Origin of the sequence: Pseudomonas sp. MPFS, assembly GCF_022537035.1 — a bacterium.
In the GTDB taxonomy this organism is placed as follows: Bacteria; Pseudomonadota; Gammaproteobacteria; order Pseudomonadales; family Pseudomonadaceae; genus Aquipseudomonas; species Aquipseudomonas sessilinigenes.
The window spans coordinates 1,759,596-1,817,266 of the sequence record NZ_CP066123.1; the positions used below are offsets into that span (position 1 = coordinate 1,759,596).

Genomic DNA, 57,671 nt, shown 5'->3' on the forward strand with positions numbered 1-57,671 from the left:
CACTCGCGACGACCCGGAAGGCCGTCCGACCGTGTTCGACAAGCTGCCGCGTCCTCGCGAAGGCCGCTGGATCAATATCGGGCGCCTGGACATCAACACCACCGGCCTGCTGATGTTCACCACCGACGGTGAGCTGGCCAACCGCCTGATGCACCCTTCCTACGAGATGGACCGTGAGTACGCGGTACGTGTGCGCGGTGAAGTCGATGACGAGATGATCGATCGCCTCAAGGCGGGCGTCATGCTCGAAGACGGCCCTGCCAAATTCACCGACATCCAGCAGGCACCGGGTGGAGAAGGCTTCAACCACTGGTATCACTGTGTGGTGATGGAAGGGCGCAACCGTGAAGTGCGCCGCCTGTGGGAGTCCCAGGGGCTGGTGGTCAGCCGCTTGAAGCGCGTGCGTTTCGGGCCGGTGTTCCTCAACTCCGACCTGCCCATGGGCCGCTGGCGCGAAATGAGCCAGTACGAAGTCGATGTGCTCAGCGCCGAAGTTGGCCTGACGCCGGTGGCGATGCCACAGCTCAATGCCAAGTCCAAGGAAAAGCTGGAGCGCCTGCAGCGCAAATCCTCGCGCCCCATGGCCAAGGGCGAGCGCGTGCGGACCCTGCGTCCGGCCAACGGCGCCCCGGTTGCCCCGCGTGCTCCGCGCGAGCCGCAACTGGAAGGTGAACGCCCTGGCCGCAAGCCAGCGGCCCGTCCGGATGGCGAACGTGCCCCACGGGCTCCACGTCCAGCGGCCGGCCGTGGCACCCCGGTAGCCGAGCGTCCGGCGGACACCAAGCGTCCGGCCCCCAAGTCCAAGCGCCCAAGCCCGGGTCTGGACAAGGACGCCCCATCGAGCAAGCGCCGTGGTGCACCTGCCGGTCGTCGCAAGCCTGAGTGATTCTGGCCTGCAAACAACAACGCCAACCTTCGGGTTGGCGTTTTTTTACCTGCGATCCTGGCGTCGCCGTAGCGGTGCCTAGAAGGCGAACTGCCCGTCGAACACTGGCTTGTTATCCGCTGCCAGCACTCCGCTGCTGAAGATCAGATCCAGGTGATGGCTGCCCTTGGCGCCGCCCCCCAGGCCCAAGTGCAGGCCGCAATGGCGCTCCTCGAAGCCGGAGTTGCGTCCGTACAGCGACTTTATGCCCTCGTTGGTGCCGATCCCCAGTTCCTCGATCCGCCGGTTCGAGGGGTTGGCGTCCAGGTATTTGTTGAAGTCGTTGGCCAGCCCGGGAACCTGGGTAGCGACCTGGCGAATGCTCGAATTCTCGATCCACAGCTCCAGGGGCGTTTCCAGCACCCCGTACTTGCGGGCGAACGGGATGGTACTGAGGAAGGTGCCGAGAAACTTCACATGGCCATTGATCTGGTCACTGTGGGTGGCGATTTCCCCTGGCGCCAGGTCGTAGTTGCCGACACCGTTGATGTCGGTCCATTTTTTCACCGTGTCCAAGGGGGCTTCGAAGTACGAGCCCTGTGGGTCGCTGAAGCTCAAGGTGCTGGCCTGGGACAGGCGTCGGATCAGGGTGGCATTGAGGTCGGCGATACGCTGTGGCTCGACGCTGAAGGTGTCGTAGAAGTACTCGCCGTAATCCTTGAACAGCAGGGATTTCTTCCAGTGCTCGGCCATCAGCCCATGTAGCGGGCGCAGGAATTCAGGCCCGTCGGGACGTGGCTGGGGCAGGGTCGAGGAATCGTAGAAAAAGATGTAGAGGTCACATTCGGTGATGGCCCGGACGAGGTTCTCGGCCGGTTCCAGGTCCAGGCGCAAGGCGCTGATGTTCAGCGGCGTGGCCTGGCGGGCTTGTTCGATGATGGTTGCGATCATCGCCTGGTACTCGGCGGTATGGCCGATCACTACCCTGGCCGGGCCCAGGCCATTCAGGGCCGGGTGCCGTTCGAGGTAGTACAGGAAATGACGGATGGCGCGAATCGGGTCCATAAAACCTCCCTGTAGGACAGAAGTGACCGGGGCAGGCCACGGCCCGCCCCGGTGCAAGCGTCTTACATCGGCCACATGGCAGTGCCGAATGGCACCACGGCATCGGCTTGCATCATTTCCACGGCGGCATCATGGGTTGCTGCTTCGAACCAATCGTCCAGTTGCAGTTCGGTTTCCAGATCTTGTTCCAGTACTTGCATGGTGCTTCTCCTGAATGACATTGCGCATGGCAGTCCATTGACGGAACGGATCGACAGCGATGAGCGGGATGGTTGCCGAGGCTGCCCATTCGTTCCCGGGGCTTGCCGGGTGACTGATCCGGCAAGTGGCTGGAAACCTAGACCAGGGTGTTTTGAAGTGCAAAAAAATAATTAGATTATTTTTTTATGGACTTTATTTTCTATTTTCATCTGCTGATTTTAGCTCGGGAAAACAAAAAGCTAGGGATTGTCCCGGGGAAAATGGCCGGCGGCGTCAATTTGCAGTCGGCCGCTGGATGGATCTGTGGTGGCAAAAATACGTTACGCACCGTAAAGAAATGCTTACGAAAAAGGAGGCTTTTACCGGTGGAGCCACGGGTTCTGGTTTGCTGTAAGGAAAATCTTCCGAAGGCAACCTCGTGCCTGGGCTCAGAGGGCTCTGGCCCGCTTGTTCCAGGGCGCCAAGGACGGTGAGATGTGCACATGCCTGCGTACAGGTGCATAACAAGAAGGAGGCGCAATGAACGCCGCAACCGACTTTAACCGACACCCTTCGAAGGGCGATGACCATCGCTTCTTTACCGACGACCCCACTCGGTCCGTCCCATTTTTTGCCGCCGATGCCGAGCATCGAGCAGGCCACGCAAGATCCCGGTTACCGGCACGCTGATAAGCGATGTCTGGCGGCAGGGGGTCAGGGGTGTACAATGCCCGGCGTTTTAACTGTGACCCCACTGCGTATCCGCGCATTTTGCGTCTGGACAGCGGTTTCCAGCCTGCTTGTATAGCCTTGGAAACACCTGCACAGAACCAATAACTCAAGGTTATCCACCTTGTTCATTCCGTCGCGTCACGAGCGTGATGGGTTCGATTTCGTCACAGATAAAAACAAACAGGTGACGCATGACCGTTAAAAAAACGCTGAACTTCTGGTGCCTGCGCTGGGGTTTGATCCGCGCCGCTTAAGCCTTCACCGGGCGGCAACGTCTGCAAATATCATCAAACCTTGCGTGAGAAAGTTTTCATGAGTGGACAAAACTCGCAGTCAGGCGAGCTGAAACGCGGCCTGAAAAATCGCCATATCCAATTGATCGCCCTGGGTGGCGCAATTGGCACTGGCCTGTTCCTGGGTTCGGCAGGTGTACTCAAGTCCGCTGGCCCGTCGATGATCCTCGGCTATGCCATTTGTGGCTTCATCGCCTTCATGATCATGCGCCAGTTGGGCGAAATGATCGTCGAGGAGCCTGTGGCCGGTTCCTTCAGCCACTTCGCCCACAAGTACTGGGGCGGCTTTGCCGGCTTTCTCTCCGGCTGGAACTGCTGGATCCTCTATATCCTGGTGGGCATGTCGGAGCTGACGGCAGTCGGCAAGTACATCCACTACTGGTGGCCGGACGTCCCGACCTGGGCTTCGGCAGCCGTGTTCTTCGTCATGATCAACGCCATCAACCTGGCCAACGTCAAGGTTTTCGGCGAGGCCGAGTTCTGGTTCGCCATCATCAAGGTGGTGGCAATCGTCGGCATGATCGCCCTGGGCAGCTACCTGCTGGTCAGTGGGCACGGTGGCCCGCAGGCATCGGTGAGCAACCTGTGGTCCCACGGTGGCTTCTTCCCTAATGGGGTTAGTGGCCTGGTGATGGCCATGGCGATCATCATGTTCTCCTTTGGCGGCCTGGAAATGCTCGGCTTCACCGCCGCCGAGGCCGACAAGCCGAAGACCGTGATCCCCAAGGCGATCAACCAGGTGATCTACCGTATCCTGATTTTCTACATCGGTGCCCTGGTGGTGCTGCTGTCGCTGACCCCGTGGGACACCTTGCTGGGCACCCTCAACGCCTCCGGCGATGCCTACAGCGGCAGCCCGTTTGTCCAGGTGTTCTCGATGCTCGGTAGCAACACCGCGGCGCATATCCTCAACTTCGTGGTCCTGACGGCCGCCTTGTCGGTGTACAACAGCGGCACCTATTGCAACAGCCGCATGCTCCTGGGCATGGCCGAGCAGGGCGATGCCCCGCGTGCCCTGGCCAAGATCGACAAGCGTGGCGTACCGGTGTTGTCGATCCTGGCCTCGGCGGTGGTGACCTTCGTCGCGGTGGTACTCAACTACCTGATCCCGCAACACGCCCTGGAGCTGTTGATGTCCCTGGTGGTGGCCACCCTGGTGATCAACTGGGCAATGATCAGCTACTCGCACTTCAAGTTCCGCCAGCACATGAACCGTACTGGCCAGACCTCGACGTTCAAGGCCCTATGGTACCCCTACGGCAACTACGTCTGCCTGGCATTCGTGGTGTTCATCCTCGGTATCATGCTGATGATCCCGGGTATCCAGATCTCGGTGTACGCGATCCCTGTGTGGGTGGTGTTCATGTGGGTCTGCTACAGCATCAAGGTCAAGCGCAGCGCTCAACAACCGCTGCAGGCCGCCAGCTCCTCGCTGAAGTAAGCGTCATCTGGCAACCACAGACCCGGCTTCGGCCGGGTCTTTCGTTTCCGGGGGGAGTGCCACGGCGTGGCTGGAATGGGCGTATCCTGTAGGCCTTGCAAGAAGGATTGCTGTTCCATGCTGGTGATTTCCAACAACGTGCATCTGCCGGATGCCGAGATCGAGTTGACTGCCATCCGCGCCCAGGGGGCCGGTGGGCAGAACGTCAATAAAGTGTCCAGCGCCGTGCATCTGCGCTTCGATATTCCTGCCTCATCGCTGCCGCCTTTCTACAAGGAGCGCCTGCTGGCGCTGCGCGACAGCCGTATCACCGCTGAGGGGGTGATCATCCTCAAGGCCCAGCAGTACCGTACCCAGGAGCAGAATCGTGCCGATGCCCTGGAGCGCCTGGTGGAATTGATCCAGGGCGCAATCAAGGTAGAGAAGAAGCGTCGACCCACCAAGCCCACCCTGGGTTCGCAAAAGCGTCGCCTGGAGGGCAAGGCCAAGCGGGGCAGTATCAAGGCCGGTCGTGGCAAGGTGGACTTCTAGGCGCTCTCGCGTTCTTTGCGCTGCTTGGGGGCCTGGTGGTACAGGTACAGGCTCAGCGCCAGCCCGCTGCAGGAGGCCATGGCGGCGAACAAAAAGATCGAGGCGAAGCCGAAACCGGCGGCAATGGCCCCGGCCAGCGGGCCGGTGATCCCCAGCGACAGGTCGACGAACAGCGAGTAGGCACCCACTGCCGCGCCCCGGCTGGAGGCGGGTACCAGGTTCACCGCTTCCACCCCCAGGGCTGGGAACACCAGGGAGAAACCGAAGCCGCTCAGGGCTGCTCCGGCCGGGGCCCAGTACGCGTCGCTGGCCAGCCACAGCAGCAACAGGCCCAGGGTTTCCACGGTCAGGCAGGCGATCGCCACCCGAAAGCCCCCTAGGCGATTGATCAGGTTGCCGAACAACAGCCGGGCACCGATGAAGCTGGCGCCGAACAGGCTCAGGGCCAACACCGCGTTGGACCAGTCCCGGGTGGCGTAGTACAGGGTGATGAAGGTGGCGATGGTGCCAAAGCCGATGGAACCCAGGGCCAGGCCGCAGCCATGGGGGAAGACCTTGCCCAGTACATGGATGAATGGCAGGCGTTCGCCGGCGACGATGGGCGCGGCCAGTTTTGGCCAGGCCAGCAACAGGCCGAGCACAGCCAGCAGGATGATGCTCACCCCCATGCTCCACAGCCCCAGCTGCTTGACCAGCAGCACCCCCAGCGGGGCGCCGATGGCCAGGGCGCCATAGCTGGCGATGCCGTTCCAGGAGATGACCTTGGCGGTGTTCTGGGCGCCGACCCGGCCGATGCCCCAGCCGATGGAGCCCGAGCCCACCAGGCTTTCCGCGCTACCCAATACCAGGCGGCCGATCAGCAGGCTGGCCAGGCTCAGCACCGGAAACGGCTGCAGCCAGGCCGACGCCAGCATGAATACCCCACTCAGGCCGCAGCCCACCAGGCCGTACATCACCGCGCGCTTGCTGCCCTGATTGTCGATGATGCGCCCGGCGTAGGGGCGACTGAGCAGGGTGGCCAGGTATTGCACGCTGATCACCAGGCCGGCGACCACCGCGCCGAAGCCCAGGTCGCTGTGGACATAACCTGGCAGCACCGCCAGGGGGATGCCGATATTCAGGTAGCCGATGAAGGTGAACAGGACAATGGAAACGACTTGCAGCGTGACCGCCAAGGGGTGCTGGGTATCTGGCATGGGAAGGGGTCCGCTACTGCAGCTAGATAGATAGGCTGCTCATGATACCGGTGTAGGCGTGGCAAAAGGGGGAGAAATCGACGTGCAGTGCCGATGCCTGTCGCTTGCAGGAAGGTGTCAGGCGTCCTTGTTGCCCAGCAGCTGGGTCGTGACCAGGGCGGCGAGGGCATTTTCCTGAGTGCCGAAACGGCTCAGCAGGACGGCTTGTTTTTGCGGGCTAAGGCGATTCCAGACTTCGATCATGTGCTGTGCGGTGTCGATCAGCACAGTGGCCTGGGTTTCGCTGAAGGTGTCGGTCATGAAGGGCTCGGGTGGGTTCAGGCGGTGTGGAAAGCGCTTGATTAGCGCTTTCCACACTGTCTGGCTACAGCTTCTCAGTCTTCGCTGTCGGTCTTGCGACTGTCAGCGGCTTCTTTGGCGGCAGGCTTTTCGGCACTGGCTTGTGGCGGGGTTGTCTGCTCAGTTTCGTGCAGGCTTGGGAAGGGGAGATTCGGGATCTCGTGCATGTCGTTGCTCCTCGCAAAGTCTGTTTTTTAAATCGCTGGGTAGGTCCGCGCTTTTAAAAAGCCTAGGCAGGATACAGCAGTACAAATGACAGAAAGATTTTTATTTCCCTCAAGTTGTCCTCACTGGGTCAGGAAACCGACCAAGTGAAGACGCTCCGACAGGCGCCACAAGCAGCGCCAGGCCAGGCCTTGGGCTCAGGGTGGCGTAGGGGCGACGATGATCTTGCCGATCATCTGCGGGTGCAGGACGCAGAAGTATTCGTAGGTGCCTGGCGTGTCGAACTGGTAGGAAAAACTATCGTTGGTGTCCAGCGCCGCGGAGCGGAACAGCTTGTGGGTCTCGGTCACCGTGTGGGGGATCTGGTCATCGTTGACCCAAGTGACCCGGGTGCCGACCGTGACCTGCACGTCATGGGGGCTGTACATGAACTCGCGGATATCGATCCTGGTTTCCTGGGCCCAGGCCGGTGTCGCGAGGCATCCCAGGAGCAACACGCAGAGGAGTCTGCTCATGGCCGGGCTCCTCAGACCAGGGTCGAATCGAGCAGGGCCAGCGGATGCTCGCCCTGTGTGGCCCGGACATCGGTGATGCCCAGGTAGTTGCGCAGCTGGTCGGCGGCCACGGTCATCGGCCCGGGATTGGCTGCCGCTCCCGGGGCGGGCTGTGGGTAGGCGGTGCCGCGAGCGGTATGGAAGGTGATGTTGCCCTCGACCTTCTGGATGACCTGGTGGATATGCCCGTTGAGGACGGTCACGCAGCCATAGCGGCGTAGCAGGGCGATGGCCTGGTCGCCGTCCTCGGTGCCCCAGCCCCAGGGCTGATAGATGGTCCACAGGGGGATGTGGGTGAAGACCACGATGGGCGTGCTGCTGCTCACGGCGCGCAGGTCGTCCGCCAGCCAGGCAAGTTGCTCGGCCCCCAGGGTGGCTTCGTGGCCAGGCAACAGGTTGAACACATTGACCAAGGCAATGAAGTGCACGCCCTGCTGGTCGAAGCTGTACCAGCCATTGCCCTTGGTGCCCTTGCCGTAGCGTTGCAGGTAAAGCTGCCCGCCGCCTTCGTCGAGGGTATCGTGTTCCCCGGGAACGTAATGCACGGTGGAAGGCAGCCCCTTGAGCAGTTGTGCGGCGGTATCGAATTCTTCGGGGCGGGACAGGTGGGTGATATCCCCGGTGTGCAGGATCAGCGACGGCGGCTTGGGCAGGGCCAGCACCTTGTCGATGGCCACCTGCAAGGTCTGGGTCGGGTCGGGGTTGGCCTCCTTGTTGAAGCCGATGTGCGAGTCGCTGATCTGCACGAAGTGGAAGCTGCTGTTCAGCGCCGCCGGGTCTGTCGGCTGGCCTGCCTGGTCCAGGGCGAAGGCTTTTGGAATACCCCCGCTCAGGGCCCAGAGAACCCCGGCGCCGGCCCAGGCCGAGCACTTGAGCAAGGTGCGTCGCTGGGGATTTTGCAGCGTATCGGCAAATTGACAGTGGGATGTGTCATGAGTGTCCATGGAGCGCCCTCGGTAGCGGTCTACAGTGATTGGTCTCACATCGGTAAAACCTGGCGGCGCAGTGCTTTATTCCCCCCCCTGGAGAATTTTTTGTCCCGGGAATAAAACCCGGGTTCGTACCGTTATAGGGTGCAAAGGAAATGGAGCCACCATGACGCGATTCGAGGAATTGTTCCTGCCGCACCTGGACGCGGCCTATAACCTCGCGCGCTGGCTGACCGGCAATGACAGTGCGGCCCAGGATGTGGTGCAGGAAAGCGCCTTGCGGGCCGTGAAGTTCCTGCATCGTTTCGACGGCGGCAATGCCAAGGCGTGGTTCCTGACCATTGTCCGCAACGAGAGCTACAACTGGCTCAGGGCCTCGACCCGCCACGCGTCGGTAACGTTCGAGGAGTCCGGCCTGGGGGACGATCCGGCGCTGTTCGATGGGCAAACGCCCGAGTGGCAGGTGATCCGCGGGCAGGAGGCCGATCAGCTGGCTCGCGCGCTCCAGGCCCTGGCGCCGGCGTTTCGTGAGGTGATCGTGCTCAAGGAGTTGGAAGACATGCACTACAAGGAGATCGCCAGGATCGTCGATATTCCCCTGGGGACGGTCATGTCGCGGCTGGCCCGCGCCCGGGCCATGCTCCGGTTGCAATTGCAGAAGTCCGGCCATGCATGAAATCGACTGCAAGACCTGCCGTGACTGGCTGCACGGCTACCTGGATACCGAGCTGGAGGCCAACGCCATGGCCGAGGTGGCCGAGCACCTGCGCCATTGTGCCGAGTGTGCCGCCGAGTGTGCCGAGGTACAGAGGCTGATCACCGAAACCAGGGCCCATGCGCCGTATCACGCGGCACCGGCTGCCTTGCGGCGCAGCCTGCTGGCCAGTATCGAGGTGCCCGCGGCTTCAGGTGGCCTGTTGCAGAAGTTGCTGGGGAGCAGGGGGGGGCGCTGGCTGGCCCCTGGTTTTTCCACCCTGGCGCTGGCCCTGTCCCTGGCGCTCAACCTGGCGACGCCTTCCAGCGAGCAGCCGTGGCTGGATGAAGCGGTGTCCAGCCATGTGCGTTCGCTGATGGTCGATCACCTGAACGATGTCGCGTCCTCGGACCGGCATACGGTCAAGCCCTGGTTCACTGGCAAGCTCGATTTCGCGCCACCGGTCTTCGACTTCAGCGCCCAGGGCTATCCGTTGCTGGGCGGACGCCTGGATTACCTGCAGCAGCAGAATGTGGCGGCCCTGACCTATGGTCGCGCACGGCACTTGATCAACCTGTTCGTCATGCCCACGACACAGGGCGATAGCGAGCCGCAGCAGCAGACCTTGCGTGGCTACAACCTGGTCGACTGGCGCCATGACCATCTGCGTTTCATCCTGGTTTCCGACCTGGAACCGGGCGAATTGCAGGCGCTGGGGCAGTTGGTCCGCAAGGGGCCTTGAGGAGAGGAGGGGAGAACCCGGCATCGGCTCCGAGAGGAGGATGCCGGGCAGGCAGGGCGTTGACCGAGGGTCAGGCCTTGCAGACGCTGGCGATGGCCGCTGCCAGCTGATCGAGGCGGCTGGCATCGATACCGGCCACGTTGGCCCGGCCCGAGCTGACCATGTACACGCTGTGATGCTCGCGCAGGTCCTGGACCTGGGCAGGGCTCAGGCCGGTATAGGAGAACATCCCGCGTTGTACGCCGATATGGGCGAAGCGCTCGGCCAGGCCATGGGGCTGCAGGGCTTCCACCAGGCCAGCGCGCAGCTGTGCGATGCGCAGGCGCATGGCTTCCACTTCGTCGATCCAGAGTGTTTTCAACTCTGGCGTCCCGAGGATGGTCGCCACCACGGCAGCGCCATGGTCCGGTGGCGTGGACCACAGGTTGCGGGCGATATGCGCCAGTTGGCTGCGCACGTCCAGCAGCTTCTCGGCATCCTGGGTGCAAACGATCAGGGCGCCGGTGCGGTCGCGGTACAGGCCGAAGTTCTTCGAGCAGGAACTGGTGATCAGCACCTCCGGCAGTTCGGCAGCGAACAGCCGCACGGCCCAGGCGTCCTGTTCCAGGCCATCGCCAAAGCCCTGGTAGGCGAAGTCGATCAGCGGCAGCAGCTTGCGACTGCGCACCACTTCCAGCACTCGCTGCCAGTCGGCATGGCTGAGGTCGAAACCGGTCGGGTTGTGGCAGCAGGCATGCAGCAGCACCACATCGCCTTCGGGAATCTGGTTCAGGGTGGCCAGCATGGCCTCGACATCCAGGCGATTGTCACTGCCCACATAAGGGTAGTGGCTGACCTTGACGCCGGCGGCGGCGAAGATGGTCTCGTGGATCGGCCAGGTCGGATTGCTCAGCCAGACGCCACGGCCTGGCAGGCAGTGGGCGATGAAGTCGGCGCTCAGGCGCAGGGCGCCGGTACCGCCAGGGGTCTGGGTGGCGCCGGCGCGCTGTTGGTCGATCAGCGGCGAGCCGCTGCCCAGCACCAGCTCGTTGATCACTTTGCCGAAGGCCGCGTCGCCGTGGCCGCCGATGTAGATCTTGGTGTCCTGGCTATCTACCAGGCGCTGTTCAGCCTGCTTGACCGCCTGCGGGATCGGCGTCAGGCCCTGGGAGTCCTTGTAGACCCCCACGCCCAGGTCGAACTTGCCCGGGTTGGGGTCGCTGGCGTAGGCCCCCATCAGGCCGAGGATCGGGTCGCCAGGCACACGACCGATGGCGTCGAAGTGCATTACTTGCGTCCTTCTGCGGTCTTGGCCACTTCGTCGGTACGGGCGGCCATGATGAAGTCGTTGCGGTGCAGGCCCTTGATGGAGTGGCTCCACCAGGTCACGGTCACCTTGCCCCACTCGGTCAGCAGGCCTGGGTGGTGGCCTTCGGCCTCGGAGATCTCGCCCATGGCATTGGTGAAGGCCAGGGCGAACTTGAAGTTCTTGAACAGGAAGACTTTTTCCAGCTGCATCACGCCGTCGCGAACTTCGATGTTCCAGTCAGGGATCTGCTTGATCAGTACCGGCAGTTCTTCGTCGCTGACCTGAGGGGCATCGGCGCGGCAGGCTTCGCAATGGGCTTGGTTCAGAGCGGTCATGGTGTATTCCCGAAATCGATTCTTGTTGGGGCGGGCTGTGGGAAAACAGCTGCGTTGGGCTGTCCTGCCTGAGGGCAAGCGGAAAAAGCAAATCCAGGCTGGCCTGCTGCTTTTCCCCTTGCTTGCGGCGATGTTGCCCGTGCTCGTGAGGTTTTCACGCAACCCGTGGACGTTACTATTTTTTGCAGCGGCTCGCGAGTGCGGGCCGCTCAGGCCGCCTTGGGTTTTGGCGGAAACTTGGGCGCATGCAGGCCCAGCTGCATGCCTTGGTGGACCAGGGCCATGATGTCTTCATGGGCCAGGTCGAACAGGCGCTTGAGCTCGGGCAGGACGAAATAGATCGGCTGCAGGATGTCGATGCGGTACGGCGTGCGCATGGCTTCCAGCGGGTCGAAGGCCTGGTGCTCCGGTTCTTCGCAGAGGCTGTAGACGGTTTCCTTGGGCGAAGACAGGATGCCGCCGCCATAGATGCGCCGACCGGCTGGGGTTTCCACCAGGCCGAACTCGATGGTCATCCAGTACAGGCGGGCCAGGTATACCCGTTCTTCCTTGGTGGCCTTGAGGCCCAGCTTGCCGTAGGTGTGGGTGAATTCGGCGAACCAGGGGTTGGTCAGCAGCGGGCAGTGGCCGAAGATCTCGTGGAAAATGTCCGGCTCTTGCAGGTAGTCCAGTTCTTCGCGGGTACGGATGAACGTGGCTACAGGGAAGCGCTTGCTGGCCAACAGCTCGAAAAAGGTCTGGAAGGGAATCAGCGCCGGAACCCGGGCCACTTGCCAGCCGGTGGTTTCGCCCAGGACCTTGTTGATTTCGCCCAGCTGCGGGATACGGTCGTGGGGCAGACCGAGCTTCTCGATACCCTCCACGTACTCCTGGCACGCACGCCCCTCGATCACTTTCAGTTGACGGGTGATCAGGGTGTTCCACACCGCGTGTTCTTCGGGTGGATAGTCGATAAAACCTTGCGCGTCGGGCTCGCGGGCCACGTACTGCGTCTGCTTCATGCTGCTCTCCTGCCAGGAATGCGTTCTTGTTATGAATGACCCCAGTGATACGCCAGGGTGCGGCGTTTTGCAGCAGGCAGCGGTGCGATTGCATCGAGGGTTTGGCGTGTAAATCGTAAATTTTTCGTTACGGATGCTGTGAAGTCCCGGCACTGCGGCTGATGCTTGAGTTGAAAAAGCCGCTTTGTGTCACATAATCTTGACGACTATCTGCGTCACCCGGCAGAAAGTTTTTCAGTTTCAAGGTCAAAAGCGTCGAGTGACGGCGCTTATGCCTTTCATCACTCGCTTCGGGCTTCTATCTATGCGCATCAAAGTTCACTGCCAGAACCGCATCGGCATCCTGCGGGACATTCTCAATCTGCTGGTGGAGTACGGCATCAACGTGGCCCGGGGCGAAGTCGGGGGCGAGCACGGCAACGCCATCTACCTGCATTGCCCGAACCTGATCAACCTGCAGTTCCAGGCCCTGCGCCCGAAGTTCGAATCCATTGCCGGGGTATTTGGCGTCAAGCGAGTCGGCTTGATGCCCAGCGAGCGTCGGCACATGGAGCTCAATGCGTTACTCGGAGCCCTGGAGTTCCCCGTGCTGTCCATCGACATGGGCGGTTCGATCGTTGCCGCCAACCGCGCTGCGGCCCAGTTGCTGGGGGTGCGGGTCGATGAGGTGCCGGGAATTCCACTGTCGCGCTATGCCGAGGACTTCGACCTGCCGGAGCTGGTGCGGGCCAACAAGTCGCGTATCAATGGCCTGCGGGTCAAGGTCAAGGGGGATGTGTTCCTGGCCGATATCGCGCCGCTGCAATCGGAGCACGACGACAGCGAGGCCATGGCCGGCGCGGTGCTGACCCTGCATCGGGCGGACCGGGTTGGCGAGCGCATCTATAACGTGCGCAAGCAGGAGCTGCGTGGCTTCGACAGCATCTTCCAGAGTTCCAAGGTGATGGCGGCGGTGGTGCGAGAGGCGCGGCGCATGGCGCCCCTCGATGCGCCGTTGCTGATCGAGGGTGAGACCGGCACTGGCAAGGAGTTGCTGGCCCGTGCCTGTCACCTGGCCAGTCCCCGTGGGCAATCGCCACTGATGGCGCTCAACTGCGCCGGGTTGCCCGAGTCCATGGCCGAGACCGAGTTGTTCGGTTATGGCCCGGGGGCATTCGAGGGGGCGAGGGCCGAGGGCAAGCTCGGGCTGCTGGAGCTGACCGCTGGCGGCACCCTGTTCCTCGATGGCGTGGGGGAGATGAGCCCGCGCTTGCAGGTCAAGTTGTTGCGTTTCCTGCAGGATGGTTGCTTCCGCCGGGTGGGCAGCGACGAAGAGGTGTATCTGGATGTGCGGGTGATCTGTGCCACCCAGCTCGATCTTTCCGAACTCTGTGCCCGTGGCGAGTTTCGCCAGGACCTGTACCACCGCCTGAACGTGCTGTCGTTGCATATCCCGCCGCTGCGCGAGTGCCTCGATGGCCTGGCGCCGCTGGTGGAGCACTTTCTCGACCAGGCCAGCCGGCAGATCGGCTGTCCCTTGCCCCAGCTGGCTCCCGCGGCCATGGAGCGGCTCAGTCACTATCACTGGCCGGGCAATGTCCGGCAGTTGGAGAATGTGCTGTTCCAGGCGGTATCGCTGTGCGATGGCGGCACGGTCAAGGTCGAGCATATTCGCCTGCCGGACTACGGTGCGCGCCAGCCCCTTGGCGAGTTCTCCCTGGAGGGTGGGTTGGAGCAGATCGTCGGGCGCTTCGAAAAGGCCGTGCTCGAAAGCCTGTATGCCGAGTTTCCCAGCAGTCGCCAATTGGGCAAGCGCCTGGGGGTCTCCCACACCACCATTGCCAACAAGCTGCGCGACTATGAGGTGGGCAAGCCCACCAGCGACAATTCGTAGTCACCTGGGCCCTTGTGGCCCGGGTAACGGGGCGGTTACTTGCCGTTAGCGGCATAAGAGCGCCGTTTTTCCGTCTCCCGAAAAGCCATCGCTACCGCCCTTTAGCCAGGCAAAGCCCTGTCCAGCCTGGGGATCAACCGCTCCTGGAAAAGTTGGTGCGCTTATTGCTTATGGCTTCGCAGTACAGCGGTGGGCGGCAAACGTCCGGCAGACAGAGGAAGCACTGTGGACAAGTACCTTTATGTGGCAATGACCGGCGCCAGCCAGAATGCTCTGGCGCAAAAGGCTCATGCCAACAATCTGGCGAACATCTCCACCAACGGTTTTCAGCGTGACCTGGAGCAGGCTCGCTCGATGCCGGTGTTTGGCGACAGCTTTCCGGCGCGGGCCTTTGCCATGAGTGAGCGTCCGGCCACGGATTTCTCCCCGGGCTCGATGGTGCAAACCGGTCGCGACCTGGATGTGGCGGTCAGCGGCAATGGCTGGATCGCCGTGCAGAGTCCCGACGGTAGCGAAAGTTATGTGCGCACCGGCAGCTTGAATGTCGATGCCCTGGGTGTGCTGCGTGCCGGCAATGGCATGCCGGTGATGGGCAATGGCGGTCCGATCGCCGTGCCGCCGCAGCAGCAGATCGAAGTCGGCCAGGACGGCACCATCAGTATCCGTGCCATGGGCGAGGGTCCGCGGGTCATGGCCGAGGTCGACCGCATCAAGTTGGTCAATCCGGACATCAAGAACCTGACCAAGGGCCTGGATGGGTCGATCAAGACCAAGGACGGCCAGCCGGCACCGGCCGATGCCAACGTGCAACTGGTTTCAGGTTTCCTTGAGTCGAGCAACGTCAACGCGGTGCAGGAAATGACCGCGGTCCTGGCCTTGTCCCGCCAGTTCGAATTGCACGTCAAGATGATGAACAGCGCCAAAGAAGACGACCAGGCCATGGCTCGGGTCTTGCAGATCAGCTAATTACCAGTACCTAGCGCCGTAAAACAGGCGCGTGAGGAGAATCGAATGCTTCCGGCTCTATGGGTTGCCAAAACCGGCCTGTCCGCCCAGGACACCAACCTGAGTGTTATTTCCAACAACCTGGCGAACGTTTCGACCACGGGCTTCAAGCGTGATCGTGCCGAATTCCAGGACCTGCTGTACCAGATCAAGCGCCAGCCGGGTGCCCAGTCGACCCAGGACAGCGAATTGCCTTCCGGCCTGCAGGTCGGTACTGGTGTGCGCATCGTCGGCACCCAGAAGAGCTTCACCGCGGGCAGCCTGCAGACCACTCAGCAGCCGCTGGATATCGCGATCAACGGCCGTGGTTTCTTCCAGATCCTGCAGCCCGATGGCACCACGGCCTATACCCGTGACGGTACGTTCCACCTCAACTCCAATGGCCAGGTCGTGACCGCCAATGGTTTTGCCCTGGAGCCAGCGATCGTCGTGCCTAACGACGCGCAGACCTTCACCGTGGGCGAGGACGGCACGGTGTCCATCACTGTCGCTGGCAACCCGGCGTCCCAGGTGATCGGCAACCTGCAGACCGCCGACTTCATCAACCCGGCCGGTCTGCAGGCCCAGGGCGGCAACTTGTTCCTGGAAACCGCATCCAGTGGTGCGCCACAGGTCGGTACCCCGGGCCTGAACGGTTTCGGCATCACCCTGCAGAACACCCTGGAAGCCTCCAACGTCAGCACCGTGGAAGAGATGGTCAACATGATCACCACCCAGCGGGCCTACGAGATGAACTCCAAGGTGATCTCCACCGCCGACCAGATGCTGTCGTTCGTAACGCAGAAGCTGTAATCAAGTCTTGAGGCCGCCACGCCAGTGAGCTGCCAGCAACATCGTGAGGAAGGGTCATGAATCGGTTTATTTGTGTGTTAGCGCTGACTGGGGGAGCCGTGCTCGCGGGCTGTGTCGCCCCTCCGCCCAAACCCAATGACCCTTACTACGCGCCAGTGTTGCCGCGCACGCCGCTGCCTGCGGCCTCCAACAACGGCTCGATCTACCAGGCAGGCTTCGAACAGAACCTGTACACCGATCGCAAGGCATTCCGGGTCGGTGACATCATTACCATCACCCTGAACGAGCGCACCGCGGCCAGCAAAGGGGCGAACTCGGCGCTGAGCAAGACCAGCAGCAACAGCATCGGCCTGACGTCGTTGTTCGGCGCCACGCCCAACACCAACAACCCGTTCGGCGATGGTGACCTGAGCCTCAATGCTGGCTACAAGGGTGACCGTTCCTCCAAGGGCGATAGCAAGGCGGCGCAGAGCAACAGCCTGACCGGCTCGATCACGGTTACCGTGGCCGACGTGCTGCCCAACGGCATCATCGCCGTGCGTGGCGAGAAGTGGATGACCCTCAATACCGGTGATGAGCTGGTGCGTATCGCCGGCCTGGTCCGGGCGGACGATATCGCCACCGACAACACCGTGTCCTCGACCCGGGTGGCGGATGCACGCATCACCTATTCGGGCACCGGGTCGTTCGCCGACGCCAACCAGCCTGGCTGGTTCGACCGTTTCTTCCTCAGCCCGCTGTTCCCTTTCTAGGCGCACTATGTTGAATTTCAAGCACCTGATGGCGGCCGTCTTGTTGCTGTCCACCTCCCTTGGCGTCCAGGCCGAGCGGCTGAAGGACATCGCCAGTATTTCCGGCGTGCGTTCCAACCAGTTGATTGGCTACGGCCTGGTGGTGGGGCTCAATGGCACGGGTGACCAGACCACCCAGACGCCGTTCACCCTGCAGACCTTCAACAACATGCTGTCGCAGTTCGGGATCAAGGTGCCGCCAGGATCGGGCAACGTGCAGTTGAAGAACGTTGCCGCGGTATCGATCAGTGCCGACTTGCCGGCGTTCGCCAAGCCGGGGCAACAGGTGGACGTCACGGTTTCGTCCATCGGTAACTCCAAGAGCCTGCGCGGCGGGACCCTGCTGCTGACTCCGTTGAAGGGTATCGACGGCAACGTCTATGCCATTGCCCAGGGCAACCTGGTGGTGGGTGGTTTCGACGCCGAGGGGCGTGACGGTTCGAAGATCACCGTCAACGTGCCGTCGGCCGGTCGGATTCCTGGCGGTGCCTCGGTGGAGCGTGCCGTGCCCAGTGGTTTCAACCAGGGCAATAGCCTGACCCTGAACCTCAACCGTTCGGACTTCACTACGGCCAAGCGCATCGTCGACAAGATCAACGACATGCTCGGCCCGGGCGTGGCCCAGGCCATCGACGGCGGCTCGATCCGCGTTACTGCGCCCCTGGACCCAAGCCAGCGCGTGGACTACCTGTCGATCCTGGAGAACCTGGAGATCGATCCGGGCCAGGCGGTGGCCAAGGTCATCATCAATTCGCGTACCGGTACCATCGTCATCGGCCAGAACGTCAAGGTTTCGCCGGCTGCCGTGACCCATGGCAGCTTGACCGTGACCATTACCGAAGACCCGATCGTCAGCCAGCCCGGTCCTCTGTCCAATGGCCAGACGGCCGTGGTTCCTCGCTCGCGAGTCAATGCCCAGCAGGAGGCCAAGCCGATGTTCAAGTTTGGCCCGGGTACCACCCTGGACGAGATCGTGCGGGCGGTGAACCAGGTGGGGGCGGCGCCAGGCGACCTGATGGCGATCCTCGAAGCCCTGAAGCAGGCCGGCGCCCTGCAAGCCGACTTGATCGTGATTTGAGGTGTCAGCCATGGATATTCGTAAGAGCGGCCTGACTGCCACCGGTGACTCCGGGGCGTACTCCGACCTCAATCGCCTGCAGCAGCTGAAGGTCGGCGACAAGAACAGCGAAGCCAACGTGCGCAAGGTGGCACAAGAGTTCGAGTCGCTGTTTCTCAACGAAATGCTCAAGTCCATGCGCAAGGCCACCGACGTGCTGGCCCAGGATAATCCGCTCAATACGCCGACGGCCAAGCAATACCAGGAAATGTACGATCAGCAGTTGGCGGTGTCCCTGTCCCGCGAGGGTGGCGGTATCGGCCTGGCCAATGTGCTGGTGCGCCAGATGATGCAGAACAAGCCGGCGGCAGCTCCCACCGGGCTGACCTCGGCCCTGCCAGGCGCCACGCCGACGCCACCGGTTGCTACGCCGACGCCGATTGCCGCGGGCACCACTGCCCAGGATGGTCCGCTGAGCCGGGTCAACGGCCAGCGGCCGATGTGGGCCTTCCGCGTGCCGAATCCGGAGCGCACCAGTATTCCCCATAACGACATGGCCCTGCTCAACCAGCGGCGCCTGTCGCTGCCGAGCAAGCTCACCGATCGCCTGCTGACCGGGATCGTGCCGTCGACCGGTGCGGTGGAGGCGGGGGCACAAAATGCCGCGCCGACCCGGGTCACGCCTGCTGCCGATGCGGTGCTGCGCGGCGAGTGGCGAGTCAACCAGGGTTATGCCGCGGCCCAAGGCAAGATGCGCATCTATGGTCGGGCCATGGCCCAGCCACCGCTGGCCCCGGCCAAGCGTGCCTTCGGCTCTTCCGACGAGTTCGTCGCCACCATGCTGCCCATGGCGGAGCAGGCGGCCAAGCGAATTGGCATCGATCCGCGCTACCTGGTCGCCCAGGCAGCCCTGGAAACCGGCTGGGGCAAGTCGGTGATGCGCCAGCAGGATGGACGTAGCAGCCATAACCTGTTCGGCATCAAGGCCGGTAGCAGCTGGCAGGGCGGACAAGCCCGGGCGATCACCAGCGAGTTCCGCAACGGGCAGATGGTCAAGGAAACGGCGGCGTTCCGTTCCTACGATTCCTACCAGGACAGCTTCCACGATCTGGTGACCTTGTTGCAGAGCAATAATCGCTATCAAGAAGTGCTGAAGGTGGCCGATAAACCAGAACAGTTTGTTCGCGAGTTGCAAAAAGCCGGGTATGCAACCGACCCGGACTACGCAAGCAAGATTTCGCAGATAGCCAAGCAGATGAAGAGTTACCAGAACTACGCTGCGGCGGGCGTTTCCACGAATTTATAAGGTCTGAATCATGAGTTTGCTCAATATCGGGATGTCGGGGCTGGCTACCAGCCAATCGTCTTTGATGACCACGGGTAACAACATCGCCAACGCCGACACCGCAGGGTATTCGCGTCAGCAGACCGTGCAGGGCACCAAGGCCTCCAACCAGTTCGGCAACGTCTTCATCGGCACCGGCGCCACCCTGGCCGATGTGCGTCGGGTGTACAACAGCTACCTCGATGCCCAGCTGCGCAGCGCGACCTCGCGCAACAGCGACGTGGCCGCCTACCAGAATCAGATCACGCCGATCGACAAGCTGCTCTCCGAAGCCGATACCGGCATGACCAGCGCCTTGACCAAGTTCTTCGCGTCGGTGCAGAACCTCAACGCCAAGCCCACCGACGAGGCTTCCCGGCAGTTGCTGCTCAGCGATACCCAGGCCCTGAGCAATCGCTTCAACTCGGTGTCCAGCCAGCTCAATGCGCAGAACAACAGCATCAACGGCAACCTGTCGAACATGGCCAACCAGGTCAACAACCTGGCGGCGACCGTGGCCCAGCTCAACCAGAAGATTTCCGAGCTGTCGACCAGCGGTGGCGGCATGCCCAACGACCTGCTGGACCAGCGCAACGAGACCGTGCGCCAGTTGTCGCAGTTCATCAAGGTAGACGTATCCGAGCGCGGCTCCAGCCTCGACCTCTACCTGGGTACTGGCCAGCCACTGGTCCTGGGCAACTCCGCCAACTCCCTGGAAGTGGTGCCGGGCAAGAGCGACCCGACCCGTTCGACGCTGCAGATCAACCTTGGCAGCACTTCCGTCGACATCACCACGCCACCCAAGGGGCAGGATACCGGCGGCGAGATCGGTGGCCTGCTGCGCTATCGCAGCGAAGTGCTGGACCCGGCGCTGAACGAGCTGGGGCGCGTGGCGCTGGTCGTTGCCGATCAGATGAACAGCCAGATGGCCCAGGGCATCGACAAGAACGGCGAGTTCGGCGGCAACCTGTTCAATGACATCAACAGCCTCAAGCTGATTGGCCAGCGCAGCATAGCCAGCACCGGCAACAACTCGGCGTCCGGCAACTTCGATGTCATCATCAAGGACACTGGCAAGCTGACCACCAATGACTACACGGTGACCTTCACCAGCGCGACCGACTACAGCGTCAAGCGCTCCGATGGCACCGACCTGGGCAGTTTCAGCACCACCACCACCCCGGCGCCGGTCATCGACGGTTTCTCGTTGAATCTCAACGGTACGGCAGTCTCGGGTGACAGCTTCAAGATCACTCCAACCCGCAACGCTTCGGCCTCCATCCAGACCGAGATGACCGATGTCAAGCGCCTGGCCATTGCCGCGCCGCTCAAGGCCGAGATCGGGGCCGGGATCAAGAGTTCGTTGAGCATCGCCAGCCAGCCGTCGCTGGTCGTGCCGATCAACAACTATGATCCTGCTGCCAAGCTGGAAATGCAGACCGCGCTCAAGAACGCCGGTCCGATCAAGGTGGTGTTCAATGCACCGGCCAACGGCAGCCAGGGTTATGACTACTTTGATTCCAAGGGCAACAAGATCGGCAGCGGCACCATGGTGCCGGGGCAGACCAACACCCTGAACCTGAACATCAAGATGGTCGATGCCAGCGGGAACCCGGTGCTCGATGGCAGCGGGGTGCAGAAGACCTTCGCCGTGAAGATGGATGTGGCAGGAGCGCCGAACTCCGGCGACAACATGACGATCTCGCTCAACGGTGCCGGCTCTTCCGACAACCGCAACGGCCTGGCCCTGGCCGGCCTGCAGAGCAAGCAGACCGTCGATACCGGTTCGGCCAGCAAGGGCATGACCCTGGTGGACGCCTACGGCAAGCTGATCGAGAACGTCGGCTCCAAGGCCAGCCAGGCCCGGCTCGATAGCGCCGCCAACGGCAGCATCCTGGACAACGCCAAGGGCGCCCGCGACTCGCTGTCGGGGGTCAACCTGGATGACGAGACCGGCAACCTGGTCAAGTATCAGCAGTACTACACCGCGTCCTCGCAGATCATCAAGGCTGCACAAACCATCTTCAGTACGCTGATCAGCAGCCTTTAAGGAGTCGTAGACCATGCGCATTTCCACTTCCCAGTTCTACGAGTCTTCGGCTGCCAATTACCAGAGGAACTTCGCCAACGCGATCAAGAGTAGCGAGGAGGCCAGCAGCCTGGTGCGGGTCAAGACCGCGGCCGACGATCCAGTGGGTGCCTCGCGCCTGCTGCAACTTGGCCAGCAGGCTTCGTTGCTCGACCAGTACAAGACCAACAGCAACTCGATCAAGGCTTCCCTGGGGCAGGCCGAGTCGGTGATGACCAGCATCAACAACGTCCTGGCCCGGGCTCGGGAACTGGCCGCTGGTGCCACCAACTCCGGCTACACCGATGCCGACCGCCAGGCCAATGCGTCGGAGCTGGGGCAGATCGAAGGGCAGTTGCTCAGCCTGATGAATACCCAGGACGAAAACGGCAAGTACATCTTCGGTGGTTCCAAGGATGACGTGCCGCCATACAGCCGCAACTCCGACGGTACCTACACCTACAACGGCGACCAGAGCAGCCTGAAGCTGCCGGTTGGCGACACCATGCTGATGGCCGCCAACAGCACCGGCTGGGATGTGTTCCAGCAGGCGGCGAATACCAGCCGCACCCAGGTCACTACCCAGAGTGCGCCGTCACCGGACAATGGCACGGTGTTCCTGTCCAATGGCCAGATGTCCAACGCCGGCAAGTACAACAGCGACTTCCGCAAGGGCGAGCCCTATTCGATTTCGTTCGTCAGCGCCACCCAGCTGAAGATCACCGATATCAATGGCAACGATGTGACGTCCGAGGCCAGCCAGAATGGTGTGATCGGTAATACGACGAACCAGACCGTGAGCTTCCGTGGGGTGGACCTGAGCCTGAACGTCAACCTCAAGTCCGGCGACAACGCCGGCGCGTTGCTGCCGCAATACTCTTTCCAGTTGGGTTCCAAGCCAGACAGCTTCAACGTTGCACGTGGCCCGGGTAACCCGAGCACTGCCCAGGTGACCGGCACCAGTGTGACCGACCAGGCGGCCTACAACTCCACGTTCCCTAGTGGTTCGGCAGTCCTGAAGTTCACCAGTGCTACCCAGTTCGATCTGTATGCGGCCCCGCTGACCGCCGATAGCAAGCCCGTTTCTTCCGGAACCCTGGCGGGTAACCAGGCCACCGCTGCTGGAGTGACCTTCACCCTCAATGGCACGCCAACCGCCAACGACCAGTTCAGCGTCTCGGTCAATACCCACGAAAGCCAGAACATCCTGGACACCGTGAGCCAGCTCAAGAGTGCACTGAGCACTCCTACCGCTGGCAATGCCGTGGCCACCCAGAAGCAACTGGCCGATCTCGCCTCCGGCATGGCCAACCTGGCCAGTGGCACCGACCAGTTGTCGATCGCTATCAGCTCCGTCGGTGGTCGCGGTTCGGCCCTGGCGAATCAGGTCGAGATCAATGAAAGCCTGGCGGCGGCCAATGTCACGACCCGCTCGGCCATCAGCGATTCCGATCCGGCCGAAGTCATGACACGCCTGACCCTGCAGCAGACCATGCTGCAAGCCTCGCAACTGGCTTTCAGCAAGATCAGCCAGCTCGGGTTGTTCAACAAGATCTGAGCCAGGCCCGTGGCGCTCGGTTCCGAGCGCCACGGCCGTCGAGCCGCCAACCGTCTTTATGTAAGCGGTTTTGCAGCCCCGGTCGTGTCGATCGGGGCTCGCCGCTCGAGAGTTCCCTGCCGTGAACCAAGCCCCTCTAGTCAGCATCGTCATCCCCGCCTTCAATCCCCGCTTCTTTGCCCAGGCCCTGGACAGCGCCTTGGCCCAGACCTATCAGCCACTGGAAATTGTGGTCTGCGACGACAGTGCCGGTGACGAGATCCAGCGCATTGTCGAAGGTGTTTGCGAGCCCGCACATCCGGTGCGCTACCTGCGCAATCCGCAGCGCCTGGGTTTGCAGAAGAATATCCTGCGCGGTGTCCAGGAAGCCGACGGCGAGCTGATCAAGGTCCTGTGTGATGACGACCGACTGTTCGCGCCCAGCGTTGCCCTGCAGGCGCCGATCCTCGCCGAATATCCTGAGGTCAGCCTGGTGTGCGGGCTGCGCGTGTTCAGCGATGCCGGTAACTCCATCCTGCCTTCGCGGCTGGACAACAGTTGCTTCTCCCTCTGCGATTCAGTGTTCAAGGGGGACGACATGCTGGGGATCCTCGAGGGCTGGCAAAGCAACTACCTGGGTAACTTCAGCTCGACGCTGATGCGCCGCGCCGATGTGCTGGAATTGCTGCCAGCGCTGATCCAGGAGGGCGCAGGGTTCGTGGCCTTGCTGGATACGGCGTTGTTCATCTGCCTGCTCAGGCGCGGCAACCTTGCGACGCTCAATACGGTGCTCAGTTGTGAGCGGCTCTATCCCGGGCGCTTCAGCGCGACTCCAGAGGTGCTCAAGCTGGCCGGTTCCGAGTGGGATTGGTTGAAGCAGATGCTGGCCGCGCGAGCTGGTGAGTCGGCTCCGGCCGCTGGTTGGGTGCGCTATGTGGATCTGGTCCGGGCGGGTGAAGAGCCGCGCCGGTGGCAGGAACTGTGCGTGACCCGGGTCCTGGGCAATCGCAATACCGTGGTCAATGGCCGGGTGGGTGGGGCAAGCCAGAGCTATGAGGAGTTCTATCGCGAGTGGCTGGGCAGCCGCTGCCTGTCGCCGTCCGAGCAGCGCCATCTGCCCCAGCGTCTCGATAGCTGGTCGCGCCAGGCGCGTATCGTGCCGGTGGTCATCGATGTCGACGGATCCGCTGTGGCGCTTGAGCGCACCTTGAGTAGCCTGGATGCCCAGCTGTATGCGCCCCAGGCGGTGCTGGTGCTGTCCGATGCCGACTGCTCGACGCGCGAGCGGGTCGTGCAGCAGCCGCTGCGCGGCGATGGGTTGCAGCAACTCAATGAGTTGCTGCCGCAACTGGAAGGCTGTGACTGGTTCTACCTGTTGCAGGCTGGCGATCGCCTGTCTGCCTCGGCGCTGCTGGTGCTGGCCGAGCGTATCGCCAGCATCCCGACCATGCTCGGTGCCTACAGCGATGAAGGCGCCCTGGTGGAGAGTGAGTCTGTCGAGCCGGTGTTCAAGCCGGATTTCAACCTTGACCTCATGCGCTCCTATCCCTATGTCGGGCGGACCCTGGCCTTTTCCCGCGAGCGTGTTCTGGCCGAGGGCGGTTTCGATCCGGCCCGGGGCGAGCTGGCCCCCCATGACCTGCTCTGGCGGCTGGTGGAGGCTGCCGGTCCGCAGGCGATCGAGCACATTGCCGAGATCCAGGTGGAATCGGAGTTTTCCTTTGCCCAATGGTTGTCGCGGCCGCAGGTGATCGAAGCCAGTGAGGGGTTGGTGAGCGCCCACCTGCAGCGGATCGGTGTGGAGCATCGGATTTGCCACGATGACCTGCCGCTGATCAATCGCATCGACTACCTGCACGGCAAGCGGCCTCTGGTGTCGATCATCATCACCTGCGGCGACTCCCTGGCCGCACTGCAGCGCTGTGTCGAAAGCCTGATCGAGCAGACGGCCTACAACCACTACGAGATCCTGCTGGTGGATGCCGGCAGTCGCGACCCGTCCATGGCCGACTGGCTGGCGGCCATGGCCCAGCTGGGGGCGTCGCTGTTGCGGGTGCTGGCTTGTGATGGCGGGGGCAATCAGGCGGCGTTGGTCAATGAAGTCGCGGCCCAGGCGCGTGGCGAGTACCTGCTATTGCTCAGCCATGATGCGCAGATCTGTACCCGCGACTGGCTCGATGAACTGCTCAATCAGGCCCAGCGCCCAGAGGTAGGGATCGTGGGCGCGCGGATCCTGGCGGCCGATGGCTCCATCCTGCATGCCGGCCAGGTGCTTGGCCTGGCAGGCCCGGTGGGCTCGCCCTTCGTCGGCGAGGCCCTCGGTGCCCGTGGCTATATGCAGCGCTTGCAGGTGGTGCAGAACTGGAGTGCGGTGAGCGCCGATTGCCTGATGGTGCGCAAGGAGGTGTTCGATAGCCTCGGCGGCCTGGCGCAGGAGGACTTCAATACTGGCCTGGGGGTTGCGGATCTTTGCCTGCGAGTGGATCGCGACGGCTACCTGGTGGTCTGGACACCCCATGCCACCCTGATGCAGGGAGCCGCTTCCCGGGTCGATGGTGCAGTGACGCAGGAAGTGCTGGTATCCGACCAGGAGGCGTTCTATCGCCGCTGGCTGGCGAGGATCGCTCGTGATCCTGCCTACAACCCGGCCCTGAGCCTGGGCTTTTCCAGCTTCAGCCTGGAGCCGACCCTGCGCAATAACTGGAATCCCTTCTACAGTCGCTCGCTGCCCTTGATCCTGGGGCTGCCGGTCAACGGCACCGCGACCGGGCATTACCGGGTCACTGGGCCGCTGAGCGCGCTGGAGGAGTCCGGACGAGTGATCTCCAGGGTGTCCTACGAGTCGCCTTCGATGGTCGAGATCGAGCGGCTTTCCCCGGATACCATCGTGCTCCAGGGGCGCTACAGCGAAGGCTCGGCCGGCGATATCCTGCGGATGAAGAAGTATTCCAGTGCGCTGCGGATCTTCGAGCTCGACGACTACGTGGTCAGCGCGCCGAAGAAGAACAGCCATACCCGGAACAAGCCGGCCAATACCGAGCAGATGCTGCGTGAAGGCATTGCCATGTGCGATCGCGTGGTCGTGACCACCCAGCCCCTGGCCGATGCGCTGTCGAGCATGCACAGCGATATCCGGGTCGTGCCCAACATGCTCGCGCCAGATCCCTGGGCGACCTTGACCTCGCGCCGAGGCACTTCCAGCAAACCTCGAGTGGGCTGGGGTGGCGGCACCAGCCACACCGGTGACCTGGAGATCATTGCCGATGTGGTGCGCGAATTGGCCAATGAGGTGGAGTGGGTGTTCTTCGGCATGTGCCCCGACGAACTACGGCCCTATCTGCATGAGTTCCATCCGGCGATCAGCTTGCAGAGCTACCCCTTCAAGTTGGCCAGCTTGAACCTGGACCTGGCCCTGGCACCGCTGGAGTTCCATATCTTCAATGACTGCAAGAGCAATCTGCGGTTGTTGGAGTACGGCGCCTGCGGCTACCCGGTAATTTGCACCGATACCGAGGCCTATCGCGGCTTCCTGCCGTGCACCAAGGTGCTGAGCAACAGCACCGAGGAGTGGTTGCAGGCCATTCGCATGCACCTGGCCGACCCGGCGGCCAGCTATCGCATGGGCGATGAGCTGCGCGCGGCAGTGCATCGCGATTTCATGCTGCGCAGCGACAACCTGCAGCACTGGTTGTGGGGGTGGCTGCCGGATTGATGGGGCCGGCCCGCGCATCCTCAGTGCGGGCCGCCGTTTCCGGCGCGGGGGCTCGCTCCTCGGCTCAGGAGTGTGTGCCTGGGTGGTTTTCGAAGGCAGGCCGCACACTTGGCGCAGTTCCTGCAAGTCTTGCTCATATCGCCATAAAACCTTCACCGCGCTGCGGTGCCGGCTGCATGGGATCTGCGTCTGGTGCTCTGCCAGGCCTCAAGAGGGCTGATTCAGCCCGCGAAGAGCAAGAGGACAGCGATGAAGGCAGTAATTCTGGCAGGTGGCCTGGGTACGCGTATCAGCGAGGAGTCCCATCTCAAGCCCAAGCCCATGATCGAGATCGGCGGCAAGCCAATTCTTTGGCACATCATGAAGTTGTATTCCGCCCATGGGATCCATGACTTCGTGATTTGCCTGGGCTACAAGGGCTACGCGATCAAGGACTTCTTCGCCAACTACTTCCTGCACACCTCGGACGTGACCTTCGACATGCGCAACAACCGCATGGATGTGCACCAGAACTACAGCGAGCCCTGGAGCGTGACCCTGATCGACACGGGCGAGGAGACCATGACCGGTGGTCGCCTGCGTCGGGCCGGGCGTTACCTGCAGGACGAAGAAGCGTTCTGTTTCACCTATGGCGATGGCGTGTCCGACCTGGATATCGGCGCCCTGGTGGCGTTCCACAAGGCCCACGGCAAGCTGGCCACGGTGACGGCGGTACAGCCGCCCGGCCGTTATGGCGCTCTGGAACGCGATGGCGACCAGGTCCTGGGCTTCACCGAGAAACCTCGGGGCGATGGTGGCTGGATCAATGGCGGGTTCTTTGTCCTGTCGCCCAAGGTGATGCCTTACATACAGGGCGATAGCACCACCTGGGAAGCGGAGCCACTGATGCAATTGGCCCGGGACGAGCAACTGCGAGCCTTCGAGCACGGCGGCTTCTGGCAGCCGATGGATACCCTGCGCGACAAGAATCACCTGGAACAACTCTGGCAAAGCGGGGAGGCCCCGTGGAAGCAGTGGGACTGAGCGCGCAATTCTGGCGGGGCAAGCGTGTCCTGCTGACCGGCCACACCGGCTTCAAGGGCAGTTGGCTGAGCCTGTGGCTGGAGAGCCTGGGCGCCCAGGTCAGCGGTTTCGCCCTGGACCCTGGAACCGAGCCGAGCCTGTTCGAGCTGGCCCGGGTGGCCGAAGGCATCGACGACCATCGCGGCGATCTGCGCGACCTGGGCAGCCTGCTGGAGCTGATTGCCCGCACGGAGCCGGAGATCGTCCTGCACCTGGCGGCCCAGCCGCTGGTCCGCGAGGCCTACCGCGACCCGCTGGGTACTTACTCGAGCAACGTCATGGGCACCCTGAACCTGTTGGAGGCGATCCGCCAGGTCGGCGGAGTACGAGCCTGCGTGCTGGTCACTACCGACAAGGTCTATGCCAACCAGGAGTGGCTGTGGCCCTACCGGGAGAACGAGCCCTTGGGCGGGCATGATCCCTATAGCAGCAGCAAGGCCTGCTGCGAATTGCTGGCGCAGTCCTATGCGTCGTCGTTTTTTCCTGCCCAGCGTCATGACGAGCACGGCCTGGCCCTGGCCACGGCACGTGCCGGCAATGTCCTGGGTGGCGGCGACTTCGCGCCGGAGCGCTTGATACCCGATGTGCTCAAGGCCTGGTCCGCCGGTGAACCGGTGACCTTGCGCTATCCCCAGGCCGTGCGCCCCTGGCAGCACGCCCTGGAGCCCCTGGCCGGCTACCTGCAACTGGCCGCCGGGTTGTACCAGCAAGGCCCGGAGTTCGCCGGGGCCTGGAATTTCGGCCCTAGCGAGCAGGACATGTGCAGCGTCGGCGATGTCGTGGAGTTGCTGGCCCGGCATTGGCCTGCAGCGCCGGGCTTGCGAATCGAACCGAGTGAACTGCATGAAGCCGGGCTGTTGCGCCTGGACAGTAGTCGCGCCCGCCAACTGCTGGGCTGGAAGCCGCGCTGGAGCCTGGAGCAATGCCTGACGCAGACCCTGGACTGGCACCTGGCCTGGAAGGGCGGTGCGGACATGCGCGCCGTGACCTTGGGCCAGTTGAACCTGTATCGGGGCGCGCTGTGAGCGAGTTCCAGGTGATGCCCCTGGCCCTGGCGGGGCTGTCGGAGGTGCGCCACAAGCGCTTCGAAGATCAGCGCGGGCATTTCTCGCGACTGTTCTGCGAGGGCAGCCTGGGCGCCTTCGGCCAGCCGTTTCACATTCGCCAGATCAACCATTCCTGTACTCGCGAACGTGGCAGCGTGCGCGGCCTGCATTACCAGACTGCGGCGCGTCCCGAGGCCAAGCTCATTACCTGCCTGCGTGGCGAAGTCTGGGACGTGGCAGTGGACTTGCGCGCCGATTCGCCGACCTTCCTGCACTGGCATGCCGAGCACTTGCGTGCTGGCGATGGCCGCAGCTTGCTGCTGCCAGCGGGTTTTGCCCATGGCTTCCAGGCCCTGAGCGACGATGCCGAATTGTTGTACCTGCACAGCGCCGACTATGCCCCGGAGCACGAGGCCGGGCTGTCGGTGCTGGACCCGAGGCTGGCGATCGATTGGCCATTGCCTGTCAATAATCTGTCGAGCCGCGATGCCAGCCATCCCTTGCTCGATGCCGCCTTCGCTGGAGTGAAACTATGAATTGCCGTGGTTGCGGCGCATGCCTGAGCCTGCCCCTGATCGACCTGGGCACCTCGCCACCTTCCAATGCTTACTTGCGCGCTGAACAACTGGACCAGGCCGAGCAGTGGGTGCCGCTCAAGGTCCAGGTCTGCCAGCAATGCTGGCTGGTGCAGACCGAGGACTACACCCGCGCCGACCACCTGTTCGATGCCGACTACGCCTACTTCAGCTCGTTTTCCAGCACCTGGCTCAAGCACGCCCAGGACTATGTGGCGCAAATGGTCGAGCGTTTCGGGCTCGATTCGCAGAGCCGGGTGGTGGAGATCGCGGCGAACGATGGCTACCTGCTGCAGTATGTGGCCGAGCGCGGTATTCCCTGCCTGGGCGTCGAGCCGACCCACAGCACTGCCCAGGCAGCGCGGGACAAGGGGCTGTTGATTCGTGAAGCGTTCTTCGGCCTGGAAACCGCCCGCGAACTGGTGGCGCAGGGCTGGGCTGCGGACCTGATGGCAGCCAATAACGTGCTGGCCCACGTGCCGGACATCAACGATTTCCTGGGTGGTTTTGCCACCCTGCTCAAGCCGGCGGGGGTGGCGACCTTCGAGTTCCCGCAATTGCTGAGCCTGATGGCCGGGCAACAGTTCGACACCCTGTATCACGAGCACTATTCGTATCTTTCCCTGACAGCGGTCATGGGGCTCTGTCAGCGCAATGGCCTTGAGGTCTTCGATGTCCAGGCCCTCAAGACCCATGGCGGCTCGCTGCGGGTCTTCGTCCAGCGCCAGGGCGTGGCGTCGCGCCCGGTGCAGGACAGCGTCGCCCGGCAATTGCGCTTGGAGCATGAGGCGGGGGTGACGACCACCGAGTACTACCAGACCCTGGCGCCGGCGGCGCAGGGCATCAAGCACGAGTTGCTCAGGTTCCTGCTCCAGGCCAAGGCCGAGGGCAAGCGCGTGGTGGGCTATGGGGCGGCGGCCAAGGGCAATACCCTGCTCAACTATGCCGGGATCAAGGCCGACCTGCTGGCCTGGGTCGCTGATGCCAGCCCGCACAAGCAAGGCAAGTTCCTGCCGGGTAGCCGGATTCCCATCGTGGCGCCCGAGCGTATCGATATTGAACGGCCCGATTATGTGTTGGTGCTGCCGTGGAACCTGCTGGCGGAGGTCAGTGAGCAACTGGCCCAGGTTCGCCAGTGGGGCGCTCGGTTCGTGATCGCCGTGCCGGAGCTGAAAGTACTATGAGTGGCCTTAAGGTGCTGGTCACCGGGGCCACCGGCTTTGTTGGCCGGCACCTGGTCGCGGCCTTGCTGGCCCGCGGTTGCCAGGTGCGGGCGGTGGCCCGGGATGTGGAGAAGGCCCGCCGGATGCCCTGGTTCGAGGCCGTGGAGTTTCGTGCCCAGGATGTGCATGCCGCGGATATCGACATGGCGGCGCTGGTGGATGGCGTCGATGCCTTGGCGCACCTGGCCTGGCCTGGCCTGCCGAACTACCAGGCGCTGTTTCACCTGGAGCACAACCTGATGGCCGACTACCGCTTCATCAAGGCGGTGGTCGAGTCTGGCGTCTCCCAGGTGCTGGTCACTGGTACCTGTTTCGAGTACGGCATGCAGAGCGGGCCTCTGGACGAGCAGGCCGAGGCTCGGCCAGGCAATCCCTATGGCTTGGCCAAGCACAGCCTGCACTTGTTCCTCCAGGCCCTGCAGCAGCACGTGCCTTTCAGCTTGCAATGGGCCCGGCTGTTCTACCTCCATGGGCCGGGACAGAATCCGAAGAGCCTGCTGGCGGCCCTGGATCGGGCCATCGATGCCGGTGACGAGTCTTTCGACATGTCCGGTGGCGAGCAGCTACGGGATTACCAGGCCATCGAGGACGCTGCCGAGCAGTTGGCCGCGCTGTTGCAGGTCCGGACGTTCTCCGGGGCCGTCAACTGTTCCAGCGGCCAGCCGGTATCGGTGCGTTCGCTGGTGGAGCGGCAGATCGCCCAGCGTGGCTCGTCGATCCGCCTGAATCTTGGGCACTACCCCTATCCGGACTACGAACCCATGGCGTTCTGGGGCTTGAACCAGCGCCTGCGACAATTGACGGGAGCTGCACATGACGCATGAGTTGTATCGGGTCGCCGACCTGCCGGTGTTGCAGAACCGCACCTTCGCCGATGCTCGCAGCGCCCAGGCTTCGGCCAGCGCGGACATGGTCCTGGTGCAGGACCTGCAAAGCGGGTTGGTCTATAACCAGGCCTTCGATGCCGACAAGCTCAGCTACGACAGCGACTACCAGAACGAACAGGCCCATTCGGCGCAGTTCCAGCGGCACCTGATGGATGTCGAGGGCATTGTCGCCCGGCACTTCAAGGGACAAAGGCTGATCGAGGTCGGTTGCGGCAAGGGGTATTTCCTCGAGCTGTTGCGCAGCCTGGATTACTCCATCACCGGTATCGACCCGGCCTATGAGGGCGATAATCCAGAAGTGATCAAGGCCCCGTTCACCCGTGACCTGGGGTTGTCCGCCGAGGCCATCGTGTTGCGCCATGTGCTGGAGCACATTGCCGACCCGCTGGCGTTCCTCAAGGAAATCGCCAGGGCCAACCAGGGTGGGCAGATCTATATCGAGGTGCCTTGCTTCGACTGGATCCTGGAGCATCGTGCCTGGTTCGATGTGTTCTACGAGCACGTGAACTATTTCCGCCTCGACGACTTGCGGCGGATGTTCGGCACGGTGCATGAGGCCGGGCACCTGTTCGGTGGCCAGTACCTGTATGTGGTCGCGGACCTCGGTAGCCTCAAGGACCAGTTGCAGGCGCCTGCCCAGCCTTTGCAGATGCCGGTGGACTTCACCGCCAGCATCGAGCAGGCCAAGCGCATCATCGGTTCGGCTCCGCAGGCGGGTGCCGGTATCTGGGGGGCATCTTCCAAGGGCGTGATCTATTCGCTGTTCCTGCAACGCGCCGGAGTGGCGGTGGACCAGGTGGTGGACATCAACCCTGCCAAGCAAGGGCGCTACCTGCCGCTGAGCGGCATGCGCGTGTCATCGCCGCAAGAGGCCATGCAGGTGCTGCCGGAAGGGGCCAACCTGTTCGTGATGAATTCCAATTACCTAGAAGAGATCAAGCGCATGACCGATGGCCGTTATGTCTATCACGCCGTCGACAGCGCTTCATTCCGATAATTTTCAGTGAGACCCGAACATGAGCGAGAACAACGTCATTCAAGCCTTCGAACAAGAGTGCCAGGCGCAGATCAGCGCCCAGGGCCAGGATGAAAAGCTCAAGGGCCTGGCCCGGGACTTTTTCAATGAGTCCGCGACCCACAAGTACAGCTATCACTTCTCCTGGATGGGGCGGCCGATCATCCAGTTGCCCCAGGACATGATGGCGATGCAAGAGATCATCTGGCAGGTCAAGCCGGACCTGATAATCGAGTGCGGCATCGCCCATGGCGGGTCGATCATCTACTACGCCTCGCTGCTGGAGTTGCAGGGCCATGGCGAAGTGCTGGGGATCGATCTGGACATTCGTCCCCACAACCGCGAGGCCATCGAGCAGCATCCGATGAGCAAGCGTATTCGCATGATCGAGGGTTCGAGCATCGATCCGGCCATCGCCGAGCAGGTACGGGCCGCTGCCGCCGGCAAGAAAGTGATCCTGGTCCTGGACTCCAACCACACCCACGAGCATGTGCTCGAAGAGCTGCGCCTGTATGCGCCGCTGGTGTCGGTGGATAGCTATTGCGTGGTCATGGACACGGTTGTCGAGGACATGCCGGCAGACTTCTTCCCGGATCGTCCCTGGGGGCCGGGAGACAACCCGAAGACCGCAGTGTGGGCCTATCTGGAGGAGAACCGTGATTTCGAGATCGACTATCAGATGCAGAACAAGTTGCTGATCACCGTGGCACCGGACGGCTATCTGCGTCGGGTTCGTTGAATATCAATAGCGGCAGGAACCAGGCGCTTGGCCGTTGGTGGGGAAAGGCATATGTGGGTTGAAGACAAGACAATGAAGACTGATACAGCGCCGTTGAGCGAACGAATCACACTGGTGGTGATGACTCACAAGCGCAAGGCGTTCCTGCAACGTACCTTGCAGTACTACAGCACTTATCCGTGTTCGATCCTGGTGCTGGACTCCTCGCCGCAAGCCGACGAGTCCATCGCCCAGCGCTATCCCCAGGTCGATTACCGGCACCTGCCGCAGTTCACCTACAAGGGGCTGCAGGACAAGCTGACCTATGGCGTGAACCTGGTGACCACGCCCTACATGGTGTTTGCCGCCGATGATGATTTCCTGATCCACGATGCCTTGACCGCATCGGTGGAGTTCCTTGAAGCCCATCCCGACTACGGGGTGTGCCATGGCTACGGGATGATGTACCTGGCCAGGGCTTCGGAAACCGCCTATTACCGTCGCGATCGCCGGGGAATCGAGGACTATGCCAGCGAAGATCCGGAACAGCGGGTCAAGGATTTCCTTGGGCATTTCTTGCCGCCATTCTATGCCGTGACCCGCACCGACCTGTTGCAGCAGTGGTACAACCAGTTGCCTGCGGGGACGAATTTCGAATGGCAGGAGATCGGCCACAGCTTCTACCTGCTGGCCTGCGCCAAGGCCCGGGTGCTGCCAATTCCCTTTGCCGTGCGTGAAGCCAACTATGGGGCTTCGGAACACAACACCAACGTGCTGACGGTGTTGATGTACAACGATGCGCAGTCGGTGGCGCAGCGGGAGGCATTCGCGGAGTTCCTGGCCTCGTTGCCCAGTGGTTTCAGCGGCCGGGACCCGCAGCAGGTCAAGCAGATTGCCCTGGACAGCTTCGCGGTCATGGCCGAATGCTTGACCAGCGGACGTTCGCTCAAGGGGACGATGATCTTCCGTTCGGCCTGGGTCGAGGTGGGAGATGAGCCGGTACGCTCCTTCGGTCCGGAGCAGTTTGTCGAGATGCCGTTCTACAACAAGCCGATGTTCGATCTGCTGACCCAGTTCGAATTCCTCATGCACGCGATGCCTGCCGGCCGGGTCCAGCTCAAGGAACTCGAAGGCGTATTGCTGCGCCAGGAAGAGCTGATGCGCGTGCAGCCCAACGATACGCCGCGCAGCCTGCGCAGCCGGTTGTGGGAGGCCCTGGGGCTGAACCTGTTCAACCGCCAGGTGGTCAAGCGCCTGGTCGAGGCCATGCAGGACAGCGACGAGCCACAAGAGCTGCGCAAGCTGCAAGCCTGGGCCGAGCGCCTGGAGTCGGTGCCGGGGCCGCAGGGGCGCGAGCTGCTCGACGCTACCGGGTCGGGCCGTCTGCTCAATTGGCTCGAGGCGCGAGCTCCACAGCCTGCACAGCTGAGCGCGATCGCCGCGCACCAGGCCCGCCAGGGTGGCGTGCCGCAGGTGCAGATCCTGCTGCTCGATCTCGATGCCAGCATGGTCAAGTTGCAGGCCACCCTCGATAGCCTGGTCGCCAGCCACTACAAGGCGTTCAAGCTGGTGGTCTTCACCACGGGCGACCTGCCAGCCACGACCACGGCCCGGGACACCCTGCATTTCGTCAAGGTGACGCACAGCAACTACGTCGAGCGGATCAACCAGGCGGTGGCCCAGTCCGCTGCCGAGTGGGTGCTGATGGCGGCGGCCGGCGATCAATTCACCGCCAGTGGCCTGTTGCGGGCCAGCCTCGAGTTGGCGGGCGTCGAAGGCATTCGTGCCGTGGCCATGGACGAGGTCCAGCGCCGCAGCGATGCGACCCTGAGCATGGTGTGGCGCCCAGGGATCAACCTGGACCAGTTGCAGGGCGCGCCGTCGTTGATGGCGCGGCATTGGCTGTTGCAACGCCAGGCCCTGTTGGCGATTGGCGGGTTCTCCACTGAGCTCAAGCAGGCGCTGGAGCTGGATGTGTTGTTGCGCCTGATCCAGGACGGTGGCTTGGGCGGCCTTGCGCACCTGGCCGAGCCGTTGCTGATTTGCCAGGCCCCGGGCGATGAAGCCCATGCCGAGGAGCGGCAGGTACTGACTCGCAATCTGGCCGCACGGGGCTATCGGGCCCAGATCGGCTCGGCGCAGCCAGGTACCTACCAGATCGACTACCAGCATGCAGAGCGGCCGTTGGTATCGATCATCCTGGCCAGCCAGGATAACTTCGCCCAGTTGCAGCGCTGCCTGGTGAGCGTGCTGCAACGTACCCGCTACCAGCGCTACGAAGTGTTGATCGCGGAGAATCATAGCCAGAATGCCGAGCTCGACAGCTGGCTGGCCAGCCTTGAGGGCCGTGGCGAGCGCATCCGCGTGCTGCGCAGTGAGCGACGCCTGAGCCACTCGGCGCTGTACAACGCCGCTTGCCGCGAGGCCAAGGGCGAGTACCTGGTGCTGTTGTCCTCGGATGCCGAGGTGGTCAACGCCAACTGGATGGAGAGCCTGCTCAACCAGGCCCAGCGTCCTGAGGTCGGGGTGGTCGGTGCCCGCTTGGTCGATGAGCAGGGCCTGACCACCCAGGCTGGCCTGATCCTGGGGGCCAATGGCCAACTGGGCGCGGCCTTTGCCGGCGAGGCCAAGGATGCACCGGGCTACATGAACAGCTTGTGGGTGGAGAAGAACTACTCGGCGGTGTCCGGCGTTTGCCTGATGCTGGCCAAGGACCTCTACGAGGCTGTCGGTGGACTGGACGAAGAACACTTCGACCAGGCTTTCGCCGATGTCGACCTGTGCCTGAAGACTGCCGATGCCGGTTATCTCACCGTGTTGACGCCGCAGGCGCAGATCCTGCACCCGGGCACCCTGGCCGAGGACTCGCAGGCTGCCGCGGCCCTGAAGGACAAGTGGGCGGCGCGCTTTGCCCAGGATGTCAATTACAACGAAAACCTGGAGCTGGCTGGCAAGGGGTTTGAATTGAGTACTGCCAGGACGGTGAATTGGATGCAACTGCTCGGATAGGAGCCCGTCATGTTCAACGGCAAGTCGATTTTCATCTCTGGCGGTACCGGCTCCTTCGGTCGCAACTTCATTCGCCGCCTGCTTGAGCTGTACCAGCCCAAGCGGGTGGTGGTGTTCTCGCGCGATGAGCTCAAGCAGTACGAAATGCAGCAGACCTTCAATGCGCCCTGCATGCGTTACTTCCTGGGGGATGTGCGTGATGCCGAGCGGTTGCGCCAGGCCATGCGCGGTATCGACTTCGTGGTCCATGCCGCGGCCCTGAAGCAGGTTCCGGCGGCGGAATACAACCCGACGGAGTGCATTCGTACCAACGTCAATGGCGCCGAGAACATCATTGCCGCGGCGATCGACAATGGGGTGAAGAAGGTCGTGGCCTTGTCTACCGACAAGGCTGCGAGCCCGATCAACCTGTATGGCGCGACGAAGTTGCTGTCGGACAAACTGTTCGTTGCCGCGAACAATATTGCCGGCGAGCAGCCCACTCGGTTCGCCGTGGTGCGTTATGGCAATGTCGCAGGCTCCCGTGGCTCGGTGGTGCCGTTTTTCAACAAGCTGATAGCCGAAGGGGCGAGCGAGCTGCCGATCACCGATGAGCGCATGACCCGGTTCTGGATCACCCTGGACCATGGTGTGCAGTTTGTCCTCGACAGCTTTGCCCGCATGCACGGTGGAGAAATCTTCGTGCCGAAGATTCCTTCGATTCGCATCCTCGACCTGGCTTCGGGCATGGCTCCACATCTGCCCCACAGGCAGGTGGGCATCCGTCCTGGAGAGAAGCTCCACGAGTTGATGGTGCCTTTGGATGATGCACGCATGACCCTGGAATTCGCCGATCACTACACGATCCAGCCGTCCATTCGCTTTACCAGCGTCAATGTTGATTTCGCCATGGATGGGGTAGGGGAGAAAGGTGTGCCGGTAGCCGAGGATTTCGAGTACCGCTCCGACACCAATCCGCAGTTTCTCTCCGTGCGCCAGATTGCCGAGCTGCATGAGGGAATCCTGGCATGATCCCCTACGGTCGCCAGAGCCTGGACCAGGCGGATATCGATGCCGTGGTGCAGGTCCTGCAGTCCGACTGGCTGACCCAGGGGCCGGGCATCGAGGCCTTTGAGCAGGCGATGGCGCTGCGTTGCCAGGCGGCCCATGGCGTGGCGGTATGCAATGCGACATCAGCCCTGCATATCGCTTGCCTGGCTGCCGGCCTGGGCCCCGGCGACTGGCTGTGGACCAGCCCCAACACCTTCCTGGCGTCGGCCAACTGTGGGCGTTATTGCGGGGCACAGGTGGATTTCGTCGATATCGATCCACATACCTGGAACCTCGATGCCCAGGCGCTGGAGCGCAAATTGCTGCTCGCCGCTGCCAAGGGGCGCCTGCCCAAGGTGCTGGTGGCCGTGGCCTTCTCTGGGCAAAGCTGTGACATGCGCCGGCTGGCGGAGCTCGCCGAGCGCTATGGCTTTATCCTGATCGAGGATGCCTCCCATGCCGTTGGCGCCAGCTATGCCGGGCGTCCGGTGGGTTGTGGCGAGTTCGCGGCGATGACGGTGTTCAGTTTTCACCCGGTGAAGATCATTACCAGTGCCGAAGGTGGCATGGTCATGACCAACGACGCTGAGCTGGCGGACCATTTGCGGCGCTTGCGCAGCCATGGCATGACCCGTGACCCGGCGCAGATGAGAGGGGATTCCCACGGCCCCTGGTACTACCAACAGACCGAACTTGGGTTCAACTACCGGATGACGGACCTGCAGGCGGCCCTGGGGTTGTCGCAGTTGAACAAGCTGGACGAGTTCGTGCAGCGCCGTCGTTACCTGGCCGAGCGCTACCGACAGCGGTTGCAGGAATTGCCGCTGACGCTGCCGCGGTCCCAGGCTGAAGCGCAGTCGGCCTGGCACTTGTATGTCGTACGGTTGCAGCCTGAAGGCCTGCGGCGTTCCCATCGAGAGGTTTTCGAGGGCCTGAGGGCCGCGGGAATCGGCGTCAACCTGCATTACATCCCGGTGCACCTGCAGCCCTATTACCAGGACCTGGGTTTCGCCGCAGGGGATTTTCCCGAGGCCGAACGCTATTACGCCCAGGCCATCAGCTTGCCCATGTACCCCGGATTGAGCGACGACGATCAGGATTACGTGGTCGAGCAGTTGCGACGCTTGCTCCGGGCACCGGAGGCCGCGTGAGCGCCGTCGCGATCATTCCCGCCCGTGGCGGCAGCAAGCGGATCCCGCGCAAGAACCTCAAGCCCTTCGATGGCGTACCGATGATCGTGCGCTCGATCGACATCGCCCGTGCTTCGGGGCTGTTCCAGCACGTGGTGGTCAGCACCGATGATCCTGAGATTGCCGAGCTGGCCGTGGCCCATGGCGCTGAAGTGCCTTTTGTTCGCCCCGAGAGCCTGGCGGATGATTTCACTGGCACTGCCGCGGTCATCGTCCATGCCTTGCAGGCGTTGCGGGAGCAGGGGCGGGTGTTCGAATACGCCTGTTGCATCTATGCAACTGCGCCGTTGCTGCAGCAGCGCTACCTGCGCCAGGGGCTGGAAGCGCTGGTGGCGCATCCGGAACGAGGGTTCGCTTTCTCGGTGTGTGGCTTTGGTTTTCCGGTGCAGCGGGCATTGACCCTCGATGCCGATGGCGCCGTGCAGGCCCTGTATCCGGAGTTTCGCCAGGTTCGCTCCCAGGACCTGCCGGCGGCCTACCAGGATGCCGCGCAGTTCTATTGGGGGCGGACCCACGCCTGGCTGGAGGGCCAGATACTGTTTTCGCCTCGCAGCCTGCCAGTGATCCTGCCGCGCCATTTGGTGCAGGACATCGATACCGAGGAAGACTGGCGGCGTGCCGAGTATCTGTATGCCGCGCTCAAGGCCGGAGGCGAGCTGGAATGAGGGTGCTGATTCGCGCAGATGCCTCGCCGGCCATCGGCAGCGGGCATGTGGCCCGATGCCTGACCCTGGCCAGGGCCCTGCGTGCGCAAGGTGCCAACGTGGCGTTCGCTTGCCGGCGTTTGCCCGGCCATCGCCTGGCCGACTTGCAGGCCGAAGGGTTCCAGGTTTTCGAGTTGCCCGCGGTCTATTCCGGCGAGCAGCCGGGTGCCGGCATCGAGGCCGCCTTGCCCTGGCAGGCGGATATCGCGGCGCTGGCTACGGCGCTGGGCGAGCAGTCACGCTTCGACTGGGTGCTGGTGGATCACTATGGCCTGGATCATCAGTGGCAGCGTGCTGCACGCCAGTGGGCGCCACGGATTGCCGCGATCGACGACCTGGCCAATCGCCGGCATGCCGTGGACTTGTTGCTGGACCAGAACTTCAGCGGCACCGCCGAGGCTTATGCAGGGTTGCATGATGATACTTGCCGCACCCTGTTCGGCCCGCGCTTCGCATTGTTGCGTGAGGCGTTCCAGCGTCCGGCGCGGGTGATCCTGCCTCGGGCGCGACGAGTGCTGGTGAACTTCGGTGGTTTCGATGCTGCGCGCCAGACTCACAAGGCCATGCTGGCGCTGGCGCAATTGCCCGAGCTGGACGTGGACTTTGTCGCCGGCAACGAAAACCCTGACTGGCAGGCCATGCAAATGCTGGCAGCGACCAGGCCGAACTGGCGACTGCATGGCTATGTCGCGGATTTTGCCGGGCTCCTGGGGGCGGCCGACCTGTGCCTTGGGGCCGGCGGCGGTACCAGTTGGGAGCGTGCGGCGCTAGGGGTGCCTAGCGTCTGCGTCAGCGTGGCTGCTAACCAGGAGGCCAACGCCCGGCTACTGGCCGAGGCGGGAGCCCATCTGTACCTGGGGCGTTGCGAAGAGGTCAGTGTCGAGCAGCTACGCCAGGCCTTGGGCTTGCTTGTCGAGAATCCCGGCTTGCGTCACTGCCTGGCCGAGCGCGGGCGTGAGTTGGTGGATGGCCTGGGCGTGCAGCGCGTCGCTGCGGCGCTGTTCTGCGCGGTGTTGCGCTGGCGGCCGGCCAGCTTCGCGGATGCCAGGCTGTTGTTCGAGGGGCGCAACGCCGAAGCCGTAAGGCGCTGGTCAAGGCAGTCCGAACCTACGGGCTGGCAGGAGCATGTGCAATGGCTGACAGGCGCCCTGGGCGACCCAGAACGCCTGTTGCTGATTGCCGAGCTGCTTGACGGTCCTGTGGGCATGCTGCGCTACGATCGCCAGGGAGAAGTGGCCGAAGTGTCGATCTACCTGTTTGCCGGGCGATTCGGCCAGGGCTGGGGGCGCGCGTTGCTGGAGCAGGGCGAGGGCCACCTGATGCGCCACTGGCCTGAGGTCAAGCGCCTGCGGGCCCAGGTATTGGCGCAGAACCAGGTTTCGCTGGCGCTGTTTCGCGGGGCCGGTTATGAGCAGGGGGCTTGCGAATTCACCCGTGTACTGAAGGAGTCTCTGGATGACTAGTTTCAAGATCGGCTCGCGCTCCGTGGGCGCAGGCGCCGCGCCGCTGATCATCGCCGAGATGAGTGGCAACCATAACCAGTCGCTGGATCTGGCCTTGCGAATCGTCGAGGCGGCAGCCAAGGCCGGAGCCCACGCGCTGAAGCTGCAGACCTATACAGCCGATACCATGACCCTGGACCTGGATCAGGGTGAGTTTTTCATCAAGGATCCGGATAGTCTCTGGGCTGGCTCCTCCCTGTACGAACTGTATCGGCAGGCCCATACCCCCTGGGAGTGGCACGAACCGATCTTCGCCCGGGCGCGGGAGCTGGGCATGCTGGCATTTTCCACGCCTTTCGATGAGAGCGCGGTGGACTTTCTCGAAGGCCTCGGGGTTCCGGCCTATAAGATCGCCAGTTTCGAAAATACCGACCTGCCGTTGATTCGTCGGGTCGCGGCCACGGGCAAGCCGTTGATCATTTCCACGGGCATGGCCAGCATCGCCGAGCTGGACGAAAGCGTACGGGTTGCCCGCGAAGCCGGCTGCCGCGACCTGGTGCTGCTCAAGTGCACCAGTACCTATCCGGCCTCGCCGGCCAACAGCAACCTGCTGACGATTCCGCACCTGCGGGCGTTGTTCGGTTGTGAGGTGGGGTTGTCCGATCACAGCATGGGCGTCGGGGTTTCGGTAGCGGCCGTGGCCCTGGGGGCCACGGTGATCGAAAAGCATTTCACGCTGGATCGCGCGGCGGGCGGCGTCGATGCCAGCTTTTCCCTGGAGCCTGCGGAGCTGGCCAGCCTGGTGGTGGAAACCGAGCGAGCCTGGCAGGCCATGGGGCAGGTGCGTTATGGCCCGACCCAGGCCGAGGGCAAGTCCCTGGTGTATCGCCGTTCGTTGTATGTCACCCGGGACATGCAGGCCGGGGAGTTGTTCTGCGCCGACAATGTACGGGCGATTCGCCCCGGACTGGGGTTGGCGCCCAAGCACTATGAGGCGTTGCTCGGGCGGCGCGCGCGCCAGGCGCTGAAACGTGGCACCGCGCTGGATTGGACGCTCGTCGAATAAGCCTTTATCCGGGTGATTCGGTCCAATGGCGTGACCTATAGGTCATAACGTGCATCTTCACTGTAATGTATGGCTCGGGAAGATGGCGCCAGCCTTGCGTGACAGCCCATGGTTCTTCCCGATAACGCTATGCTCGCGGAATCATCCGTGTTTTTTCGGCAGCCCCTGCCAGGTGACTGAGCGGGGGTATTGAGCTGTTTATTATTGGGAAGCCGTAATGATTGGCATAAAAAGCATTGCGAGCTACGTGCCTGTAGCCGGCCTGGATAACTACGCACAAGGTGCAAAATTCGGCAAGGATGAAGAGTTCATCCTGGGCAAGATCGGATCGGCCTTCCTGCCTCGCAAAGAGGCCGCCCAAGAAACTTCCGACCTGTGCGTCGAAGCTGTCAATGCATTGTTCGCCAACAACCCCGAACTCAAGCGCGAAGCCATTGACGTGCTGATCGTGGTCACCCAGAACGGCGACGAGGAGGGCTTGCCCCATACCGCGGCGATCGTTCAGGACAAGCTGGGCCTTCCAACCAGCCTGGCGGCCTTCGATATTTCCCTGGGTTGCTCCGGGTATGTCTACGGCATCTATGCCATCAAGGGCTTCATGGAGGCCGCAGGGCTGAAAAATGGCCTGCTGGTGACTGCCGACCCTTATTCGAAGATCGTCGATCCCGAGGATCGCAATACCACCATGTTGTTCGGTGATGCGGCGACCGCCACCTGGTTGGGTGAGGATGCACCCTGGCAGTTGGGCAAGGCCAAGTTCGGCACCGATGGCTCCGGAGCTGCGCACTTGAAGGTGTCCGATGGTGTGTTCTTCATGAATGGCCGCCAGGTGTTCAACTTCGCCCTGCTCAAGGTGCCGGCCCACCTGCACGAACTGCTGGGTGAGTCAGGCTTGCAGCCTGAGGATATCGATGCCTTCTGCATCCACCAGGGCAGTGCCGCCATCGTTGACGCCGTGGCCCGGCGTTTCGAGGACAATCCTGAGAAATTCATCAAGGACATGGTGGAAACCGGCAATACTGTGTCTTCGAGCATCCCGCTGCTGTTGGAGAAGCACATGTTCGACTCCAGCTGGAAGCGCGTGGCCCTGAGCGGCTTCGGTGTTGGCCTGTCCTGGGGGTCGGCGATCATCTACCGCGCGTGACGACCTGCTCACGGCGACAAATGGGGCGCTCAAGCCATGGTCTTGAGCGCTTTTTTTTGCACTACTCAAAAGGCGAGGCAGCATGAGCGACTGCTTTGAACATAACGCCCGGGTACTGAGAGAGCGCTGGCCGGCGCTGCAGGCCCGGATCGAGGCTGAGGATGGCGCCGCCTTGCAGGCGGACCTGGTGCAAGGACTGGGGTCGACCCTGAGCATTTCCGGCATCCAGTTGACCAGCCGCCATGACCGTACCCTGGAGGCTCAGCAACAGGCGGCCAGCTTGCCCCAGGAGGCGGTGCTGCATTTGTATGGAACGGGGCTTGGCGACCTGCAGTTGGAGTTATTGGCCAGGCCATCCCTTGAGCGCCTTTATGTGCATATTCTCAACGGCGCCGTGTTCAAGCTGGTGCTGCAGCTGCTGGAGCAGGACGGCTGGCTGGCCGATCCGCGGGTGGAGTTGCTGTACGCCGGTGACTTGCGCGAGATCCAGTTGCCGTTCTTCGCCCTGCCGGCCGAGCTGGTGCTGGCGGACGATCACAGCGCGAAGATTCGTGACCGGCTGATCAGCGAGACCCACCTGGCCTTCAATAACCGACTGTTCAGTGAAGATGTGGAGCAGCTACAGGAGCGGCTTGTGGCCGTGGAGCCGTGGGTCGCGATCGATCCTGATGTCGCCCAGCTGTTCGATACCTGTGTTGGGCGAGAGGTTTTCGTCATCGCTACCGGGCCGAGCCTGGAGCAGCACTTTGGTGCATTGCGTGCCTTGGCCGGCCAGGCGCACAGGCCGCTGTTGATGTGTGTCGATACGGCCTATATGCCGCTGCGCAGGAATGGCATCCGGCCGGATCTGGTGGTGAGCATCGACCAGCGGATCTCCACTCGGCACCTACCGCCCGAGGACAGTGAGGGGACGATCCTGGTCTATATGCCCCTGGCCGATCCGCAGGTGCTCGAAGGCTGGCAGGGGCCGCGTTATGTCGGCTACTCGGCCAGCGATGTGTTCCAGGCGCTGCGCCAGCGCCTGCCTCGCGCGCAGCTGCACTCTGGCGGGAGCGTGATTCATCCGGCGGTAGACCTGGCAGTGAGGATGGGCGGCAAGCGCATCACGCTATTCGGTGCAGATTTTGCGTTTGCGCTAAACCGTACCCATGCCGGCTGGGAGGATGGGGATCTGGGGCCGCAGCTGGGCGTGGCCAGGCATTGGGTGCTCGATGGCCACGGGCAGCGGGTGAGGACCCAGCTCAATTTTCGCAGTTACCTCTGCGAGTTGGAGCGATACATCGAGACTCGGCCTGATGTTGCTTTCTTCAATACCAGCCGTAGCGGCGCGATGATCGCCGGTACCACCTTCCATGGAGACTATGTCCAATGAAGTCGCTTGAGCCGTTGCTGGCCCGCGCTCGGGCGGTTGCCAGGCTGTTTCGCCTGGGGTGCGATGTCGAGGCGGCGGGAGTCATGGTCGACCTGTTCGAGTCGGTGCAGGCACGGGTGGATACCGCACCGGGGGCGTTTCAGCAGGACTGGGCCCGGCTGTTGGGGGCGATGCTGGCGTGCCAGGAAGCGCAGAACTGGCTGGGGCTCGCCGACTATCTGGAATATGAACTGGTGGATTGGCTGCAGGAGGGGTTCGCCGATTGAATGTGTGCCTTGTCGGGCAAGGTTTTCTGGCGTCAGTTTTTCGTTGGGTAGGGGTTTAAGCCCTTGTATTTAAAGGGGTGGCAGGGTGATGGCAAATATTTTTGAAAAAGCCCTAAAGCAACTTGCATCCGCGACGATAACTATTACGAAGGTTCTCTAGGCCATTACCCGGCGGTTGCCAGGGCCGGAAGCCGCAGTACCCAACCAACGAGGAATTCGTCATGGCTTTAACAGTAAACACTAACGTTACATCGCTGAGCGTTCAGAAAAACCTGAACCGCGCTTCCGACGCTCTGTCGACTTCGATGACTCGCCTGTCTTCCGGCCTGAAGATCAACAGTGCAAAAGACGACGCTGCTGGCCTGCAGATCGCTACCCGTATGACTTCGCAGATCCGTGGTCAGAACATGGCGATCAAGAACGCCAACGACGGTATCTCCATCGCCCAGACCGCTGAAGGTGCGATGCAAGAATCCACCAACATCCTGCAGCGTATGCGTGAACTGGCTGTTCAGGCTCGAAACGACTCCAACGGCACTGCTGACCGTACTGCTCTGAACAAAGAGTTCTCGCAGATGTCGGACGAGCTGACCCGTATCGCCAAGTCGACCAACCTGAACGGTAAGAACCTGATCGACGGTACTGCTGGCACCATGACCTTCCAGGTTGGTTCCAACACTGGCGCTACCAACCAGATCACCATCACCCTGGCTAGCGGCTTCGACGCTTCCACCCTGGGTGTTGACTCCGGCACCATCGCCATCACCGGCGACAGCTCCAACATCGACACCAACGTTACCAAGTCGCTGGATGCCATCGACAAGGCGCTGCAGACCATCAACTCCAGCCGTGCCGACCTCGGTGCTGCCCAGAACCGTCTGACCAGCACCATCTCCAACCTGCAGAACATCAACGAAAACGCCAGTGCTGCACTGGGTCGCGTACAAGATACCGACTTCGCTGCTGAAACTGCCCAGCTGACTAAGCAGCAGACTCTGCAACAAGCTTCGACCGCAGTTCTGGCCCAGGCCAACCAACTGCCATCCGCTGTACTGAAGCTGCTTCAGTAATAGCTGGCTAAGCTTTGGCGGGGGAGTGCGCTGGTCGTGCTCTCTCGCTTTTTTACTTTAAGAGGTGGTGGACATGGATATGAGCGTGAAGCTGAACTTGTCTTATCCCGTGGCCAAGCCCGCGACGCCTGTCGCTGACCACCCTGTGGAAAAGTCTCAAGACCGTGTTCCTGCTGTGGCTGCTGTGGCTGATCCAGCCGTGCACACCCAGGAAAACAGGAAAGAGTCTCAATCCGAGCAGGAAAAAGTAAAGATGGCCGTGCAGGAAATCGAGAAGTTCGTCCAGTCGGTCAAGCGTAACCTGGAGTTCTCCATCGACGAGCCCTCCGGCAAAGTTGTAGTCAAAGTGATTGCCAGCGACTCGGGGGAAGTGGTTCGCCAGATCCCCAACGAAGAAGTGCTGAGACTGGCAAACAGTTTGAACGATGCCAGCAGCCTGCTGTTCAGCGCCAAGGTCTGATAGCTGGCACGAATATTGTTTTCTGTACTTTTGGACGCTGTGGCGGTCAAAAGACTGGCGGCACACTGAAGGGAGATACACATGGCAAGTCCAATTCTACCGGGTACCGGTCTGGGTTCCGGTCTCGATACCGGTGCCATCGTCAAGGCATTGGTCAATGCTGACAAAGCAGCCAAGCAGGGCCAGATCGACCGTGCAACCGCGAGCAACAGCGCGAGCATCTCCGGTATCGGAACCTTGCAATCGTTGCTGTCGACCTTTCAAAGCACCCTCTCGGTCGCCGGGCTGGGCAGTGCTGTCAATCCAGCCTTTACAGGTTTTGCCGCGACTTCCAGCGATGCCAAGTTCGTGGATGCCACGGCGGGTAATGACGCGGTTGCCGGCAAGTACACCGTTACCGTGCAAAACCTTGCTACTTCATCGAAAGTAGCCAGTCAGGCCTTTTCGGGTGGCGTTTCCAGCCCTATTTCGAAGGGTACCCTGACCATCACTCAGGGCTCCTCCAGTTACTCTCTGGCCGTCGGTGCGAATGCCACTTTGCAATCGGTGCGTGATGCGATCAACGCCGACTCCAAGATGGCGTCGTCCGGGATCAGTGCCAACATCGTGACCGACTCGTTCGGCTCGCGCCTGGTGGTCGGTTCTGATAAGACGGGCGCGGGTACCGACCTCTCCGTGAGCGGCATTCCCGAGCTGCAGATCGATGGCACCAAGGTGATGTCGGACGAGGCTAATCCGGTCACGGCCACTTCTTCCGGTGCCATTGGCAGCCTGGCTAAAGATGCCAAGTTCACGGTCGATGGAATGGCGCTGACCAGTAAGAGCAACACGGTCACCCAGGCCATCTCGGGGCTCAAGCTGAATCTCGTGGCACCAACGGCCCCCAATACTTCAATCACGGTGGAAGTGAAGACCAACACCGAGGGGCTCAAGACTTCCATCCAGAAGTTCGTCGATGCCTACAATGCCGTGGCCAACGGCATCTCGACCTTGACCAAGCCGTCCCTGGACGACGATGGCAAGCCGACCGTGCCCGCCCAGTTGACCGGTGACCCGCTGCCGCGCTCTATCCTGGCGGCGATTCGTGAGCCGTTGTCGCAAGTAGGCGGCTCGGGCGGCAAGCTGACCGTGCTGGCGCAGTTGGGGATCACGACCAACCAGAAGACCGGTGCGTTGGATTTCGATGACAAGAAATTCACGGCAGCCATGAACGACAAGAAGCTGGGCGGCGAAGTGCAAAAGCTGTTCACCGGTGACGATGCCGTTCCGGGGTCGGGCCTGCTGGATCGCATGACTGCTGCGATCAAGCCATTCACCCAGGGCGTCGGTAAGACCGAGGGAATTCTGACCACTCGGACCAAGAACCTGGACCTGGTCAAGAAGAAGCTCACCGACCAGCAGGCTGCCCTGGATCGTCGGATCGAAACGCTGACCGCCGTGTTGACCAAGAAATACAACGACATGGACACCCTGGTCGGCAAGCTGAAGGCTACCGGCAACAACATCACTTCGATGTTCGAGGCATTGAACGCGCAGAAGAAATCCTGATATACAGTCTGCGCCAAAAGCCCGGCAGCGTTTTCCAGCGCTCCGGGCTTTTGCATTTGACCTAAAGTTTTTTGACGTTGCGTCGATACGCTGTTTATACAAACCCTTGAGTTTTGAAGAGGTACCACATGAATCCGATGTTAGCCCTTCGCCAGTACCAAAAGGTGGGTGGACAGGCGCAGACCTCCGAGGCTAGCCCGCATCGCCTGGTGCAGATGCTGATGGAAGGTGGCCTGGATCGTATCGCTCAGGCCAAGGGTGCAATAGAGCGCAAGGATGTTGCCAACAAGGGCGTGTTCATCAACAAGGCCATCGGCATCATTGGTGGCTTGCGCGAAGGCCTGGACCTGGAAAACTCCATGGATACCCTGGGGGATCTGGACGGCCTGTACACCTACATGATGAAGCGCCTGACCGAGGCTAACATCAAGAGCGACCCGAAGATTCTCGATGAGGTCGCCGACCTGCTGCGTACGGTCAAAGAGGGCTGGGATGCGATCGCAGCCCCGGGTCCGCAGTTTTAAGGAGAAACACCATGAGTGCAGTCCTGCAACGCATTGAAGAAACTCGCGTGGCCCTGGTCGATGCCTTGGCCGAGCGCAATTGGCAAGCCATCGGTGAGTTGGACCTGGCCTGCCGTTCGTGCATGGAGGACGTACTCAGCGAAGCCGAGGTCGACGAGGCAGCCCTGAAGGACAATCTGGAGGAGTTGCTGGGGGTCTATCGGCAACTGCTGGAAGTGGCGACTGGCGAGCGCCAAGCGATATTCGACGAGATGTCGCAGATCCACCAAGCACAGAACGCAGCAAAGGTTTACCATTTGTTCGGTTAATGTCGAGTTGAACCGAACACTGCGCGCCATAAATTTGACTGTGCACGCTTTTTTGACTTAACTAGTGGCTGTTTTCAGATTTCAGGCGTCTATGAGGGCAGAAAATGCCTTCAAGCGCGTCTAGCTTGCCCCCTTTTTTTCGGGCATTGAGTTGACTAGGGAAGTTGCTATTGCATGTGGCGTGAAACCAAAATTCTGCTGATCGATGACGATAGCGTCCGCCGCCGCGACCTGGCGGTGATTTTAAATTTTCTCGGCGAAGAAAATTTACCCTGCGGTAGCCATGACTGGCAGCAGGCTGTCGACTCTTTGTCGTCCAGTCGTGAAGTTATTTGCGTCCTCATCGGGACCGTAAATGCTCCTGGCGCACTTCCGGGCTTGTTAAAGACACTCTCGACCTGGGATGAGTTCCTTCCGGTTCTGCTGATGGGTGAAAATTCCTCTGTTGATCTTCCCGAAGATCAGCGTCGTCGGGTGCTGTCCACCCTGGAAATGCCGCCTAGCTACAGCAAGCTGCTCGACTCGCTGCATCGGGCTCAGGTCTATCGTGAGATGTACGACCAGGCGCGTGAGCGCGGGCGTCATCGCGAACCCAATCTGTTTCGTAGCCTGGTCGGCACCAGCCGAGCGATCCAGCACGTCCGGCAGATGATGCAACAGGTGGCGGATACCGACGCCAGCGTGCTGATCCTTGGCGAGTCGGGTACCGGCAAGGAAGTGGTTGCACGCAACTTGCACTATCACTCCAAGCGCCGCGACGCGCCTTTCGTGCCGGTCAATTGCGGGGCGATTCCTGCAGAGTTGCTGGAAAGCGAGCTGTTTGGCCATGAAAAAGGCGCATTCACCGGGGCGATTACCAGTCGTGCCGGGCGTTTCGAGCTGGCCAATGGCGGAACGCTGTTCCTCGATGAAATTGGTGACATGCCGTTGCCGATGCAGGTCAAGCTCTTGCGTGTGCTGCAGGAGCGGACCTTCGAGCGCGTGGGTAGCAACAAGACCCAGGGTGTGGATGTGCGCATCATCGCTGCGACCCACAAGAACCTGGAAAGCATGATCGAGGTCGGCAGTTTCCGTGAGGACCTGTACTACCGCCTCAATGTGTTCCCCATCGAGATGGCCCCGCTGCGTGAGCGGGTGGAAGACATTCCACTGCTGATGAACGAGCTGATCTCGCGTATGGAGCACGAGAAGCGCGGTTCGATTCGCTTCAATTCCGCCGCCATCATGTCCTTGTGCCGTCATGGTTGGCCGGGCAACGTCCGCGAGCTGGCCAACCTGGTAGAGCGCATGGCGATCATGCACCCCTATGGGGTGATCGGCGTGGTCGAGTTGCCGAAGAAATTCCGCTATGTCGACGATGAAGACGAGCAGATGGTCGACAGCCTGCGCAGCGACCTGGAAGAGCGGGTGGCGATCAACGGCCATGCCCCGGACTTTGCTTCCACCGCCATGCTGCCGCCGGAAGGCCTGGATCTGAAGGACTACCTCGGTAGCCTGGAGCAGGGGTTGATCCAGCAGGCGCTGGACGACGCCAATGGCATCGTGGCGCGTGCCGCCGAGCGGTTGCGTATCCGGCGTACCACCCTGGTGGAGAAAATGCGCAAGTACGGCATGAGCCGTCGTGAAGGTGATGAGCAGGCGGATGATTGACGCCTGTTTTTCAAGTCTTTGAAATATGGGCGGTTTTTTTTAGGCACGGGTATTGCTAAGTCTCTCGTAACGTTCCGTTTAACTGACGGTCAGCCACGCGAGAGAGCCCCATGCCCCAAGCCGCCCAGATGTCTCCTGCCCCCGATACCCAGGGGCAATCGTCGTCCGTAGAGCAGGCAAGTCGGCTGGGTCTTGAGCAGGCCTTTGCCCTGTTCAACCAGGTATCGAGCCAACTTACTGACTCCTACAGCATGCTTGAAGCCCGGGTCACCGAGCTCAAGGGCGAGTTGGCGGTGGTCAGTGCCCAACGCATGCAGGAGCTGGCGGAAAAAGAACGCCTGGCCAATCGCCTGCAGAACCTCCTCGACCTGTTGCCAGGTGGCGTGATCGTGATCGATGGCCATGGCATCGTCAGCGAAGCCAACCCGGCCGCCTGTGATCTCCTGGGCTTGCCCCTGGAAGGGGAGTTGTGGCGCAACGTCATTACCCGCAGTTTCGCTCCGCGCGAAGACGATGGTCATGAGATTTCCCTGCGCGACGGTCGACGGCTGTCCATCTCGACCCGCTCGCTGGATGCAGAACCTGGGCAATTGGTGCTGCTCAACGACCTGACTGAAACCCGCCATTTGCAAGATCAGCTGGCTCGCCATGAGCGTCTGTCCTCCCTGGGCAAAATGGTGGCGTCCCTGGCGCACCAGATCCGTACGCCGCTGTCGGCGGCCTTGTTGTATGCCAGCCATTTGACCGAGCAGGAGCTGCCCGTGAGCACCCAGCAGCGTTTTGCCGGTCGGCTCAAGGAGCGCCTGCATGAGCTCGAGCACCAGGTGCGCGACATGCTGGTGTTCGCCCGTGGCGAGCTGCCGTTGACGGATCGCCTGACGCCCAGTGCCCTATTGCAGTCGTTGCAGGAAGCGGCCGCGCCTCATGTCCAGGAGGCGTCGGTGCGCTGGCAGTGCGATAGCCGCGAAGGCGAGCTGTTGTGCAATCGCGACACCCTGGTGGGGGCCTTGCTCAATCTGATCGAGAATGCGCTCCAGGCCAGTGCCGCAACGGCACGCTTGAAGGTCCACCTGTATCGGCGTGATGACACCTTGCGGTTGTGTATCAGTGACAATGGCAGTGGTATCGACGCTGCCGTGCTGGAGCGCCTGGGGGAGCCGTTTTTCACCACCAAGGCCAATGGAACAGGGCTTGGCCTGACAGTGGTCAAGGCGGTGGCGCGGGCTCATCAGGGAGAATTGTCACTGCGCTCGCGTCCCGGGCGTGGTACTTGCGCACTGGTGACCCTGCCTCTGTTCTCCAGTGCCCATGGAGTGGAGTGAAGGCAATGGCAATCAAGGTTCTACTGGTTGAAGACGATCGCGCCCTGCGTGAAGCGCTGGCCGACACCCTGCTGCTGGCGGGGCATGACTACAAGGCGGTCGGTAGCGCCGAAGAGGCATTGACGGCAGTGGCCAGCGAGTCTTTCAGCCTGGTGCTCAGTGACGTCAACATGCCCGGCATGGATGGCCATCAGTTGCTGGGCCTGCTGCGCGCGCGCCAGCCGCAGTTGCCGGTGCTATTGATGACGGCCCACGGCGCAGTCGAGCGTGCCGTGGATGCCATGCGCCAGGGGGCCGCCGATTATCTGGTCAAGCCCTTCGAACCCAGGGCCCTGCTCGATCTGGTGGCGCGTCATGCCCTGGGCTGCTTGGGAGTGAGCGACGATGAAGGTCCGGTCGCCTTCGAGCCGGCCAGCATGCAGTTGCTGGAGCTGGCGAGTCGAGTGGCCCGCAGTGATTCCACGGTGCTGATCTCCGGGGAGTCGGGCACTGGCAAGGAGGTGCTGGCGCGCTACATTCACCAGCATTCGCACCGTGCGAGCCAGCCCTTTATCGCCATCAACTGTGCGGCGATTCCGGACAACATGCTCGAGGCCACTCTGTTCGGGCATGAGAAGGGGGCCTTTACGGGCGCTATCGCAGCCCAGCCGGGCAAGTTCGAGCAGGCCGATGGTGGCACGATTCTGCTCGACGAGATCTCCGAAATGCCCCTCGGCCTGCAGGCCAAGCTGCTGCGGGTCTTGCAGGAGCGTGAAGTGGAGCGGGTCGGCGCGCGCAAGCCCATCAGCCTGGATATCCGCGTAGTGGCCACGACCAACCGCGACCTGGGGGGAGAGGTGGCGGCCGGGCGTTTCCGCGAGGACCTTTATTACCGCTTGTCGGTTTTCCCCCTGGCCTGGCGTCCATTGCGCGAGCGCACTGCCGATATTCTGCCGCTGGCCGAAAGATTGCTGCTCAAGCACGTCAATAAAATGAAGCATGCCGCCGCCAAGCTCTCGGTCGAAGCCCAGGCTTGTCTGTTGGCCTACCCTTGGCCGGGTAATGTGCGTGAGTTGGACAACGCATTGCAGCGGGCCCTGATCCTGCAGCAGGGCGGCCTGATTCGCCCTGAGGATTTCTGTCTCGCCGGGCCCGTTGCCTGTGCGCCGTTGCCGGCGCTCGCACCCGTTGGCCAGGCAGTCCGCGATTTTGTGGGGGAGCTGCCTGAGGCACCCCAGGAGTCGGGTGGCCTGGGGGACGATCTGCGGCGGCGGGAGTTCCAGATGATCATCGATACCCTGCGCTCAGAGCGCGGACGGCGTAAGGAGGCGGCGGAGCGCCTGGGCATCAGTCCGCGCACCCTGCGTTACAAATTGGCGCAGATGCGTGACGCCGGCATGGATGTCGAGGCCTATCTGTTCGCTACCTGATGAGAGGTTTACGAAGCCCAGGATGGGCTTTTGTCGAGTTGAGCCATGGAGCTGGCACCCTTGTTGCTAACACCTCACTAACCGCGGAGTGAGCGTCAAAAAAATGCGGGTCGTCAGAGAGAGTAGACCATGAGCCAAGGTATTGAATTTAATCGGTTGATGTTGGATATGCGGGCCATGCAGATGGACGCAATGTCGCAGCCAAAATCCGCCGCAGTAGCAGAGGTCGCCGGCAGCAGTTTCGCCGACCTGCTTGGCCAGGCCGTGAACAAGGTCAACGATACCCAGCAAGCCTCTAATCAGTTGGCCAACGCCTTCGAGATTGGCAAGAGCGGCGTCGATCTGACGGACGTGATGATTTCCTCGCAAAAGGCCAGTGTGTCTTTTCAAGCCTTGACCCAGGTGCGTAACAAGCTGGTTCAAGCGTATCAAGACATCATGCAGATGCCGGTTTAAGGACGAGATTGAGTCATGGCAGAAGCAGTCGCCGATAACGTACCGGCCAAGGCCACACCGCCGGTAGACGGGAAACCGCCGCTGTTCGGTTTGTCGTTCCTGGAAAACCTGTCCCAGATGACCATGCTGCGTCAGGTCGGCCTGTTGGTGGGCCTGGCCGCCAGCGTGGCGATCGGCTTTGCCGTGGTGTTGTGGTCCCAGCAGCCCGATTACCGGCCGCTGTATGGCAGCCTGGCGGGGATGGATGCCAAGCAGGTCATGGATACCCTGGCCTCTGCCGATATTCCCTACACCGTCGAGCCCAACTCCGGAGCCCTGCTGGTCAAGGCCGATGACTTGCCTCGTGCCCGCCTGAAACTGGCCGCCGCCGGCGTAGCGCCGGGCGATGGCAATGTCGGCTTCGAGATCCTCGATAAAGAACAAGGGCTGGGCACCAGCCAGTTCATGGAGGCCACCCGCTACCGCCGTGGTCTGGAAGGCGAACTGGCCCGCACTATTTCCAGCCTGAACAACGTCAAGGGTGCCCGGGTGCACCTGGCCATTCCGAAAAGCTCGGTATTCGTGCGCGACGAACGCAAGCCCAGTGCTTCGGTGTTGGTCGAGCTGTACTCTGGCCGCTCCCTGGAGCCTGGCCAGGTCATGGCTATCGTCAATTTGGTGGCGACCAGCGTTCCCGAGTTGAGCAAGTCCCAGGTCACCGTCGTGGACCAGAAGGGCAACCTGCTTTCCGACCAGGCGGAAAACTCCGCGCTGACCATGGCCGGCAAGCAGTTCGACTACAGCCGCCGCATGGAAAGCATGCTGACCCAGCGGGTGCATAACATCCTGCAGCCGGTGCTGGGTAACGATCGCTACAAGGCTGAAGTCTCGGCCGATGTCGACTTCAGTGCGGTGGAATCCACCTCTGAACAGTTCAACCCCGACCAGCCGGCCTTGCGCAGCGAGCAGTCGGTCAACGAGCAGCGTTCCAGCAGCAATGGCCCGCAAGGCGTTCCCGGTGCCCTGAGCAACCAGCCGCCGTCGCCGGCCTCGGCCCCGCAGACCACCGGTGGCGCTACCGCTTCTGCCGGTATGGTGCAGCCAGGGCAGCCGTTGCTGGATGCCAACGGCCAGCAGATCATGGACCCGGCCACTGGCCAGCCGATGCTCGCGCCTTATCCGTCGGACAAGCGTCAACAATCCACCAAGAACTTCGAACTCGACCGTTCCATCAGTCACACCAAGCAACAGCAGGGCCGCTTGAATCGCCTTTCGGTCGCCGTGGTGGTGGACGACCAGGTCAAGGTCAACCCGGCCAATGGCGAAACTACCCGTGCGCCGTGGAGCGCCGACGAATTGGCGCGCTTCACTCGCCTGGTTCAGGACGCGGTCGGTTTCGATGCCAGCCGTGGTGACAGCGTCAGTGTGATCAATGTGCCGTTCTCCGCCGATCGTGGGGAAGTGGTCGCCGATATTCCGTTCTACTCGCAGCCCTGGTTCTGGGACATCGTCAAGCAAGTGCTGGGCGTGCTGTTCATCCTGGTATTGGTGTTCGGTGTCCTGCGTCCGGTGCTCAACAACATCACCGGCGGCGGCAAGGGCAAGCAACTGGCTGGCCTGGGCAGCGACGTCGAGCTGGGCGGCATGGGCGGCCTGGATGGCGAGTTGGCCAACGACCGTGTCAGCCTCGGTGGTCCGCAAAGCATCCTGCTGCCGAGCCCGAGCGAGGGTTATGACGCTCAGTTGAATGCAATCAAGAGTCTGGTGGCAGAAGACCCGGGTCGAGTGGCCCAGGTCGTGAAAGAGTGGATTAACGCAGATGAGTGATAACCGAGCCGCTACCGCCAAACTGACCCGGGTCGACAAGGCTGCGATCTTGCTGCTGTCCCTGGGGTCCACCGATGCCGCGCAAGTGTTGCGCCACATGGGGCCCAAGGAGGTCCAGCGTGTGGGTGTGGCCATGGCGCAGATGGGTAACGTGCACCGTGAGCAGGTCGAGCAGGTGATGAGCGAGTTCGTCGACATCGTCGGCGACCAGACCAGTCTCGGCGTGGGCTCTGACGATTACGTACGCAAGATGCTCACCCAGGCCCTGGGCGAGGACAAGGCCAACGGCTTGATCGACCGCATCCTGCTGGGCGGCAACACCAGTGGCCTGGACAGTCTGAAGTGGATGGAGCCGCGGGCCGTGGCCGACGTGATCCGCTACGAGCACCCGCAGATCCAGGCGATCGTGGTGGCCTACCTGGATCCGGACCAGGCTGGCGAGGTGCTGGGCAACTTCGACCACAAGGCGCGACTGGACATCATCCTGCGGGTTTCTTCGCTCAATACCGTGCAACCTGCGGCGCTGAAAGAGCTGAACCAGATCCTCGAGAAGCAGTTCTCCGGCAACTCCAACGCTTCGCGTACCACCTTGGGCGGTATCAAGCGCGCCGCCGACATCATGAACTTCCTCGACAGCTCGATCGAAGGCCAGCTGATGGACTCGATCCGCGAAGTGGACGAGGACCTGTCCGGCCAGATCGAGGACTTGATGTTCGTCTTCAACAACCTGGCCGATGTCGACGACCGCGGGATCCAGGCGCTGTTGCGCGAGGTGTCTTCCGATGTGCTGGTGCTGGCCCTCAAGGGGTCGGACGAGGGCGTCAAGGAAAAGATCTTCAAGAACATGTCCAAGCGTGCCGCCGAGTTGCTGCGCGACGACCTGGAAGCCAAGGGTCCGGTGCGCGTCAGCGACGTGGAAACTGCGCAGAAGGAAATCCTCACCATTGCCCGCCGTATGGCCGAAGCCGGAGAGATCGTTCTCGGTGGGAAGGGCGGCGAAGAAATGATCTAAGGTCGCTTTATGTCGTCCAGCAGTGATGAAGCCCAGAGCGGACTGATCCGTGCTCGGGACGTAGAGGGTTTCGATGTCTGGGCGCTGCCCAGCTTCGACCCGGAACCCGAGCCGGAGCCGGAACCCGAGCCCGAGGAGATCGAGGAAGAAATCGAGGAGGTGCCGCTGGAGGAAGTCCAGCCACTGACCCTCGAGGAACTCGAGAGCATTCGCCAGGAAGCCTACAACGAGGGTTTTGCCACCGGTGAGCGCGAGGGCTTCCACAGCACCACGCTCAAGGTTCGCCAGGAAGCTGACGTCGCCTTGAATGCCAAGTTGCAGGCGCTCGAATTGCTGATGGGCAATCTGTTCGAGCCGATCGCCGAGCAAGACACCCAGATCGAGAAAACCCTGGTGGACCTGGTCAGGCATGTGGCGCGCCAGGTGATCCAGCGTGAGCTGGCGATGGACTCCAGCCAGATCGAACAGGTCATGCGCGAGGCCCTCAAGCTGCTGCCCCTGGGCGTTGGCAATGTGCGGCTGTATGTCAATCCGCAGGACTTCGAACAGGTCAAGAGCCTGCGCGACCGGCATGAAGAAGACTGGCGCATCGTCGAGGACGAGTCCCTGCTGCCGGGCGGCTGCCGGGTCGAGACCGAGCACAGTCGTATCGATGCCAGTGTCGAGACCCGGATTACCCAGGCCATGGACCAGCTCTTCGATCAATTGCACGAACAATCGCTGCATCCAGCGGCGGCGGACTTGAGCCTGGAGCTTGGGCCGCGTACGCCGGACTTGCCGCAGGCACCCGCTGCCGATCCAGGTGCTGAACAGGATGCCGAGCAGCCTGAGCCCACGGACCTTGTCCATGCGCCTTGATCGGACCAGCTTCGGCAAGCGCCTGGGCAGCTACGCCGAAGCCGTCAAGTTGCCGAGCCAGCCGGTCCTCGAGGGACGCCTGCTGCGCATGGTCGGCCTGACCCTGGAGGCTGAAGGCCTGCGAGCCGCCATGGGCACCCGCTGCCTGGTGATCAACGACGACAGTTACCACCCGGTCCAGGTCGAAGCCGAAGTCATGGGTTTCTCCGGGAGCAAGGTGTTCCTGATGCCGGTGGGCAGTGTCGCCGGGATTGCTCCCGGCGCTCGCGTGGTACCGCTGGGCGATACCGGGCGCCTGCCCATGGGCATGAGCATGCTCGGGCGAGTGCTGGACGGTGCCGGTCGGGCCCTGGACGGCAAGGGTGGCATGCGTGCCGAAGACTGGGTGCCGATGGACGGTCCGACCATCAACCCGCTCAATCGCGACCCCATCAGCCAGCCGCTGGATGTGGGTATCCGCAGCATCAACGGTTTATTGACAGTGGGTCGCGGCCAGCGCCTGGGCCTGTTCGCCGGTACGGGCGTGGGCAAGAGTGTGCTGCTGGGCATGATGACCCGCTTCACCGAGGCCGACATCATCGTGGTCGGGCTGATCGGTGAGCGGGGACGCGAGGTCAAGGAGTTCATCGAGCACATCCTCGGCGAAGAGGGGCTCAAGCGCTCGGTGGTGGTGGCATCGCCGGCGGACGACGCACCGCTGATGCGTTTGCGCGCGGCGATGTATTGCACGCGGATCGCTGAGTATTTTCGCGACAAGGGCAAGAATGTCCTGTTGCTGATGGATTCGCTGACTCGTTTTGCCCAGGCCCAGCGGGAAATCGCCTTGGCGATCGGTGAGCCCCCGGCGACCAAGGGCTATCCGCCGTCGGTATTCGCCAAGCTGCCCAAGCTGGTGGAGCGCGCGGGCAATGCCGAGGCCGGTGGTGGTTCGATCACGGCGTTCTATACCGTGCTTTCCGAAGGCGACGACCAGCAGGATCCGATCGCCGAC

The 57,671-nt window shown here is 62.2% G+C and carries 53 protein-coding genes (2 of these 53 cut by a window edge); 43 read left to right on the plus strand and 10 right to left on the minus strand.

All coding sequences use genetic code 11. The annotated features are described in order from the left end of the window. Nucleotides 1-886: the 3' portion of a 23S rRNA pseudouridine(2605) synthase RluB gene (gene rluB / locus I9018_RS08155; RefSeq protein ID WP_241109169.1), read on the plus strand. 272 nt of this gene lie to the left of the window's left edge; 886 of the gene's 1,158 nt are visible here — the last part of the coding sequence; its start codon lies beyond the left edge, outside the window; its stop codon occupies nt 884-886. A 78-nt stretch (nt 887-964) separates the two neighbouring features. Here the strand turns inward: rluB and I9018_RS08160 are convergent, their stop codons facing one another. Together I9018_RS08160 and I9018_RS08165 are read right to left on the minus strand one after the other, a co-directional pair. Beyond that, nucleotides 965-1,930, minus strand: a complete 966-nt coding sequence (locus I9018_RS08160; protein WP_241109170.1) for a leucyl aminopeptidase — start codon at nt 1,928-1,930, stop codon at nt 965-967. 62 nt (nt 1,931-1,992) lie between these two features. Beyond that, nucleotides 1,993-2,130: a hypothetical protein gene (locus I9018_RS08165; RefSeq protein WP_164487269.1), complete on the minus strand. Its 138-nt coding sequence runs from the start codon at nt 2,128-2,130 to the stop codon at nt 1,993-1,995. Between the two features lie 1,024 nt (nt 2,131-3,154). Here I9018_RS08165 and I9018_RS08170 point away from each other — a divergent pair. After that, the gene (locus I9018_RS08170; protein WP_124346085.1) at nt 3,155-4,576 is read left to right on the plus strand and encodes an amino acid permease; all 1,422 of its coding nucleotides are present in this window, start codon (nt 3,155-3,157) and stop codon (nt 4,574-4,576) included. 117 nt (nt 4,577-4,693) lie between these two features. After that, nucleotides 4,694-5,107, plus strand: a complete 414-nt coding sequence (gene arfB, locus I9018_RS08175; protein ID WP_068586206.1) for an alternative ribosome rescue aminoacyl-tRNA hydrolase ArfB — start codon at nt 4,694-4,696, stop codon at nt 5,105-5,107. Here arfB and I9018_RS08180 read toward each other — a convergent pair. From I9018_RS08180 to I9018_RS08195, 5 genes are all read right to left on the minus strand, one after another. Next, nucleotides 5,104-6,303: an MFS transporter gene (locus tag I9018_RS08180; RefSeq protein ID WP_241109171.1), complete on the minus strand. Its 1,200-nt coding sequence runs from the start codon at nt 6,301-6,303 to the stop codon at nt 5,104-5,106. The genes arfB and I9018_RS08180 overlap by 4 nt on opposite strands. Nucleotides 6,304-6,420: 117 nt before the next feature. Then, entirely contained in the window at nt 6,421-6,603 is a 183-nt protein-coding gene (locus I9018_RS08185) for a hypothetical protein (protein ID WP_124346087.1), read from the minus strand. A gap of 74 nt (nt 6,604-6,677) precedes the next feature. Further along, the gene (locus I9018_RS32710; protein ID WP_263986922.1) at nt 6,678-6,809 is read right to left on the minus strand and encodes a hypothetical protein; all 132 of its coding nucleotides are present in this window, start codon (nt 6,807-6,809) and stop codon (nt 6,678-6,680) included. 195 nt (nt 6,810-7,004) lie between these two features. Next, nucleotides 7,005-7,322, minus strand: a complete 318-nt coding sequence (locus tag I9018_RS08190; protein WP_241109172.1) for a cupredoxin domain-containing protein — start codon at nt 7,320-7,322, stop codon at nt 7,005-7,007. Nucleotides 7,323-7,333: 11 nt separating this feature from the next. Further along, on the minus strand, nt 7,334-8,305 hold the full coding sequence (locus I9018_RS08195; RefSeq protein ID WP_241109173.1) for a metallophosphoesterase: 972 nt from the start codon (nt 8,303-8,305) through the stop codon (nt 7,334-7,336). Between the two features lie 151 nt (nt 8,306-8,456). Here I9018_RS08195 and I9018_RS08200 point away from each other — a divergent pair, with 151 nt between their 5' ends. Together I9018_RS08200 and I9018_RS08205 are read left to right on the plus strand one after the other, a co-directional pair. Next, nucleotides 8,457-8,966 (plus strand): sigma-70 family RNA polymerase sigma factor, encoded by a 510-nt coding sequence (locus I9018_RS08200; RefSeq protein ID WP_068586192.1) that lies wholly within the window; start codon nt 8,457-8,459, stop codon nt 8,964-8,966. Next, on the plus strand, nt 8,959-9,726 hold the full coding sequence (locus I9018_RS08205) for a zf-HC2 domain-containing protein (protein WP_241109174.1): 768 nt from the start codon (nt 8,959-8,961) through the stop codon (nt 9,724-9,726). Before I9018_RS08200 ends, I9018_RS08205 begins: the two co-directional genes overlap by 8 nt. A 70-nt stretch (nt 9,727-9,796) precedes the next feature. On the opposite strand, the gene I9018_RS08210 is transcribed toward I9018_RS08205, so the two are convergent. From I9018_RS08210 to phhA, 3 genes are all read right to left on the minus strand, one after another. After that, nucleotides 9,797-10,993 carry an amino acid aminotransferase gene (locus I9018_RS08210; RefSeq protein ID WP_241109175.1) on the minus strand — a complete coding sequence of 399 codons (1,197 nt, stop codon included), beginning with the start codon at nt 10,991-10,993 and terminating at the stop codon, nt 9,797-9,799. Further along, entirely contained in the window at nt 10,993-11,349 is a 357-nt protein-coding gene (locus tag I9018_RS08215) for a 4a-hydroxytetrahydrobiopterin dehydratase (RefSeq protein WP_007930096.1), read from the minus strand. The genes I9018_RS08210 and I9018_RS08215 overlap by 1 nt, the downstream gene beginning before the upstream one ends. Nucleotides 11,350-11,558: 209 nt before the next feature. After that, nucleotides 11,559-12,503 (minus strand): phenylalanine 4-monooxygenase, encoded by a 945-nt coding sequence (gene phhA, locus I9018_RS08220; protein ID WP_228022263.1) that lies wholly within the window; start codon nt 12,501-12,503, stop codon nt 11,559-11,561. A gap of 151 nt (nt 12,504-12,654) precedes the next feature. Between phhA and I9018_RS08225 the strand changes: the two genes are divergently transcribed. The 38 genes from I9018_RS08225 to fliI form a co-directional block, all read left to right on the plus strand. Beyond that, a complete protein-coding gene (locus tag I9018_RS08225; protein WP_068586180.1) occupies nt 12,655-14,223 on the plus strand; it encodes a sigma-54-dependent transcriptional regulator in 1,569 nt (522 codons plus the stop codon). Between the two features lie 225 nt (nt 14,224-14,448). Then, complete coding sequence (gene flgF, locus I9018_RS08230) at nt 14,449-15,189, plus strand: flagellar basal-body rod protein FlgF (RefSeq protein ID WP_068586177.1); 741 nt, start codon at nt 14,449-14,451, stop codon at nt 15,187-15,189. Nucleotides 15,190-15,234: 45 nt separating this feature from the next. Then, nucleotides 15,235-16,020, plus strand: coding sequence for a flagellar basal-body rod protein FlgG (flgG, locus tag I9018_RS08235; protein WP_241109176.1), 786 nt, complete (start codon nt 15,235-15,237; stop codon nt 16,018-16,020). A 56-nt stretch (nt 16,021-16,076) separates the two neighbouring features. Beyond that, nucleotides 16,077-16,772, plus strand: coding sequence for a flagellar basal body L-ring protein FlgH (flgH, locus tag I9018_RS08240; protein WP_241109177.1), 696 nt, complete (start codon nt 16,077-16,079; stop codon nt 16,770-16,772). A gap of 7 nt (nt 16,773-16,779) precedes the next feature. Then, nucleotides 16,780-17,889, plus strand: a complete 1,110-nt coding sequence (locus tag I9018_RS08245; RefSeq protein WP_068586169.1) for a flagellar basal body P-ring protein FlgI — start codon at nt 16,780-16,782, stop codon at nt 17,887-17,889. A gap of 10 nt (nt 17,890-17,899) precedes the next feature. After that, on the plus strand, nt 17,900-19,174 hold the full coding sequence (gene flgJ, locus I9018_RS08250) for a flagellar assembly peptidoglycan hydrolase FlgJ (protein WP_241109178.1): 1,275 nt from the start codon (nt 17,900-17,902) through the stop codon (nt 19,172-19,174). A gap of 10 nt (nt 19,175-19,184) precedes the next feature. Continuing rightward, the gene (flgK, locus tag I9018_RS08255) at nt 19,185-21,242 is read left to right on the plus strand and encodes a flagellar hook-associated protein FlgK (RefSeq protein ID WP_241109179.1); all 2,058 of its coding nucleotides are present in this window, start codon (nt 19,185-19,187) and stop codon (nt 21,240-21,242) included. A 13-nt stretch (nt 21,243-21,255) separates the two neighbouring features. Beyond that, nucleotides 21,256-22,818 carry a flagellar hook-associated protein 3 gene (locus I9018_RS08260; protein ID WP_241109180.1) on the plus strand — a complete coding sequence of 521 codons (1,563 nt, stop codon included), beginning with the start codon at nt 21,256-21,258 and terminating at the stop codon, nt 22,816-22,818. A gap of 121 nt (nt 22,819-22,939) precedes the next feature. Then, complete coding sequence (locus tag I9018_RS08265; RefSeq protein WP_241109181.1) at nt 22,940-26,509, plus strand: glycosyltransferase; 3,570 nt, start codon at nt 22,940-22,942, stop codon at nt 26,507-26,509. Nucleotides 26,510-26,758: 249 nt separating this feature from the next. Next, nucleotides 26,759-27,532, plus strand: a complete 774-nt coding sequence (gene rfbF / locus I9018_RS08270) for a glucose-1-phosphate cytidylyltransferase (RefSeq protein WP_241109182.1) — start codon at nt 26,759-26,761, stop codon at nt 27,530-27,532. Further along, nucleotides 27,514-28,596, plus strand: a complete 1,083-nt coding sequence (gene rfbG, locus I9018_RS08275) for a CDP-glucose 4,6-dehydratase (protein WP_241109183.1) — start codon at nt 27,514-27,516, stop codon at nt 28,594-28,596. The genes rfbF and rfbG overlap by 19 nt, the downstream gene beginning before the upstream one ends. After that, nucleotides 28,593-29,153 (plus strand): dTDP-4-dehydrorhamnose 3,5-epimerase, encoded by a 561-nt coding sequence (rfbC, locus tag I9018_RS08280; RefSeq protein ID WP_124346099.1) that lies wholly within the window; start codon nt 28,593-28,595, stop codon nt 29,151-29,153. Before rfbG ends, rfbC begins: the two co-directional genes overlap by 4 nt. Further along, nucleotides 29,150-30,376 carry a class I SAM-dependent methyltransferase gene (locus I9018_RS08285; protein ID WP_241109184.1) on the plus strand — a complete coding sequence of 409 codons (1,227 nt, stop codon included), beginning with the start codon at nt 29,150-29,152 and terminating at the stop codon, nt 30,374-30,376. The genes rfbC and I9018_RS08285 overlap by 4 nt, the downstream gene beginning before the upstream one ends. Continuing rightward, nucleotides 30,373-31,239: an NAD(P)-dependent oxidoreductase gene (locus I9018_RS08290; protein WP_241109185.1), complete on the plus strand. Its 867-nt coding sequence runs from the start codon at nt 30,373-30,375 to the stop codon at nt 31,237-31,239. Before I9018_RS08285 ends, I9018_RS08290 begins: the two co-directional genes overlap by 4 nt. Then, a complete protein-coding gene (locus I9018_RS08295) occupies nt 31,229-32,299 on the plus strand; it encodes a class I SAM-dependent methyltransferase (RefSeq protein WP_124346102.1) in 1,071 nt (356 codons plus the stop codon). Before I9018_RS08290 ends, I9018_RS08295 begins: the two co-directional genes overlap by 11 nt. 19 nt (nt 32,300-32,318) lie before the next feature. After that, nucleotides 32,319-33,056, plus strand: coding sequence for a cephalosporin hydroxylase family protein (locus I9018_RS08300; RefSeq protein WP_124346103.1), 738 nt, complete (start codon nt 32,319-32,321; stop codon nt 33,054-33,056). Nucleotides 33,057-33,107: 51 nt separating this feature from the next. Further along, nucleotides 33,108-36,044, plus strand: coding sequence for a TIGR00180 family glycosyltransferase (locus tag I9018_RS08305; protein ID WP_241109186.1), 2,937 nt, complete (start codon nt 33,108-33,110; stop codon nt 36,042-36,044). Nucleotides 36,045-36,053: 9 nt separating this feature from the next. Beyond that, nucleotides 36,054-37,055, plus strand: coding sequence for a UDP-N-acetylglucosamine 4,6-dehydratase (inverting) (pseB, locus tag I9018_RS08310; RefSeq protein ID WP_241109187.1), 1,002 nt, complete (start codon nt 36,054-36,056; stop codon nt 37,053-37,055). Beyond that, the gene (pseC, locus tag I9018_RS08315; RefSeq protein ID WP_241109188.1) at nt 37,052-38,224 is read left to right on the plus strand and encodes a UDP-4-amino-4,6-dideoxy-N-acetyl-beta-L-altrosamine transaminase; all 1,173 of its coding nucleotides are present in this window, start codon (nt 37,052-37,054) and stop codon (nt 38,222-38,224) included. The genes pseB and pseC overlap by 4 nt, the downstream gene beginning before the upstream one ends. Next, entirely contained in the window at nt 38,221-38,928 is a 708-nt protein-coding gene (gene pseF / locus I9018_RS08320) for a pseudaminic acid cytidylyltransferase (RefSeq protein WP_241109189.1), read from the plus strand. Before pseC ends, pseF begins: the two co-directional genes overlap by 4 nt. Then, nucleotides 38,925-40,430 (plus strand): UDP-2,4-diacetamido-2,4,6-trideoxy-beta-L-altropyranose hydrolase, encoded by a 1,506-nt coding sequence (pseG, locus tag I9018_RS08325; RefSeq protein ID WP_241109190.1) that lies wholly within the window; start codon nt 38,925-38,927, stop codon nt 40,428-40,430. The genes pseF and pseG overlap by 4 nt, the downstream gene beginning before the upstream one ends. Next, complete coding sequence (pseI, locus tag I9018_RS08330; protein WP_124346109.1) at nt 40,423-41,475, plus strand: pseudaminic acid synthase; 1,053 nt, start codon at nt 40,423-40,425, stop codon at nt 41,473-41,475. The genes pseG and pseI overlap by 8 nt, the downstream gene beginning before the upstream one ends. 217 nt (nt 41,476-41,692) lie before the next feature. Next, the gene (locus I9018_RS08335; protein WP_124346110.1) at nt 41,693-42,619 is read left to right on the plus strand and encodes a ketoacyl-ACP synthase III; all 927 of its coding nucleotides are present in this window, start codon (nt 41,693-41,695) and stop codon (nt 42,617-42,619) included. Nucleotides 42,620-42,701: 82 nt separating this feature from the next. Then, entirely contained in the window at nt 42,702-43,991 is a 1,290-nt protein-coding gene (locus tag I9018_RS08340; protein WP_241109191.1) for a 6-hydroxymethylpterin diphosphokinase MptE-like protein, read from the plus strand. Next, complete coding sequence (locus I9018_RS08345) at nt 43,988-44,257, plus strand: hypothetical protein (protein WP_241109192.1); 270 nt, start codon at nt 43,988-43,990, stop codon at nt 44,255-44,257. The genes I9018_RS08340 and I9018_RS08345 overlap by 4 nt, the downstream gene beginning before the upstream one ends. Before the next feature lie 221 nt (nt 44,258-44,478). Continuing rightward, nucleotides 44,479-45,327: a flagellin domain-containing protein gene (locus tag I9018_RS08350; protein ID WP_124346113.1), complete on the plus strand. Its 849-nt coding sequence runs from the start codon at nt 44,479-44,481 to the stop codon at nt 45,325-45,327. 73 nt (nt 45,328-45,400) lie between these two features. Continuing rightward, nucleotides 45,401-45,787 carry a flagellar protein FlaG gene (locus I9018_RS08355; RefSeq protein ID WP_241109193.1) on the plus strand — a complete coding sequence of 129 codons (387 nt, stop codon included), beginning with the start codon at nt 45,401-45,403 and terminating at the stop codon, nt 45,785-45,787. A gap of 81 nt (nt 45,788-45,868) precedes the next feature. Beyond that, nucleotides 45,869-47,335 carry a flagellar filament capping protein FliD gene (gene fliD, locus I9018_RS08360; RefSeq protein WP_241109194.1) on the plus strand — a complete coding sequence of 489 codons (1,467 nt, stop codon included), beginning with the start codon at nt 45,869-45,871 and terminating at the stop codon, nt 47,333-47,335. A gap of 128 nt (nt 47,336-47,463) precedes the next feature. Next, on the plus strand, nt 47,464-47,859 hold the full coding sequence (gene fliS / locus I9018_RS08365; RefSeq protein ID WP_124346116.1) for a flagellar export chaperone FliS: 396 nt from the start codon (nt 47,464-47,466) through the stop codon (nt 47,857-47,859). Between the two features lie 11 nt (nt 47,860-47,870). Continuing rightward, nucleotides 47,871-48,167, plus strand: coding sequence for a flagellar protein FliT (locus tag I9018_RS08370; protein ID WP_124346117.1), 297 nt, complete (start codon nt 47,871-47,873; stop codon nt 48,165-48,167). Nucleotides 48,168-48,341: 174 nt separating this feature from the next. Then, nucleotides 48,342-49,817, plus strand: coding sequence for a sigma-54 dependent transcriptional regulator (locus I9018_RS08375; RefSeq protein WP_124346118.1), 1,476 nt, complete (start codon nt 48,342-48,344; stop codon nt 49,815-49,817). Nucleotides 49,818-49,945: 128 nt separating this feature from the next. Further along, a complete protein-coding gene (locus I9018_RS08380; protein WP_241110122.1) occupies nt 49,946-51,139 on the plus strand; it encodes an ATP-binding protein in 1,194 nt (397 codons plus the stop codon). Nucleotides 51,140-51,144: 5 nt separating this feature from the next. Continuing rightward, entirely contained in the window at nt 51,145-52,548 is a 1,404-nt protein-coding gene (locus I9018_RS08385; protein ID WP_241109195.1) for a sigma-54 dependent transcriptional regulator, read from the plus strand. Between the two features lie 129 nt (nt 52,549-52,677). Further along, nucleotides 52,678-53,004, plus strand: coding sequence for a flagellar hook-basal body complex protein FliE (fliE, locus tag I9018_RS08390; protein ID WP_068578565.1), 327 nt, complete (start codon nt 52,678-52,680; stop codon nt 53,002-53,004). 15 nt (nt 53,005-53,019) lie between these two features. Then, nucleotides 53,020-54,810, plus strand: a complete 1,791-nt coding sequence (gene fliF, locus I9018_RS08395; protein ID WP_124346121.1) for a flagellar basal-body MS-ring/collar protein FliF — start codon at nt 53,020-53,022, stop codon at nt 54,808-54,810. Further along, complete coding sequence (gene fliG, locus I9018_RS08400) at nt 54,803-55,822, plus strand: flagellar motor switch protein FliG (RefSeq protein ID WP_011059975.1); 1,020 nt, start codon at nt 54,803-54,805, stop codon at nt 55,820-55,822. Before fliF ends, fliG begins: the two co-directional genes overlap by 8 nt. Before the next feature lie 9 nt (nt 55,823-55,831). Next, a complete protein-coding gene (fliH, locus tag I9018_RS08405; protein WP_241109196.1) occupies nt 55,832-56,680 on the plus strand; it encodes a flagellar assembly protein FliH in 849 nt (282 codons plus the stop codon). After that, nucleotides 56,670-57,671 carry the 5' portion of a flagellar protein export ATPase FliI gene (gene fliI, locus I9018_RS08410; protein ID WP_068578559.1) on the plus strand. 357 nt of this gene lie beyond the right edge of the window, so the window shows 1,002 of its 1,359 coding nt (coding positions 1-1,002); it begins with the start codon at nt 56,670-56,672; the stop codon falls past the right edge of the window. The genes fliH and fliI overlap by 11 nt, the downstream gene beginning before the upstream one ends.

Coding starts and splice junctions, on each gene's coding strand:
- rfbF (WP_241109182.1), top strand. CDS start 26,759: ATGAAGGCAGTAATTCTGGCAGGTGGCCTGGGTACGCGTATCAGCGAG.
- I9018_RS08215 (WP_007930096.1), bottom strand. CDS start 11,349: ATGACCGCTCTGAACCAAGCCCATTGCGAAGCCTGCCGCGCCGATGCC.
- pseG (WP_241109190.1), top strand. CDS start 38,925: ATGAGGGTGCTGATTCGCGCAGATGCCTCGCCGGCCATCGGCAGCGGG.
- I9018_RS08190 (WP_241109172.1), bottom strand. CDS start 7,322: ATGAGCAGACTCCTCTGCGTGTTGCTCCTGGGATGCCTCGCGACACCG.
- I9018_RS08180 (WP_241109171.1), bottom strand. CDS start 6,303: ATGCCAGATACCCAGCACCCCTTGGCGGTCACGCTGCAAGTCGTTTCC.
- I9018_RS08355 (WP_241109193.1), top strand. CDS start 45,401: ATGGATATGAGCGTGAAGCTGAACTTGTCTTATCCCGTGGCCAAGCCC.
- fliG (WP_011059975.1), top strand. CDS start 54,803: ATGAGTGATAACCGAGCCGCTACCGCCAAACTGACCCGGGTCGACAAG.
- I9018_RS08370 (WP_124346117.1), top strand. CDS start 47,871: ATGAGTGCAGTCCTGCAACGCATTGAAGAAACTCGCGTGGCCCTGGTC.
- I9018_RS08295 (WP_124346102.1), top strand. CDS start 31,229: ATGACGCATGAGTTGTATCGGGTCGCCGACCTGCCGGTGTTGCAGAAC.
- I9018_RS08345 (WP_241109192.1), top strand. CDS start 43,988: ATGAAGTCGCTTGAGCCGTTGCTGGCCCGCGCTCGGGCGGTTGCCAGG.
- pseC (WP_241109188.1), top strand. CDS start 37,052: ATGATCCCCTACGGTCGCCAGAGCCTGGACCAGGCGGATATCGATGCC.
- flgG (WP_241109176.1), top strand. CDS start 15,235: ATGCTTCCGGCTCTATGGGTTGCCAAAACCGGCCTGTCCGCCCAGGAC.
- pseB (WP_241109187.1), top strand. CDS start 36,054: ATGTTCAACGGCAAGTCGATTTTCATCTCTGGCGGTACCGGCTCCTTC.
- I9018_RS08170 (WP_124346085.1), top strand. CDS start 3,155: ATGAGTGGACAAAACTCGCAGTCAGGCGAGCTGAAACGCGGCCTGAAA.
- I9018_RS08205 (WP_241109174.1), top strand. CDS start 8,959: ATGCATGAAATCGACTGCAAGACCTGCCGTGACTGGCTGCACGGCTAC.
- flgH (WP_241109177.1), top strand. CDS start 16,077: ATGAATCGGTTTATTTGTGTGTTAGCGCTGACTGGGGGAGCCGTGCTC.
- I9018_RS08210 (WP_241109175.1), bottom strand. CDS start 10,993: ATGCACTTCGACGCCATCGGTCGTGTGCCTGGCGACCCGATCCTCGGC.
- I9018_RS08195 (WP_241109173.1), bottom strand. CDS start 8,305: ATGGACACTCATGACACATCCCACTGTCAATTTGCCGATACGCTGCAA.
- flgJ (WP_241109178.1), top strand. CDS start 17,900: ATGGATATTCGTAAGAGCGGCCTGACTGCCACCGGTGACTCCGGGGCG.
- arfB (WP_068586206.1), top strand. CDS start 4,694: ATGCTGGTGATTTCCAACAACGTGCATCTGCCGGATGCCGAGATCGAG.
- flgK (WP_241109179.1), top strand. CDS start 19,185: ATGAGTTTGCTCAATATCGGGATGTCGGGGCTGGCTACCAGCCAATCG.
- I9018_RS08335 (WP_124346110.1), top strand. CDS start 41,693: ATGATTGGCATAAAAAGCATTGCGAGCTACGTGCCTGTAGCCGGCCTG.
- I9018_RS08225 (WP_068586180.1), top strand. CDS start 12,655: ATGCGCATCAAAGTTCACTGCCAGAACCGCATCGGCATCCTGCGGGAC.
- I9018_RS08380 (WP_241110122.1), top strand. CDS start 49,946: ATGTCTCCTGCCCCCGATACCCAGGGGCAATCGTCGTCCGTAGAGCAG.
- I9018_RS08305 (WP_241109186.1), top strand. CDS start 33,108: ATGTGGGTTGAAGACAAGACAATGAAGACTGATACAGCGCCGTTGAGC.
- I9018_RS08350 (WP_124346113.1), top strand. CDS start 44,479: ATGGCTTTAACAGTAAACACTAACGTTACATCGCTGAGCGTTCAGAAA.
- I9018_RS08385 (WP_241109195.1), top strand. CDS start 51,145: ATGGCAATCAAGGTTCTACTGGTTGAAGACGATCGCGCCCTGCGTGAA.
- pseI (WP_124346109.1), top strand. CDS start 40,423: ATGACTAGTTTCAAGATCGGCTCGCGCTCCGTGGGCGCAGGCGCCGCG.
- I9018_RS08200 (WP_068586192.1), top strand. CDS start 8,457: ATGACGCGATTCGAGGAATTGTTCCTGCCGCACCTGGACGCGGCCTAT.
- fliS (WP_124346116.1), top strand. CDS start 47,464: ATGAATCCGATGTTAGCCCTTCGCCAGTACCAAAAGGTGGGTGGACAG.
- fliF (WP_124346121.1), top strand. CDS start 53,020: ATGGCAGAAGCAGTCGCCGATAACGTACCGGCCAAGGCCACACCGCCG.
- I9018_RS08165 (WP_164487269.1), bottom strand. CDS start 2,130: ATGCAAGTACTGGAACAAGATCTGGAAACCGAACTGCAACTGGACGAT.
- I9018_RS08185 (WP_124346087.1), bottom strand. CDS start 6,603: ATGACCGACACCTTCAGCGAAACCCAGGCCACTGTGCTGATCGACACC.
- fliE (WP_068578565.1), top strand. CDS start 52,678: ATGAGCCAAGGTATTGAATTTAATCGGTTGATGTTGGATATGCGGGCC.
- fliH (WP_241109196.1), top strand. CDS start 55,832: ATGTCGTCCAGCAGTGATGAAGCCCAGAGCGGACTGATCCGTGCTCGG.
- I9018_RS08260 (WP_241109180.1), top strand. CDS start 21,256: ATGCGCATTTCCACTTCCCAGTTCTACGAGTCTTCGGCTGCCAATTAC.
- fliD (WP_241109194.1), top strand. CDS start 45,869: ATGGCAAGTCCAATTCTACCGGGTACCGGTCTGGGTTCCGGTCTCGAT.
- I9018_RS08285 (WP_241109184.1), top strand. CDS start 29,150: ATGAATTGCCGTGGTTGCGGCGCATGCCTGAGCCTGCCCCTGATCGAC.
- I9018_RS08160 (WP_241109170.1), bottom strand. CDS start 1,930: ATGGACCCGATTCGCGCCATCCGTCATTTCCTGTACTACCTCGAACGG.
- I9018_RS08245 (WP_068586169.1), top strand. CDS start 16,780: ATGTTGAATTTCAAGCACCTGATGGCGGCCGTCTTGTTGCTGTCCACC.
- I9018_RS08375 (WP_124346118.1), top strand. CDS start 48,342: ATGTGGCGTGAAACCAAAATTCTGCTGATCGATGACGATAGCGTCCGC.
- I9018_RS08300 (WP_124346103.1), top strand. CDS start 32,319: ATGAGCGAGAACAACGTCATTCAAGCCTTCGAACAAGAGTGCCAGGCG.
- I9018_RS08340 (WP_241109191.1), top strand. CDS start 42,702: ATGAGCGACTGCTTTGAACATAACGCCCGGGTACTGAGAGAGCGCTGG.
- I9018_RS08290 (WP_241109185.1), top strand. CDS start 30,373: ATGAGTGGCCTTAAGGTGCTGGTCACCGGGGCCACCGGCTTTGTTGGC.
- I9018_RS32710 (WP_263986922.1), bottom strand. CDS start 6,809: ATGCACGAGATCCCGAATCTCCCCTTCCCAAGCCTGCACGAAACTGAG.